We start from the raw sequence: 57,671 nt of genomic DNA on the forward strand, positions 1-57,671 counted from the left end.
TAGGTAAGACCCCTTGTAGATGACGAGGTAGATCGGTCTGAGGTGTAAGCACAGCAATGTGTTTAGCTGACAGATACGAATCGGTCGAGGGCTTCTCCTACTGCAACATCATCTTTTCCTATCTGATTTTGAAAGTGCGAGTCACTTTCTACAACACAATACGTCTGGTGATCATAGCAGAGGGGTTCCACTCGTTCCCATCCCGAACACGATCGTTAAGCCCTCTCACGCTGATGGTACTTGGACCGCAGGGTCCTGGGAGAGTAAGTAGTCGCCAGGCAACACACAAAGCCTACCATTAATGGTAGGCTTTTATTTTCATTCACGAAATTAGAATCATCGAAGGAACACTAAGTTTTCTATTTTCTTATCTAATGAATTATCGATAACATGTTCCATACTAAATTAAATGAACTTTGTCGAATGGATTAGAGACAATTCTAAGCATAAGGGATGGGGGAAGCTGTGGAAACCCAATGAATGTTCATACTAATGCTGATATATTTAAGACGATTTCGATTACCTTCTCGTGCGCTATAAATTAGAATTGATGATTGTTTTTCCCAAAATATCCTATAAACGTTCACTAGTAAATATTGCTTATTAAAGCTTATATTTAAATTAAATATATTATTTTATGCAAATGCTTTGTCTATCCTTTCACTTGCTTTTTTATTAATGGAAAAGGTGTTATAGTAAAAACCATAAGAAAAAGCGGAGTGTGGGCTATGCAGAAACATAATGAAGTACAACTTGTTGTAGTTACAGGTATGTCTGGAGCAGGAAAAACAGTCGCAGCTCAGTGTTTTGAAGATCTCGGTTACTTTTGTGTAGATAATCTTCCACCGATCCTTATATCTAAATTTGCTGAGCTATTGGGGCAGTCTAATGGAAAACTACAAAAAGTAGCACTTATTATTGATCTGCGAGGCAGAGCATTTTTCTCCACCTTGTTAGACTCCTTAAAACAATTGGAGGAACAGTATGGAATACATCATCAAATCCTTTTCCTTGAGGCTGATGATGATACACTTGTCCGGAGATATAAAGAGACAAGAAGAAGGCATCCGCTTGCACCTGATGGGACACCGCTTGACGGTATTCGGCAAGAGAGGATGTTATTGCAGGAGCTTCGAGAGAAAGCAGATAATATAATTGACACTAGCAGACTTCGACCACTTGAACTCAAACAGCAGATTCAAACATTACAGAAAGCCTCGAAGACAGATGCATTTGTTACATTTATGTCATTTGGCTTCAAACATGGAATTCCCATTGACGCTGATTTAGTTTTTGATGTGCGTTTCTTACCTAACCCACATTATGTTGATGAATTGCGTCCGCAAACAGGGAGAGAGAAAATCGTCTCTGATTATGTGATGAAATGGGAAGAGACCAAACTGTTTCTAGAAAAGATCATAGATCTGCTAACTTTTCTTATACCACAGTATAAAAAAGAGGGTAAGTCTCAACTCGTGGTGGCGATAGGTTGTACGGGGGGTAAGCACCGTTCTGTGGCAATTGCCGAGCATCTATATCATACATTGAAGGATCAGGAAAGATGCCAAGTGAAGCACCGAGATATGGAGAAAGGCGGTTAAACACAGGTATGAAACGGAAAAAACAATACCCGCGGATAGTCTGTATTGGTGGAGGAACTGGATTGTCAGTCTTGCTCAGAGGTCTCAAAAAGTTTCCTGTAGAGATTACTGCCATCGTGACAGTAGCAGATGATGGTGGTAGCTCTGGGCGATTACGAAATGATCTTCAGATGCCTCCGCCTGGTGATATTCGAAATGTACTAATTGCAATGGCTGATACAGAGCCGCTATTAGAGAAAGTTTTCCAACATCGGTTTCAAAATGGGAACGGACTGGCTGGACATAATTTAGGCAATTTGATGATTGCTGCCATGCAAGAGATAACAGGTGATTTTACCACAGCAATCAAAGAATTGAGTAGAGTACTTGCCATAAATGGAAGAGTATTCCCAGCAAGTGAGCAAGATGTGGTGCTCTTAGCAGAGATGATGGATGGGACGATTGTCAAAGGAGAATCTCAAATTCCCAAGGCTGGAAAGAAAATACGTCGAGTGTTTCTCCACCCGCCAAGTCCGAAGCCACAAGAGGAAGCAATCGAAGCCATTCGAGAAGCAGATGGGATAATTGTAGGTCCAGGAAGCTTATATACAAGCATACTTCCAAATCTCCTAGTGAAAGGGATGGCTGATGAGATTCGGAAATCAAATGCTTGTAAAATTTATATTTGTAACATTATGACGCAGCACGGTGAAACAGACGGCTTTTCAGCGAGCGATCATATACGCGTTATTTATGATCATGTTGGCCCAGGCTTGTTTGATTTTACATTGCTGAATAATGAAGTACCTCCTTCTTTTCTAAAAGAGCGGTATGCCAGTAGTCAGCAAAGTATGGTTCTACCGGATCTAGAAGAAATCATGCGTCAAGGGTGTCATCCGATCATGGATAACTTGTTGCTCTATCGAACTTTACTCAGACATGATGCTTACCGTATCAGCAAACACATCTTAAGGCTAGTTCGTGGAAGATTAAGGGAGTATCAAGGTGTTTAGTTGCGGATAAGTGTGGAAATCCATTAAAATGGATAGTAAGTAAAGGTAGCTAGAAGGGACAAATCATGTCGTTTACTTCAGATACAAAAAAAGAACTAACAAAAATGGAAACCAAGCCATGCTGCAAAAGAGCTGAGTTATCAGCACTAGTCCGCATGAACGGTATACTTGAAATCAAACATAAGCAACTAACGGTGGAACTTGTAACAGAGAGTCCTTCTACTGCGAGACATATGTTTTCTTTATTGCGTGGATTGTATCAAGTTCAACCAGAAGTACTAGTAAGAAAAAAGATCAGGTTGAAAAAAAATAATGTGTATTCTATCCGTCTTCATCAAAATTCAGCTAAAATACTTGCTGATTTAGCGATTTTTGAACCTGAGACGTGGCAGCGAATCCCAGGGATTTCTTCCACTTTAATCGTTGATTCTTGTTGTAAACGCTCTTACCTAAGAGGTGCCTTTCTCGCTGGTGGATCTGTCAATAATCCTGACAGTGGTTCTTATCATTTGGAAATCATGACAACCTACCATGATCATGCGGAATCCTTGCAGCAATTAATGGAGGAATATCATCTAAATCCTAAAATGATCGAACGTAAGAAAGGGTACATTGTTTACATGAAAGAAGGAGATAAAATTGGTGAATTCCTAAATATTATTGGGGCTCATCCATCACTTCTTCACTTTGAAAACGTTCGCATCATGAAAGATATGCGAAATTCAGTTAATCGGTTGGTAAATTGTGAGACTGCAAATCTAAATAAGACAGTACAGGCTGCGATGCGGCAAAAAGAAAATATCGAGTTGATAGCAGAACATCATGGACTGGATAATATACCTGAAAAGCTCCGAGAGGTAGCGGAGCTGAGATTACAATATCCAGAAGTAAATTTTACTGAACTTGGAGAGTTAATCCCCAGCGGGAAAATTAGTAAATCTGCGGTGAATCACCGTATGCGAAAAATTGATGAGCTGGCCAAACAACTACGAGACAAATTGGGGGAAAATGACAGTGTATAATCAAAACGTAATAGTGACTTTAGATGTTGGCCTACATGCCCGTCCAGCAGCATACTTTGTTCGTGAAGCAAGCCGTTTTTCGTCGGAGATTTATGTGATCAAAGGCACAGCGAAAGTAAATGCGAAAAGTATTATGGGTGTTATGAGTTTAGCTGTTAATAAAGGTACAGAAATTACAATCGAAGCAACAGGGCGAGACGAACAGGAAGCTGTAGAACGATTAGTAGAGATCGTGCAAGAAAAAAGTTAAACAGAGTGTCACAATTATAACAAGGTTTGAAGGGTGAATTTTGTTATGATGTAGGGTGATGAAGAATGACATGGAGGACAACAACATGGATATTCTACTTTACCCTCTTTTTGTATTGGGTTGTATGGTTTTATTCTTTTGTTGTTTTCGTTTCTTTCAGGAATCTCCGTTTTGGGGAACAGCTTGGGTCTTTTTTCTTATCATTGCCCTTGCGTATGATAATCTTGTCTTGTTATGCGGTAGATGGATTGGGTTCGGAGAAACATTGGAAATGCTCAGTATGATTCGTTATCTCTTACATGTACTGCTCATCCCAACATTAACTTTTGTATCCTTAGATTTTCTTCGGAGAACGGGAGCAAGATGGGTAGAAAGTGTAGCAATCAAAATATTGTTCAATCTCTATACTTTTATCGTAACCATCATCGGAGTTTTTCATGATTTCTTGTGGGTTCATATGGAAGCAATTTCTATAAATGGGATTGATCGATATATTATAAGCGAATCTCCGTTTTCGATTTCGATGCTTTTCGCTTTTGTACCGATGATTTTTACATCCGTTGTGGTGTGGAAAAGAATGCAATGGTCAATCTTATTTTTTGGGTGCCTCTTCGTGAGTTTACTTGGAGCAATTGCTTTCTTTGCCGAATATTACGCACTTGGTTCATTTACCGAATTGATTTTTATGTCTGTTTTAGTATTGACAGAATATAGATTTAAACAGGAAGATTTCACATCCAACCTTTTTGAAGCATGAAGATTGCCCTGCCTAGACAAACTACGTTTAGGAGGTGGGAAGTATGCTTCGGCAGATAGGTTGGATTATTTTGTGTTTTGGTTTATTGATTACTGGCTGTCAACGTACAGCTGCCCCAGAAAAAAGAACAGGTTTGGATAATGACTCTCGTTCTTATAGTTATGTGAGTTATCCGGAAAGTAAGATGGTTCAAGCTGCAAAAACAGTAGATGCTGTTTACCGTGCGAAAATGGAGTATACAGGTCGCAATATTATCATGGATATCTATGTAAAGCCTGGTGTAAAGCCGCGTGATTATGCCGTGATCGAAGCACAAGTAAGAAAAAAAGTTACACAAGCAGCTCCGCTAAATCCTTTTATTCTTCATATCCATCCAGCAGAAGAAAGCCGAACCTAGGTATATAGGTTCGGCTGTATTTTTTTAATATTGGGTGCCGGTCACACTCTGTCGCTAGGGGCACCCCAGCATGACAAAGTGCGACCGACTATAGGGAGTTGGCCCGGCGTACAGTGGGGCGGTAATTTACATCACCCGGCAATCCCGGCTGTATGGCCAATCGCTATAATTACTATTATATATATTTGTGATGGAATGTACAGAATTTTATATACTATCTGTCTTTCCTTTCTTTTTTTGTTTGCCAGAGGCAAATAAGCCGCCTTTCATAGTTCGCTTGTTTACATAAAAACCGAACCTAACTTAGGTTCGGCTGTATATTTTAATCGGCGGCGGGACAATATTTCTATTGCCCCGCCTTGAAACCCCGAATTATTGGTGAAACCAAGACCGAAATGATCGAAGGTTCCGACCAATGGACTGCCCCTAATTTTTTCGGTGGATCGTGATCGTGATGATCGTTGATCCCAACCTGGGTGGGTGGGCTCATCCCATCGAAATTCCTCCTTTATAGTAACTTTAGTGATCCTAATTGTCAAAATATTTATTTATACCCCGTACTAGCAGAAGAAAGCCGAACCTAGCTTTAGGTTCGGCTGTATTTTTAATATTCGATGCCAGCTCACACTCTCCGTCTCAGGGGGCACCAAGAGTGTGAAATGACGATTGCAACGAGACAGCCCGGCATTGGGTTGTCAGTATCGTTACAACATAAAAGTATTGTACAGTACTAAAAAAGAATGTACATATTATTATCTATTTTTCGCTCTCTTTTTCTTTTCAAAGAAACGATTTTTTTGTTTTCCAGAGCCAAAAGAGTCGCTTTTTCCATAACTGCGTTTTGTCTTAGGAAAAACTCTCTTCTCTGTTTTTCTCTCTGGTTTTTTTGGTGTACGTAGTCTACCTGGTGCATTGAGATCCGAGAGGTTTACTTTTGTTTTATTAGGTTCTTTGGTGATCATTTTGAGAGCTGCTGCTACAAGTGCAACAGAATCGTGTTCTTCGAGTAGTTTTTTAGCAAGTTCACGGTATGAACCATAATTTTTCTCTTCTACCGTATTCCGTAAGTTCTCCATTGCTGTTAACTGTTGACCTTCTAACGCTTCATGGATTGTTGGGATTGCTTCTCTTTTGATCTTTTTCTTTGTCATCCGTTCGATATAGCGAAGGTGATCCATTTCGCGATAACTGACAAAGGTGATGGCTACTCCTGTTTTGCCCGCTCGACCAGTTCTTCCGATACGATGCACATAGCTTTCTGGTTCTTGGGGGATATCGAAGTTATAGACATGAGTTACACCAGAGATATCAAGACCGCGAGCAGCAACGTCAGTGGCGACCATAATATCAATCGTGCCTTCTTTAAAGCGGCGTACAACCGTATCACGGCGAGTTTGATTGAGGTCTCCATGCAATCCTTCAGCAGCATAACCTCGCTTATTCAACGCCTCGGTAAGTTCGTCTACGCGTTTTTTGGTGCGTCCAAATACGATAGCCAGTTCTGGAGATTGGATATCAAGCAAGTTACATAAAACATCAAACTTTTGCTTAGGAGCAAGTTCAATAAAAGATTGCTCGATGTTTGGCATGGTAACTTCTTTTGCTTTTACTTTCACTTGCATCGGCTCAGTCATAAATTTATTTGCCAACTTGCGGATTTGATCCGGCATCGTAGCAGAGAAAAGCAAAGTTTGCCGCTCAGTTGGTGCTTGATCCAAAATAGCCTCGATATCTTCGATGAAGCCCATATTCAGCATTTCGTCCGCTTCATCCAATACGACAATTTGGATATTTTGTAGACGAATGGTTTTTCGGCGAAGATGGTCTTGTAGTCTGCCTGGTGTACCTACGATAACTTGAGGTCGTTTTTTTAGTGCACGGATTTGGCGGTCGATATCTTGACCACCATATACAGGTAATGCACGAACGCGTTTAAATTGACCGATACGATTTAATTCCTCAGCAACTTGAATGGCGAGTTCTCTGGTAGGTGCTATGACCAAGGCTTGAACACTTTCATCCTGTGTATCGATCCGCTCGACAAGAGGGATACCGAATGCTGCGGTTTTGCCTGTTCCAGTCTGGGCTTGGCCAATAAGGTCTTGACCTGAAAGAGTAATAGGGATGGTTTCTGCTTGGATATCGGTAGCTTCTTCATACCCCATTTGGTGGATAGCTTGTAGAAGTTGTGTGCTTAATCCTAGCTCGGAAAAAGGTTTCAATGTAATAAAAACTCCTTTAATAAATTGTAGTTGTTTCTCTTATTATTTGTATAAAATCTCATCCTATGTTGCAGGATGTAAAAATCTAACTCCAGATGAGCAAATTCACTAACATTTTGTTCCAAATCCGCTGATCCACCCCAAAGTAATACTTTGGAACCTCCGGTTCACCCTTTAAGTCCACTTTGTGAGCGGGATATGCATGTCTTCCACGTCTTGTTGTAAAGAATAAAAAGGACGCTACAGCCAAGCGTAGCGTGACTAGGAAGAGCGACCTAGCGAGAATTTTGCTCTTGTTGAGGTGTATATCTTCGCTGGGAATTATTTATCTATATTTGCTCAAGTAGGGAATCTAATCTTTTAATCCCGCAAAAAATCCACCCTGATGGGTGGATTTCGATTCATCTTATTTATCCATCTTATTTCTTTTCAATCACTTTGTCAATCAATCCATACTCTAAAGCTTCCTCAGCGCTCATAAAATTGTCGCGATCGGTATCTTTTGCGATTCGTTCGATGGGTTGCCCGGTAAACTCGGAGTACAAATGGTTTAGTTTATCGCGCATTTTGATGATTCGTTTTGCCCGGATTTCAATATCAGATGCTTGACCTTGTGCCCCACCGAGAGGCTGGTGGATCATTACTTCACTGTTTGGCAGGGCAAATCGTTTTCCTTTTGCTCCTGCTGCAAGCAAGAAGGAGCCCATGGAAGCTGCAATTCCAATACAGTTGGTCTCCACATCAGGTTGAATAAACTGCATCGTATCGTAAATTGCCATTCCAGCAGTGATCGAACCGCCTGGGGAATTGATATATAAGTGAATATCTTTTTCTGGGTCTTCTGCTGCTAAAAATAGCAATTGGGCAACAATCACATTTGCTACATCATCATCGATAGCACTGCCAAGCAAGATAATGCGATCTTTGAGAAGCCGAGAGTATATATCATAGGAGCGCTCACCACGGTTTGTTTGTTCTACTACCATAGGTATTAGGTTGTTCATCATGTTCGTCTCCTCCATATGTAGGAAATATTTTGTTCACAGGACTATCATACCTCATTGGTCAAAAAAGGTCAAATAATATATGGAGATATTTTATTTGCTCATTATCGTTAGAAAGCCACGAGTTTATACGATTCATAATTAATAATTGTAAAACAGCAGGAGAGAGGCAAATGTGATTTATGTATATAGTTCCTCACATCGTATGTAGTTTGTCTGATTTTTGTTTTCAAAGTTATGCTAGGCTACTTTGAAAAGTTATCAAGCAAAAGTTATATTGAAAGAGAAGAAGAGTTTGAACTTAGATACCAAGGGCAGAACGATATGCTGATAAGTAGTTTATAATTGTTATCGTGGTGATGAAATTGAAGAGAGCAAGAATTATTTATAATCCTTCTTCTGGGAGGGAATTGTTTAAACGAAAATTACCAGAAGTCTTGGTTAAACTGGAGAGGGCTGGATATGAAACATCCTGTCATGAGACTACTGGTAAAGGTGATGGGGAGGCTGAAGCTGAATTAGCTTCTAACAGGGGCTTTGATATAGTAATAGCGGCTGGCGGTGATGGTACTATCAATGAAGTGATCAATGGGCTGGCACATGCATCAGTTCGCCCAAAGCTTGGAATAATTCCAGCAGGGACAACAAATGATTTTGCTCGGGCGCTTCATATTCCACGAACAATAGATAAAGCAGTAAATGTTATCGTCGAGGGAGATACCATACCAGTAGATATCGGGAAGATGAATTCCCGCTATTTTATTAATATTGCGGGGGGAGGACATCTTACAGAACTAAGCTATGAAGTCCCAAGTAAATTAAAAACAGGATTAGGACAGCTTGCCTATTACCTAAAAGGAATCGAAATGATACCTAAACTAAAAGCAACAGAAGTTTCCATATCGTATGATGGGAAATTTTTTGAAGGAGAAATTATGCTTTTTCTTATTGCAAATACGAACTCCGTCGGTGGAATCGAGAAATTGGCACCGGATTCTAATGTACAAGACGGTAAGTTTTCTTTAATCATATTAAAAAAGACCAACCTTGCAGATTTAATAAAAATTGCAACTTTAGCGGTTCGCGGCGAACATATTAATGATCCCAATATTATTTACGATAAAGCAAGTGAGATAAGCGTGACAGCCAAAGAGCGAATGCAGATAAATCTAGATGGGGAGTATGGAGGAGATGCTCCTGCTAATTTTATAAATTTACAGCGTCATATCGAGATTTTTGTACCAAATTCGCTGGTGAATTAAAGGATTTTTGGATTGAACGAAGTAGAGCACTCTTCATGGGACTACTCTGGGGACAGGAAGACAGCAGTGTTGATCTTCCTGTCCCGGGCCTGAATACAAAATCATTTATATAGAAAAAAGCTGTGATTACGATTCACAGCTTTTTTTCTGTCTCTAAGGCAAAGGGGATCATAGATGTTTCTTTTTAAATCATGTATAATTTTATTAATCCTAATGTTGAGCCCCTTAAATAGGGAGAAGGAAGGGCCAAGTGGTTTCGAACTCGGTTATTATCCGAGCTCTTACTCAGGCAGCGACATGTGGTGTGACTGATGCTCTCATCGAAATCGCCAATCGGCTAAAGCGAAACTTCGAAGAGGAGGACATCTTCGAAGTCACAACGGAGCGGTCTGACCGCATGTCTCAGGAAATGAAGGCCGAAGCAGATCGCATCTTTGCTGAGTACCTGAGCGAGATCCCAGTAAGCTTCCACAACCGGCTCAAGACGCTGAAGTCCTACTATCAAGCTGCTTGCGTTCGGAAGACGTATGAAGGACTTTGTGCCATCAACCCCAATGACTACCGAGGGGATCTGGAAAAGGCAGTGGAGGCTGAACAGCACGCCCTAGCGAACTACTTGCTGGCCGTCGTCATTTCACAGTGTACTGAGTGAACCCCTTTTCTCACGGGACTCACCCGGGAGCAGAGAGAATTGCAGCTTTCTGCTACTTTCTCTGTTCCCGGACCGATATAATCATAGTTGATATAGATCAATCCCTTACTTTTGAATGCCAAAAGAGTGGAAAAAGGAAGTATTTGATGACATCAAGTGCATGGATTACTGGAGGTCCTTTTTTAGAAGTCAGTTTTTTGCTGAAACTAGAGGACAACAGAGAGAAAATGGCCAGAAAAGTCATCCATAAGTTAATGCAGTTACCTTACGAAGTAGAGTTGGCAGATCAAAATTTAGAGGAACTTTTACAGAAATTTGTAAAGGGGTATCTAGATGATGAAAATAGTGTTACCGTCCATGAATGTAGATTAAGCTTAAATATAACAATTGCTAGACGGAGAAAAAGTTATTTTTACATCCAACAATTGTTTGATGACACCATTATGTGTGATTTCGTCTTTTATGGAAGTGTTTGGGACGATAAGCTATTTGATCAAATAGGGGTTAGAGAAGACGAACATCCTGCATTTATCTCATTTTTAGAGGACTTGTACCAAACTTATGATTTTCTAGTAGGTGGTATCGCCTATGAAGATGACATGACAAGTTTGTTTGACTGTCAAGAAATATGGCCTCACCCTAATTATCAATATGAAAATATGAGATGGATGAAAATACCGACATCTTTTTTGCACGTTATTCACCCTTATTCATGACTCGGAAAAAATTCCAAAAGCTTCTACAGACAGAAGAAGAAGGATTGGCTGTTGCGAAACAAATTGCAACAGTTTGAAGTCAGTGAAAGTTACTATCAAAAAAGATTAATGACAAATGCAGAATTATGTTATCAATCAGCGTTAAAACTAGAAGATAAGATCAAAAAGAAATACTTATCTATTAAAACGCATACTCATTTAGAAAGTGTGTACTGTGAATTTGGACAAATGAAAAAAAGGTCAGTTTATACTTAAAAAGGCTGTGAAACTGGCTCGTGAATACAAAGATGTACAAGGTATAGTGAAAGCTCTTATTGCTTTAAGTCAATGTTTGGTCATGCAGAACAAGGACATGGACGCATACAAACATCTTGAAGAAGCACGAGAACACGCAATAGAGTATAACTTCGAAGAGCTGATGTTTGACATTTTACTGAATATGAGTGATATTTGTAAGAGACAGAATTTACCGATTATCGTAAAATAACGGGTGAGTTTCAAGATGTTTCAATATCTTTGGTGAAAGGTAGGAAAGCACTGATGAAACATCAAATCGCATTGCCAAAAAAAGTTGCTTTCAGTCGCCCTCCAAATGACTAGAAACAACACAACAAGAGAGCTCCTATCCTATTCATGGTTAGGAGCTTCTTTATGATGTTGATCTACTTCATTACCAGTTTGATTGTCATTCCACCTCAATCTATTATTCGATCAATTCATAATGACAGAAAGTACCTTTTCTAATTGTAAATAAAATGTAATGTTGTAATATTAAGAATGTAATGAAATGAAAATAAAATGTTGTTGTGTTATGAAGGAAGTGAACTACATGAGTATTTTCAAAATAGTTCGCTGGAAAGCTCCAAAACCAAGTTCTTGTCCTCAGTGCCACAAAGATGATGAGTTAATTTGGGAAAAGGAAATGTACTCGTTGTAGACGTATAGTAGAGCCGGATTAGAAATTGAAGATTGAAGATTTCGACAAAACTTGTTCACCTTTGACAATCCGCTTTCGTATAGAATAACTTCGATGAGAAGTTAAATATATGGGAGTGGATCTTTTTGTCTAAACCAAAGCGGGAACATGAAGCTTTTTTAGAAGGGTACAAACCAGCTCTAGTAATAAATCAATCAAGCAAATACTTTGGAGAAGTATCCAAATTAGACTACCCAAGAATAACACCTTTTGATATTGGATCCGACAGTTATATTTTTTTTCAGACAGAAGAACAGAAACAGGAATACCAAAGAAAAATGGAAGGAGTAGAATGGGGAACCTATGATTTTCATTTGATTGTTGGTGAAACCTTAGGTTTTCCAAAAAAGAGCGTTGAATATTATGCAAGGATGCGTGTTTTAGAAAATAAAATAGGCCACTATCCAGATGAAGAGAGAAGAGATAGTGTAGGAGTAGAGTGGGCAGGCTTCTTTTTTTCCTCTCATATTGATTTTGTTGAGCAAGAGATTAAATGGCTTTTTGATACATATCAGCATGAAAAGGCTGTTGGTTTACCTGTATCTATTTGGGTTACAGGCTTTGATACTCCTGATATTCCATATGGAGACTTTGAAAGAATGAATGTAATTGTAAATAGACTCCAGGAGCACAGGAAACAAAAAGTAATTGCAACTGCATAATCCCTCTTGTTGTTCATTTAGCAGGGATTTTCTTTTTTTATGGGTTTTGATAAAAGACCTCTCATTTTATAAACGTTCTGTAAATCTTTACGAGTTTTCGATCTCTTTCTATCTCTTGGGGGTTTTATAGAAGCATGAAAAACGCTCTTCTTCCTCCGAAGCTTTTGGAAGAAAAAGAGCGTTAATAGTTAGTATTTAAACTACGCTTTCCTATGTTCAATACTGAACAGTATACTGAAAAACCGCATAAATACTAGGATGGTGCGCCTACCAGGATTCGAACCTGGGCACCCGGTTCCGGAGACCGGTGCTCTATCCCCTGAGCTATAGGCGCATATTAAATGCGTTACTATATAACGTTTTCAACCGTTAAATATAACGGATACCTTTCCGACATGCACACGTTTATAATTTGTTATAACGCAATCTGTTAAATCGAAATAGCAATGGTTATTATACCATACGGTGGAACTGTTGTACAAGCGTTAATATGTAACGTTAACTTCCCCGAATTAAAAATTTTTGACGACTTCCTTCACATGCTTGGTCGCCTATAACCGGTAGGGAGTGCCCCGCCCCTTAAAAAAGTTATACAATAAAAACGCTTTAGCAAATTAAAGTATAACAACGTTATTAGTTATTTTATATTAAGGATAATACAACGCAAGTACTCATCTATAATTACATTGCGTTAATAAGGCGCTACAATAGCTATACAACTACGTTAACTATACTTTAATACCAAGTTGTATATAATACGGTATACAAGCCGGTATATTGCCGCTAGGCTAGGGGTAAGTGTATGCGTTATATACATACCTACATAACACTACCCAAATATATTTGTAACCGCTTGTTCAATGGTATTCATATCTGGTTTACTGTATCGGCGTGTAACGTTAATATCCGTATGTCCTAATAACTCTGCTACCGTTGCAATATCTGTCCCACCTTCTACAAGTTTCCGAGCATAGGTATGTCGTAGTGCGTGTGGGTGTGTTCCTAGTTGCGATAATAAGCGTTGTATACTACGTATAGACATACGCTGTTTATAGTTAGAAGTAAATAAAGCTTCTTCGCCGTCTGTCCTACTGTTAAGGTATTGCCGTATGTAGTGCCGCGCTTCCGCTGGTAACGGAACAGTACGAGAAATAGCACCTTTCCCGTTATGTATAACAACGGTTCCGTTTCGTTCGCCTAACGTTACATCGTTTATATTTAACGCTACAAGTTCACCAACCCTTATTCCCGTTTATAGTAAGGTATATATAATTGCGGCTGTTCTCGTTCCTTTACGTTCTGCCTCGCGTAATAAGCGGTTAGCCGCGTTTTTAGTTAACGACTTAGGAGCGATATTTTTGTTCCCCCTTGCTTGAGGGCGGCGAATATTATTTAATATGGATAACTTGTCAATGTGCTTTGCATAAGCTGTAATAGCCGCATACTTGATTTTTATTGTACTTGCCGTATTACCTATGCTTTGTAAATGTTGCATATACTGTTGTATGTCATGTCTTGTCTTGTAAGGTTGCTGATGTCGCCGCCTTGCTCAATTAACCACTTTGCAAACGCCTCAATATTCCTCATGTAATTTTTTATTGTTCGCTCACTCTTACCGTTATTTACAAGGTAATCACCGAACACTTCAAGTTGTACGCCACTTTTTACACCGCTTAATGCCATCTACTACTTTCATTCGCATATACTAACCTCCTATTATAAGTTAACCTAAATAATTTAATTTAAAAGTATAACACCCTAACCAAAAAAGAATCTCCAACAAGTGGAGGGGAATTAGTGGGGTTTGTTAACCTAATGCAAAAATTCAAATGGGTAAAATAAGTAACTGGTTAAGTGTTAGCTAATTGCTTATACAAAGAGGTTTTTAACCCTCTCGATATAGTAGACGCTTAATCGGCAAAAACTAAACATTAATTCTAAAAAAATTTATAAATCAGAGGAAAATTTATCCTCTTACTATACAATAACCCAAAAGTTTCAGAACGCACCGCTTTTTTATAAAATAACTTCAAATCATTCAGAAAAATATCTCCTACTTTACAATACTAGAAAACTTTTTAGATGCACACTTTTCCACCAAGAAAATTTCGATTAATTAATTTTATAAAGTGGCGAATTTGCTCACTTATGAAAATCACTTATATGTCGGTTTTAGCAAACGAACTTGCTAAAATTTTTGATAAACCCTTAAGTATCAACGGTTCCAGCGGTCGTTCCTTAAGAGAACAATACAAAGAAAGATCTGATTTAACAAAGGAAAATATCCGTAGTAAATAATTCGATTTTTAATTATTTACAGACGTAGTGAAACGAAGTCTATTAGTATTTAATTACGGATGTAAGGCTTCGCCTAAAATTGATTAAAAACCGAATCAATTTTTAAGATAAACTCATCATCGCAATAAATAACATCAATATAAATAACTAGTAGCCGCCGGCAAAGAGGTATATGTATATTATTGCAAAGACGTTTCCCCAAACGTAATTAACACGCTATCCCAATTGAGCAGATTCGCATTTAACACGATTAACCAGCGCCACCTCTAGCGAAAATATAGCGGCATGGAATCTCCGTTATCTGGTATTATGAATTTAAAGAAGATTCTAATTAGGGGTGTTAGCTTCCAGTGTTAAACAGTATTGTAGGATGGTTTGCAAAATGGAATTGGACAGATTGGAACATGTGGGCGGCAATTGGTCAGATGATTGGTGCATTTGCAACGGTATGGACGGCGAGGATCGCTTTGAGACAGACAAAACTAGCAAATCAGCAAATTGATGAGGCTAGAGAAAGAGAAGAAGAAACTAAGAAGAAAGAAAAAGAAGCGATGGAACCGGAGTTAACTCCTAAAATAATAATAAAGAGTGATGAAGAGGGAAAAAACGTACTTCACCTTATTTTATCTAATTTGAAACCTGTTCCAGTTTACGTGGATGCATTTTTCTTTGTTAACAAGCTACCGGAAATTGAAGATGATAACCAAAATATTATCGAAACAGAAGCACCGGAAAGAGTAGTTTATGGGGATATATGTGTTACTAAGGTTCCGTTATTATATCTAAAGCACCTAATAACTAAAAACGAAAAGAATGAAGGCTTTTATAAATTCAAATTCTCTATCTCAACTGGTAAGATATATACATTTTGCGTTTATTTAAAGGTTGAAAGTAAAGGATATATAACGAAATTATACTTATCTAATGAAGATGTTACAAAAGAAGAGATAATAAAAAATGGGACATACATAGAGTATGCTGCTAACGCACTTCAAGATATAAGACAAAAAGGCGATACAGGAAATAGCATTTATCAATCAGTAGTTAGAAAGTAGACTTAAACTCTACGTTGTTTAGTGCCTCTTTCTCTCTTACCGTGATCGAAAGTTATAATATTATAATAAATTCACCTAGGGGTGTTTAAAGTGTTAGATAGTTTTATTAAGTGGTTCACACATATAAATTGGGTTAGTTGGGATTCGTTAGCGTCAATAGGTCAAATTATTGGTGCTGTTGCAACCGTATGGACGGCTAGAGTTGCGTTAGGACAGATGGAGGAAGCTAGAAAGCAGAATGAGTTAGCGATTAAACAAATGGAGGAAGCTAGAGAAAGAGAAAAAGAAGCAATGAAACCGGAACTAACCCCTAAAGTAATCCTCACAGGCAAGGCAGGGGGATTGAAAATAAATGTCATTCTAGCAAATAATAAACCCGTTCCGGTTTACATAGACGATATTTACACAAACATACCAGATGAAGAAAATCAAGAATTATTTGAAACTGATGCCCCTAAAAAAGTCCCTTATGGAGATATCTGTACTACAAAGATTCATCTAAGGGCACTTGGAGACCTGTTAGGCGATTATGATGATAGAATTATTCGATTTCGATTTTCCTATACAACTGGAGATGAGTTAACCATTAGCTTTTTAATTTTGTCAAAATCAAAAGGGGAATATAAAATTAAAGTTCCACTTTTTTTCTACCTAGTTGGAGAAGTATACGAAAAGGATAAAATCATCGCACAAGGTACTCTGATATTTCCCCCTTACCCTGAATGAGGGTTGATTTTCTTAATAAATACCCACTTTAAACATTTAAATATTCCGATGTAAACTTATTAATTTAAGTCCCAGAGACAATCACCACAAAGTAACTTCATCAAATGTTATAATATTATAAAAACTCCTTAGAGGTGTTCATCTATGTCTTTACGTGATATTCCATCTGATATAAAAAGATCGGTTAGAAGAGAAAGTTATTATGGGTGTGTTGTATGCGGAACTCCAATTATTGAGTACCACCATATAGAACCATATCATATTGTAAAATGCCATGAAGTACATAATCTTGTGGCGTTATGTCCGAACCATCACCGCAAAGCCGGTAACGGTACATACTCTAAAGAATATGTTTATAAAATGAAACAGAACCCATTTAATAAAAATAGAGATAATATCAGAGATGATTTCATGCTCGGTGATTACGATAAATTTAAATTTAAAATAGGGTCTAACTACTATGAAAATATAGAAACTATAATCATGGTTAAAGGTAAGCCTCTTCTAGAATTCAAAAAAGACGAATTCGGAAATGTTGCAATGAACGCTTTATTTTATGACTCTAGAAATGATCTGATAGCAGAGATAAAAAATAATGAATGGATTACTTACCTTAAACCTAAACTTTGGGATGTAACATACTCAGGTGGCAAACTAAAAATAAATTCAGATAGAAAGAAAGTCTTATTAGAATTTAGACCCAATCCAGAAGAACAATCAATCGATTTAAAAGCAAAACTTTATTATCAAGGTAATAAAATAGATATTACACCTGATGTAACTTCTATTAATGCCGATAATGAGTTTGGTATCCACTTTTCAAATTGTACAATTGCAGATGCTAAAGTAGCATTTTTTATTGAATAGTTATAGGTATTATTTTCGTTGGAAAACTAAACCAAACGCAATTCTCGCCTAATGTCCGCCCCTGTCACGGAAGAAAAACGCCGCTGAGGTACTGTGACCCTTCAGCGGATTTATAATGCCCTTAGACGGCGTTTTTCTAAATAAAGCGTTTCAAAAACCCTTTATTTATGCGGAGTTTCAGCGGTGGGAATCTCGTTAATTTCATACCTCCACCCACTACATTTTATTAACCTATTGCTTCCACTTCCTCATCCTCTTCCGTAACATATACACTGATTGAATCATCGTAGAAAACTCGCCCCCAACGGCTAACTTTCGGTTCCGTATAGTGTGGGTAAAATACGTATTGAACATCCTCAACGTTAATACAACCGCTGGTATTACAAAAACCTTTGCCAGCGTCATTCACCTGTACACATTTTTTACGGTTGCATTCAAGACAATCAAAATATACCGGTTTTTTGTTACACATTTATATACACTTCCTTTTCAATTTCGTTTTTGAGCATCTGCCCCACCGAGGAGGACATAGGTAACATTGTTTTTCATCGGCACTGGTACCGACATTTTAGAGGTTTGGGTACCCTCTTTTATGAGCAGGGTGGAGGATTCTATTCCACAAGAATTCGTATTATAATGGAATATAGCAATAGGTTACTAATCTGACCCTAACCCCTGAAAGGGGACAACCATGACGGAGCTTCGTTGGCACGGGGGAAACCAGATTCGTCCTCGTATTCCCGATGAAGGAGTTTTCAGCAGGGCTTGCGAGAAGACCGATCTCGCTTTTCAGGAAATGACCGGCGAGGGAACCCCTGAGTTGACTGAGAAGAGCGTCGAGGAAAGCAAGGACGCCACCGCAGGCAATACCGACAACTAATCGGGTCAGTTTCCCTTATAGGTAAAGCACATTCAGTGCCAGCGCGCTTCTAGCGTGCGCCTATGAGGGAACCCGTAAATAATTTACTTAAAATAGATAGGTGACATTGTTAAAGTAAGGTCAATATTATCCATGCGTACCACGTTGTTGACTCTTCTTGTTGTCTGTGTTAATTTGAGGGTCGAGGGCGATTCTTGTGCTATTCAGTACAGGGATTGCTTCTTTAATTTGTGCGCTGGTCTTCCTTAGCTCGCTAACATTGCCATCCTTGACGCTTTTGCCTAGCTTTTTAAACAATTTTTCTAGTTGTGAAATACTCATCAAGTACCACCTCGTAAATTTATTACCTGCCTACCCACTGCCAGCAAATAGGCAAGGTGTAATTTAATTACTTACCATCAGAAACCCTTACGAGTTCCGCTAAGGTAAACCCCACCATTAACCAATGTTGCAATAAAAGTAGTTCGGCGGCTTCTTTCACTGTAAGCTCGTCTTCCATTAAAAATATTTGCAACTTTTCTTCTAAACGCTGTCCGTACATGTAAATCAGCTCCCTAAATGCTTTTTTGTTAAGCCGTGTTTTGGCTTGAGTCGAAGAATAGCGAAGCTGATAAAAATTTTGCAAGTCCTTTTTTGAAGGTTTTTTCAATTATTTTTCAGCACACATACTCAGCGGTGCTTTCGTAATACAACTTGTCCAAGCAATTAGAAAGCACACCGTTAAAATAACCGGCTAGGTTCCGTATATTCTTCTTTTTGGTACGGTTAAAAGAAGCCCGTAACGCGTATATAGCGATGTCTATTAATTCCTGTTCCTCATAAACTAACTTTAGGTACTTGGTTTGCGCCAAATAAACGCCATACAGGCGATACAGTAGTTTTTTATCTTTTACATAGGTAAATACAACCGATCTAAAACGGTCATATACGCTTACAAAACGTTTATTAATTTTCTTTATCTCTTGAATTTCAGAAATTATAGCTTCGGTTCCAAAATCTTCCGTCAAATTACTTGGTACTTCTACGTTTTCCGACATCTCACGGGGTTGCACGGACGGAGTAGCACTAGTATTATCAACGGGCTTTTCTTCTGGTACATACCTTTGCAAAACGTATATATTAGCCCCATTGCCACCCCTTATAGGACGCATTACATGCCGTTTTAAAACTATGTCCAACTTATGTAAAAGGTTAAGGGCGCGGATAATGGTGGAACGACTTAACTTGGTTAGTTCCGCTATGCTATCGATTTTTAAAAACGCACAGCCGCGATATTTAACGGCATAACGCGCCAATAATTTATACACGGTAATAGATGAAGGTGTTAGTAAATGTGACTTGTTGTAGAGATGCTGTCTTATTGCTGTATTTAAAGATTCTGTATTATTAAAGTTAGAAAAAGATTTCGACAACTTATGATATTCTACGTTTGTATTAAGGCTATCGCACATACTTAAACTACTTCCTCCTTAGACCGTTGGAAAGCATTTCACATGCACCACTAAACCGTTCTATACTAATGTTGTTAACGATTCCTATTTTGTTTTGGTTTGTAGTGGTGCTGGAAGATGGCTTTCTTCCGGTATTTTTTTGTTTAAAAATTGGATTATCTTAGATATTTAGATGCAGGGCTGTATTGGCGATGCTGTGCTTTAATATGTTCCTTATCCATCTGAATGTAACGTCTGGTAGTGGTTATATCGGAATGGTCAAGTATTTGTTGAAGAGTGAAGATATCTCCACCATTCAACAAGTAATTCCTAGCAAACGTATGGCGGAACATATGCGGTGTAGCACGTTTTACACCGGCTTCCTTTGCGTACTTATACAAACGTCTTCTAAATGTGCTTGTAATCATCTGCTCCCCATACGCGGTTAGAAAAAGAAACTCGGTAGGCTCAAAATAAGACTTGTTTTCCTCGTGTAATTCCATTAGTAGTTTCATCATCTTTCTACTAACTGGTATGGTGCGGCTTCTTCGATTCTTTGCTATCTCTGATGGAATAGTAAAGGTTAGCCGCTTAACATCTAGATGCTGTATTTCAACGTTAACTAGTTCGTTAATACGGATACCGGTATCAAGCAAAAAAAGCATAATGACCTTATCGCGAAAGCAACTATATTGCCGTGTATCTAGTACTCCGAATAGCTTTTTAAGTTCCTTGTCTGTAAAGCCGGTTAAATCGTCAATCTATCTGACTTTAACAACTTAACCTTTCCCATAGGGTTAGTAGATAAATGACCTTCTTCCGTCCAAAAACGGCACATAGTGCGTAATGTACGTAATCGAATGTTAATGGTACTAACTGCAAGTTCTTTCCTCGCCCGTTCTCGTTTGTCGATGCCGGCAAAGGGGTTACGCTCATCTTTCAGGTAATTAATGTAGTTGCGAATTAAGTCGGTTGTTAGCTGTTGAATGTGTTTAATATCTGGATAAAAACTAGATAGAAACCGTTGGAACCATCCCATATGCTGGTAATAATCATGTATGGTGCGAGGTCTCATTCCCTCGGCTTTTTTAGCATTAACGAACAGCTCTAACGCCTCATCAAACGTGATTTCATAAGTACTGTTTACATTGGTTATTATTGCGTTACGTTCGCTAACACGGGTTTTTCGCTCCCTAATTGGTGGCTTACGTATTGTTTTAGGCATAATAAAAAGCGTTCACCTTCCGTCCATGCAAACGGATAAGGCAAACGCTTCTAACGTTTATGTATTATATTTAAGGGTTTCCAACGTTTAAATTAAGTTAAAAAGCTAGTAACTACATAGCTTTTACGCATATTAACGCCTAAAGTAACTTTCCCGGTTCCGGAGACCGGTGCTCTATCCCCTGAGCTATAGGCGCATGATAGGACAACCGTTATTATACCACGTTTTCAATCCATAGTACAACAATAAAAAAAGTGTACAATTTGTGGTAGACCTGTACCCTAAAATATAGTAATTTAAAGTAGTAATGATCTTTGTTGACAGTGATTGATCCTATACATCATTTCTCATGGTGATAGGAGTTGGTAGATGGCGATCTCAAATAAACGATAATTTTTATCGCATGGAGAGATAGTAAGCGGTTTCCATAAGACATTTTGTCTTGCACCTTAGAGATCAGTCAACGCATATCAACTCCCATCAGAAAGGATGATGGGATGCCATTCATCGTTAACAGTCCGATTGGACTGTTTTTATTTATTTGAAATGGCATTTTTTTGGTCATACTACTAAGGAATGCGTATAAGGAGGAAGTATGTATGGGTAAAGGTAGAGTTGCAATTAATGGATTTGGAAGAATTGGGCGTAATGTGTTTCGTTCTCTGATCGATCATCCAAACTTGGAAGTAGTTACCGTAAACGATCTAACAGATAACAAAACATTGGCTCATTTACTTAAATATGATTCTGTACACGGCACTTTGGATGCAACCGTTAAAGTATCCGATAATGGTTTTAAAGTAAACGATCACGAAGTAAAAGTAACAGCGGAACGTGATCCTGAGAAACTTTCTTGGGAAGAAGATAATATTGATATAGTGATCGAATCTACTGGTCGTTTTACCAAACGAGCAGATGCAGAAAAACATTTGAAAGCCGGCGCAAAGAAAGTCATTATTTCTGCTCCTGCTACGGATGAAGATATCACCATCGTTTTAGGTGTAAATGAAGATAAATACGATGCAGAAAACCATCATGTGATATCCAATGCTTCTTGTACGACGAACTGTCTGGCTCCTGTAGCAAAAGTATTACATGAAAAATTCGGTCTCAAACGCGGCTTTATGACTACTGCACACGCATATACCAATGATCAACAAATTCTTGATCTTCCCCACAAAGATCTTCGACGTGCACGTGCTGCTGCAATGTCTATGATCCCAACTACTACAGGTGCTGCAAAAGCGATTTCGCTTGTTCTTCCAGAACTGCAAGGAAAATTAAATGGTATGTCCATTCGCGTTCCATCTCCAACTGTATCTATTGTCGACCTCGTTGCGGAGTTGGACAAAGACGTGACAGTAGAAGAGGTCAACAGTGCTTTGAAAGAAGCAGCAGAAGGTGAATTGCAAAATATATTGGATTACTCCAATGAACCATTGGTTTCGATCGACTACAAAGGAAATCCACATTCTTCTATCGTTGATGGACTTTCCACGATGGTATTGGAAGATAACATGGTAAAAGTACTTGCATGGTACGATAATGAATGGGGCTATTCTTGCCGAGTAGTAGACTTGGTAGATTTTATTTTAGAAAAAGGTGTTTAATCCTTATATTTATACAGCATATCTGTAGAAAGGTATAAAATGATCGGTTACAATCAGATTGGTTGTAATCGAATGTTTTGTACGAGTCAATCAGGGAGGAATCACCTTTGAATAAACTTACTGTCTATGATGTCGATTTGCATGGCAAGCGAGTGTTTTGCCGTGTAGATTTCAATGTTCCATTATCAGAAGGTAAGGTGGCAGACGATACGAGAATTCGTGCTGCCATCCCTACTATTTCCTATTTAATGGAACAAGGCGCTAAAGTGATATTGGCAAGCCATCTTGGAAGACCAAAAGGAAAAGTGGTCGAAGAGTATCGTCTGACACCAGTTGCCAGAAGACTTGAAGAATTGATTTCTAAAGATGTGAAAAAAGTGGATCAAGTGATTGGGGAAGAAGTAACGGAAGCTGTAGAACAAATGCAAGATGGAGAGATCCTCCTGCTGGAAAATGTTCGCTTTGAAGCGGGTGAAGAGAAAAATGATCCTGTATTGGCTAAAGCATTTGCTGATCTGGCAGATGTTTTTGTCAATGATGCTTTTGGAGCGGCTCACCGGGCACATGCTTCCACCGCTGGTATAGCTGCATACATACCTGCCGTTGCTGGGCTTTTACTGCAAAAAGAATTGGAAGTACTAGGAAAAGCGATTAGCGACCCTGATCGACCTTTCACTGCTATTATCGGTGGGGCAAAGGTAAAAGATAAAATAGAAGTGATTCAAAATTTGCTGCAAAAGGTGGACAATCTGTTAATCGGCGGTGGCTTGGCTTTTACGTTTGTCAAAGCACAGGGTTATGAAATCGGGACCTCTTTGCTGGAAGAAGATAAACTCGATTTAGCCAAAAGCTTAATCCAGCAGGCAAAAGACAGAGGAGTAAAATTGTATTTGCCGATTGATGCAGTGGTAGCGGATCGTTTTGCCGCAGATGCAAAAGGTACAGCAGTAGATATTGATCAGATACCAACTGACAAAATGGCTCTGGATATTGGTCCTAAAACGAGTGAACAGTTTCGAGATGTGGTACTTTCTTCTCAGTTGGTTCTTTGGAACGGCCCTATGGGAGTATTCGAAATGGATCAATTTGCAAAAGGAACATATCGTGTGGCAGAAGCTTTAGCTGAGTCTGATGCCTATTCTATCGTTGGAGGCGGAGATTCTGCGGCTGCACTCGTAAAATCAGGCCTATCCGATCAAGTAGATCATATTTCCACTGGTGGCGGGGCGTCTCTTGAGTTTTTAGAAGGAAAAGAGTTACCGGGAGTAGTAGCTTTGACAGATAAAAGATAGGGGGTAGATCATGCGTACACCTATACTAGCTGGCAACTGGAAAATGTATAAAAACCTATTAGAAACAAAGGATTTTCTAAGGCGATTTCATGAGCAAACCATTCCTGAGGATCGCGAAGTAGTCATATGTGCTCCGTTTCCCTCTTTGCCTTGGCTGACAGAAGCATGTGAAGGTACTTCGATCCAAATTGGTGCACAAAATGTGCATTGGGAATTAGAAGGCGCTTATACAGGTGAAGTAAGTGTGGAGATGCTCAAAGCACTACATGTTACCCATGTCATTATTGGTCACTCGGAGAGACGGGCGTATTTTGCTGAGACAGATGAAATGATAGGCCGTAAACTTCGCACTGCACTTACTGCTGGTTTAACCCCGATTTTATGTGTGGGAGAAACATTGGAAGAAAAAGAGCTGGGAAAAACAAATGAAGTAGTCAAGCGTCAAATTCGTACAGCATTAGAGGATGTCAGTGCTGTTGAAGTAGGCAAATTAATCATCGCCTATGAACCGGTTTGGGCGATTGGTTCAGGGTTGGCGGCAACTCCTGATGATGCGGAAACGGTTATTTCCTACATTCGCAGTTTACTTCCTGAGCGCTATCAAGATAAAGTTCGTTTGCTGTACGGAGGAAGTGTGAAAGCCGAAAATATCGCAACATACATGAGTCAACCGAATATTGACGGTGCGCTTGTTGGTGGTGCTAGCTTAGATCCTAACGGGTTTCACCAGATGTTAGATGAGGTGTAATTCATGCATAAACCAGTAATGCTCTGTATCTTAGATGGATTTGGCCTGCGAGAGGAAACCAGAGGCAATGCAGTAGCCGCAGCAAATAAACCAAATTTTGATCGATATTGGAGCCAGTATCCACATACCACCCTAGAGGCTAGTGGCAATGCTGTTGGATTACCTGAGGGGCAAATGGGTAACTCTGAAGTTGGCCACTTAAATATAGGTGCTGGCCGTGTCGTATATCAAGATTTGACAAGGTTATCTAAAGCGATTGATGATGGTTCCTTTTTTCATAATGAAACTTTTCTTCAAGCGATAAAACATGTCAAAGAACATAATAGCAGCCTTCATTTATATGGTTTGCTTTCCGATGGTGGTGTTCATAGCCATATCAAGCATTTATTTGCCCTATTGGAACTTTGTGCAGAGGAAAAATTGGAGAAAGTATTTGTACATGCATTTTTGGATGGACGGGATGTTTCTCCGGAAAGTTCGGTCGATTACATTCACAAATTGCAAACAAAGATGAATGAACTAGGCGTTGGGAAAATCGCTACTCTGCAAGGTCGTTATTATGCCATGGATCGGGACAAACGATGGGAACGGACACAGAAATCGTATAATGCGATGGTTTATGGAATAGGTCCAACTTATCAAGATCCTATCCAAGCTGTCCATGAATCTTATGAGAAAAGTGTGTACGATGAATTTGTTATGCCCACTGTTCTCGTAGATGAACAAGGTCAACCCGTTGGTAAAATTCAGGATAATGACGCTATTATTTTCTTTAATTTCCGACCGGATCGTGCAATTCAAATTTCACAAGCATTTACCAATGCTGATTTTCGTGGATTTGATCGTGGAGAACATCCTCCAAAAGATTTATTTTATGTATGTATCACGAAGTTCAGTGAATCGGTTGGCGGTTATGTGGCCTATAAACCTACTGACTTAGACAATACATTAGGGGAAGTATTGGCTCAAAATAATTTGCGGCAGCTAAGAATTGCGGAGACAGAAAAATATCCACACGTCACCTTTTTCTTCAGTGGTGGAAGAGAAGACCCCTTCCCAGGTGAAAAGCGAATCTTGATTAATTCTCCAAAAGTTGCAACCTATGATCTCAAACCGGAAATGAGTGCGTATGAAGTGACAGACGCACTATTGAAAGAGATCCACGAAGAAAGTGTTGATGTTATCATCCTTAATTTTGCAAACCCAGATATGGTAGGGCATTCTGGCAAGTTAGAGCCTACCGTAAAAGCAGTGGAAGCAGTGGATGAGTGCTTAGGGAAAATAGTAGATGCACTGCTAGATAAAAATGGTGTTGCGATAATAACCGCAGATCATGGGAATGCCGATATGGTCATGGATGAAAATGGAAATCCGCATACCGCCCATACAACAAATCCAGTTCCTTGTATTGTGACATTGCCCGGGATAGAACTTCGTCCAGATGGCGTATTAGCAGACCTTTCTCCAACGATATTGGATTTGTTGGATGTCACCAAACCGGCAGAAATGACAGGAAAATCATTACGAATCGGAGGAGCATAATAAATGACTACAATTGAAACGATATACGGCCGAGAAGTACTGGATTCTAGAGGGAACCCAACCGTAGAAGTAGAAGTGACACTGGAGACGGGTGTAGCTGGAAGAGCAATTGTTCCTTCTGGAGCATCAACTGGAGCGCATGAAGCAGTGGAACTGCGAGATGGTGAAAAAGATCGCTATGATGGGAAAGGTGTCTTGCAAGCAATTCGCCATATCAATGGGGTAATCGCAGAAGAATTAGAAGGTATGGATGCGCTCGATCAATTGATGATTGATCAAACCCTCATTCAGTTAGATGGCACGCCTAACAAAGGTCGTCTAGGAGCAAATGCTATCCTAGGTGTGTCGATGGCAGTAGCACGTGCAGCTGCAAATGCACTTGGTGTACCATTGTACAACTACTTAGGCGGGTTTAACTCCAAAGTGCTGCCAGTGCCAATGATGAATATTTTAAATGGCGGGGCACATGCGGATAACAACGTAGATATTCAAGAATTTATGGTTATGCCGGTTGGAGCTAGCAATATCCGCGAAGCAGTCCGAATGGGAGCAGAAATTTTCCATTCCCTTAAAAAAGTATTAAATGAACAAGGGCTTTCTACGGCTGTTGGAGATGAAGGTGGGTTTGCTCCAAACCTCTCTTCTAATGAAGAAGCTTTGAAAACAATCGTAACAGCAATTGAACGTGCTGGGTACAAACCTGGTACAGAAGTAAAATTAGCACTCGACGTTGCTGCAACTGAGATCTATCAAGATGGAAACTATCATTTCGCTGGGGAAGGAATTACACGTTCTCCTCAAGAAATGATCGCTTTTTATGAAGATCTCGTGTCCAAATATCCCATTGTCTCGATCGAAGATGGACTTGCAGAAGACGATTGGGATGGATGGAAACTCCTCACAGAACGTCTTGGAGACAAAGTACAGTTGGTTGGAGATGACTTATTTGTGACCAACACCGTGCGTTTGGCAGATGGGATTTCGCGTGGAGTAGGTAATTCTATCTTAGTAAAAGTAAACCAAATTGGTACATTAACGGAAACATTTGATGCAATTGAAATGGCCAAACAAGCAGGTTATACTGCTGTTATCTCTCACCGTTCAGGTGAAACTGAAGATACGACAATTGCAGATATCGCTGTAGCTACTGGAGCAGGTCAAATCAAAACAGGAGCACCATCACGTACAGATCGTGTGGCAAAATACAATCAATTGATGCGGATTGAGGATGAACTTGGTTTTACTGCAACGTATCTAGGGGATAATGCTTTTTACAACCTGAAGTAAATGTGGTAAATTGTATGGGGCGAGGAGGTATTTTCATATGGTACTTGCAGTAAAAATATTGTTTAGCATCGTAAGCGTAGGCCTCATTATTGTAATCCTTATGCAGTCGAGCAAAAGCGCTGGTCTATCTGGTGCTATTGGCGGCGGTGCTGAACATAATATGGGTAAAGCAAAAGCGAGAGGGATCGATTTACTGTTATCCCGCATAACAGTAGTGTTGGCTGTTCTCTTTATGATTCTTGCTTTAGCTGTTGGATATTTTATCAAATAAATACTTAAGTTAGCTCAGACAGCTGATATTATCGGCTGTTTTTTTTGCTGTCCAATATTGTTTGTCTTTTGCGATTTGTTTTCCCTCGTGGTATAATTTCATAAGAGTTTCCAGCACTTTTCCTATTCAAACTACTAAAGCGACTCGCCAAACGAGTCGCTTTTCATATAAATCGGAGCTGAATGTGATGCAATTGATAAAGCGCTCACCTGACCCCTTTTTTTATTCAGCTGGAAAAACGGGTATTCTACTCATACATGGATTTACTGGAACACCATCTGAGCTAAGACCAATGGGAGATTACTTACATAAACAAGGTTTTACGGTATTTGCACCGCTATTGCCTGGGCATGGAACTTCCCCTGAAGATTTACAGATGACTCGCTGGCAAGATTGGGTACAGAGTGTGGAGAATGCATTTGAGGAATTGAAACAATCTGGTGTAGAAAGACTATACTTAGTAGGATTATCTATGGGTGGCATACTAGCTCTTATCCAAACCATCCAGCAGCAGTCACTCATCAGTGGAGTAGTATCGATGTGTGCTCCTATAAAGGTAAAGGATTTCCGGGCAAATTTTGTGAGGTTGATCCATTGGTTTAAGCCTTTTTCGCTGAGAGGAGAAAAACACCCTGATATTGAACAGCATTTGATTCCATATGATCGCACACCACTCAAAAGTGTTGGGGAACTAAATCGATTGATCCGTTTTGTTCGAAGGAATTTGAACCAGATAAAAGTACCAGCACTAATCATACAATCACGCCATGACGAGACAGTGAATCCAAGTAGTGCCACTATTATTTATAACAGCATTTCTTCTCAAGATAAGACACTTACCTGGTACGAAAACTCCTCTCATATTATTACGGTTGATCGAGAGAGAAAAAAGTTATTTCAAGAAGTGGAGCAGTTTATTTTGCGTACTTCTTCTGAAAGGGAGTAATTTGGTTGTTAAGCCTACAAAAAATAGTGCAGTTTCTAGATGAAGAATCTTATAAACCACTATCCTTTGAGGAAATTGTGGCAGCGCTTAATTTAAAAGGAGAAGAAGATAAACTTGCTTCTCTTTTAGAGGAATTGGAAACAAACGGCTTCGTCATTAAAACGAAGAACAAGAGATACGGGACGCCGGATCGGATGAATTTGATCAGAGGAAAAGTTCAGGGTAATGCAAAAGGATTTGCTTTTGTTATTGCGGATAAAAGCGATTTAAAAGACATCTATATCCATTCCAGTGATATAAATGGAGCAATGGATGGAGATATTGTTCTGGTACGTGTATTTAATAAAAAGAAACAAGATCGCCGGCCAGAAGGGGAAATCGTAAGAATTGTAAAACGGGGCCGTTCACAGGTAGTCGGAGTTTTCCGTGCGATCAATGAGCATTTTGGTTTTGTGGTACCAGATGACAAAAGGCTGCCGGCAGATATTTTTATTCCTGCGGAGCATCGTATGGGAGCGATCAATGGTCAAAAAGTCGTTGTAAAGCTGAGTAATTTTCCGACAGACCGCAATAGTGCAGAAGGGGAGATTATTGAAGTCATTGGGAACAAAGATGATCCGGGAGTCGATATTGTTTCCATTATCCGCAAACATGGGCTGCCGGAACAGTTTCCGCCGGAAGTAGAGGCAGAAGCAGAAGCTATCAGTGAGACAATTGCAGAAAAGGACCTCCTAGGCAGGCATGATTTACGAGATCGAGTAATGGTGACAATCGATGGAGAAGATGCCAAAGACCTCGATGATGCGGTGTCTGTGGAAAAGTTGCCAAATGGAAACATATTGTTGGGTGTACATATCGCAGATGTTGGGTACTACGTGACAGAAGGAAGTGCCCTTGACCGTGAAGCGTATGAGCGTGGATGTAGTGTCTACTTAGTAGACCGTGTAATCCCAATGCTGCCAAAAAGGTTATCCAATGGTATTTGCAGTTTAAATCCACAAGTTGATCGGTTAACGATGACTTGTGATATGGAAATGGACAATCGTGGGGAATTGGTGTCTTATGATATCTATCCATCTGTAATCTGTACCAATGAACGAATGACATACAGTAATGTACAGAAAATTTTAGAAGAGCAAGATGAAGAGCTCATCGAACGCTATAAGGAACTTGTCCCCTATTTTCAACTGATGGGAGAATTAGCAGAAAAACTTAGAGCAAAGCGGATACGTAGAGGTGCAGTCGATTTTAACTTCACTGAAGCAAAAATCAAAGTGGATGAAAATGGGAAGCCTATTGATATCGTAAAACGCCCGCGTTCTGTTGCCGAACGACTGATTGAAGAGTTTATGCTTGCTGCCAATGAAACAGTGGCAGAACATTACAATCGTTTAGAAGTACCTTTTGTTTATCGAATACATGAAAATCCAGATGCAGAAAAATTGCAGTCCTTTTACCAGTTTGTAACCACATTTGGTTATCGGATGAAAGGCAAAGCTGATAAAGTTAAACCTCGGGCCTTACAAGATTTACTCGCGAAAGTTAGTGGGCGGCCGGAGGAAAAAGTAATAAGTACCGTTATGCTTCGTTCTATGAAACAAGCAAAATATTCAACAGAAAATGCTGGTCACTTTGGTTTAGCAGCTAATTTTTATTCTCATTTCACTTCTCCCATTCGCAGATATCCAGATTTGTTGATCCATCGGGTGATGAGGGAAATTTACTACAATGGGTCTTTATCCCCAGAGCGAATGGAACAGTTGCAGCTTTTTCTATCCGATGCCTCTGAGCAATCTTCTGTGCGTGAACGAATCGCAGTAGATGCAGAAAGGGAAACAGATGATCTGAAACAAGCAGAATACATGACAGAACATATTGGGGAAGAATATGAGGGTATTATCAGTGGAGTAACTAGCTTTGGTATTTTTGTAGAGTTGGATAATACCATCGAAGGTTTAATTCATGTTAGTTTTCTCAATGATGATTATTATCGGTATGAAGAAAAGTACTATTGCTTGATTGGAGAACGCACCGGCAGAGTGCTGCGAATCGGCGATAAAGTAAAGATCAAAGTAAGTGGAGTCAATATGGAAGAGCGGAAAATCGATTTTGAGCTCTTAGAGCACACTCCACAAGATATTCCATTGCCAACAACACAAAAGGAAAAGAAAAAGAAGAAACCTGTTCGTAAAAAGCCGACAAATAAAGCAGCCCCCAGAAAGCCAAAACCAACAGGCATCAAAAAAGAAACAGCAAAAAAAGCAGCAGACGCTCCATCAAAACCACGAAAGAGACGTCGAAGAAAGCCTCGGAAGACAAGTGTAAATGGATGAACGAAGTATAGTAAAAAGGCTTACTACGAAGTAGTAAGCCTTTGGAATCCCTTTAATTATTTCACCAAGCGACGATATCCAAGGATTGCGCCGCCAAGTGCTACAAGGACAAGACCTGTAGCCAAACCAGTTGGGTTAGAAGTAGCGGTTTTAGGCATTGGTCCACCTTTTTTGGAGTTATTGATAACTTTATCAATGGTTCCTTTATCTACAGGTTTTGTAGGTTTGTAGTCAGTTGGAGGAGGCTTGATATCTCCACCATTTCCTTCTTCCGTAACCTCTAAAGTCATAAACTTGATGATCGCAGTTTCTTCCCCATCCACTTTTCCTTCAAAAGCGATGTATACCAAGTATGTTCCTGCTTTGATCCCTTTGAAAGTATGAGTGAAAGTGGTTCCTTTAAAGTTTTCAACGTCTTTTGCGTCGATAATTTTTTCGCCATTCTCATCTGATACGGCAATACCCCAGTTCCCTACAGCTTCATTTGCAGGGTTAAGAGTGCCAGTAAATTTATCATCGTTTCCTACTTGTTTGTAGTCAAATTGTAAATCAGGGATAGAATGAGTTCCTTCAGCTTTTGTTTCCTTACCATCCGCTTTTCCTTCGAATACGATTTTGATCGCATGAGCTTGAATTTCTCCAGCTTCCTCCATATCAGCTTCTATGGAGAGGGTAAAGGAAACAGAGGCTTTTTTGTTGTTTTTGGTAGCTTTTTTCTTACCATCTACATAAAAAGTCCAAGTTCCTTCAGCGGATTTTACATCGGATAGCTTTGCATTGATCGCATAGCCTACATCGTTGAGTTTACGATGAATTTCCATTTTAGTTTCTGTAACAGGAGTAGTAGTGTTATTATCAGTTTCTTTTGGCTTATCCGTGGTGCTTGCTGGTGGTTGTGTTTCTGTATTTGATTTAGGCATATCTTTTTCTTTGTTATCAGCTGGTTGTTGCTCTTTGTTATCAGTAGTTGTTGTTTTTTCCTCTACTGGTGCAGGTAAGGTATGAGGCTGCTCTGTATTTGATGGGGTTGCATCCTCTTTCTGAGTTTCTTCCGCTTTAGCAAGATTATGTAACGGTGAGAGTGTAAATATTAACGCTAATGAGAAAAAAGAAACAAGTAAGCGCTTCATAAAAAGGTTTTCCTCCTCAGGAGTATAAAATTATATTTATTGACTAGCTAATTATAGATTTTTAAAATAGGTAAATAAACTAAAATATCAAAGAAAAATGGGGAATATGTTGGTTTTTTGTGATGAAAATGTGAAATTTTATTCGGGATACGTAATATGAGGCGGGTTATTTTCCCTTTTTTGGTGAAATGAAAAGGCTGATCCATAAGGGCATTTAAATCATGTCCTTGTGGATCAGCCTTTATATGGTGGAGCTAGTGGGACTCGAACCCACGACCTTTACACTGCCAGTGTAACATTCTCCCTCTGAACTATAGCCCCATATCTTTCATAGTGTACAGCAAAATAAAAAGTAATTCAATACACTAGGATATTTTATTTATTTTTCTGACTAATTTGGGTATGGCAACCAAAAGCGAAATATAGGGCCTTTTTATTGAATTCATTAACTGGAAGAAGTATTCAGGCTTATGAGTCTTATTTAGGTTATACCATGAATGCAATGTGTCGGGTGCAAATACATCTAATTTTTTCAGTACTTCCATCGTAAATTCCAGAGGTGCTACCCCTGATGCAGTAACCAAATTCTCACCAGATACCGCAGGTCTCATCTCATAAAATTTTTCTCCTTTATAATTAGGACAGACCATTTTAATATAATTTAAGTCATTGCTTGTATGTTTTCTAGAATCTAAGTATCCCATATTCGCAAGGGCCTCAGTTGCACCACAAATTGCGGCTACAATAGTACCAAGCTTTAAAGCTTCGTAAATTCTTTTTAAGATAGGTTGATGAATATCTTCTCTCCAAGTAGTCCCTCCAGGTAAGACTAAAAGATCTTTACGTATTCTAGGAAGATTCTAATTATATTATGGATTTTCCTAAAGTTCGATAAAGATAATATAGTATAATTTATCAAGTGGCTAATAAATGCAAAGGGTATTTAGAGAATATTGGATCTCTTAATACCCTGTTTAATTTTATTGGAATCCATTTACATATAGCCCTTTATTTTAATTTAGATTGACATTTTCTGAGTATTAGAGACAGCAACAACCAAATTCGATAATACTCGTAAATTGGTGATGATCCAATTTAGAGAAACCTATTATTTTCTAAAAAAATCACTTTATAAGAGCAACTCAAAATGGATTTGCTTCAGCTCTTGGTGATCGATGAACTGTTAAGCTCACTTTATTTGTCTCACACATAAAAATAGAAAGATGGATGGACTGTTCATTGTGATCAAAAGCAGTTTTTTCAATGCGAAACAAGGTAGCGCCTGTTTCACATTGTAGAAATTCGGCAATCTCTTTATTTGCTAAAATGACATCAATCACTTTTTCATTAGTGGCAATTTCCGTTTGATATTCCTCTTTCAAAATTTGATAGGTTGATTCTTGTTGACCTATTTTTTTCTCTAAATTAGGAAACCGTAATAAAGAATAGTAAGCCTGATCAAAAAAAAGAGGCCTTTGATCTACATACATGAGGCGAACCAATTCTAAGACCGGGGATTCTTTTTTTACTTGTAAGCGCTCAGCCATTTCCTGAGTTGCATGAATCACATTGCTCCGTATGATTCGGGAGTCAGGGATCATACCCAATTGATGGCTAAATTCAGAAAATCCACTCACAGAGAGAAGTTCATTCTTAATTTTTTTAGAAGTTACATAGGTTCCCTTTCCTTGAATTCGTACAAGGGATCCTTCATCTACAAGGGTTTTAATAGCTTTGCGAATGGTAATTCTGCTTACTTTATACATCTCACAAAGTTCTGCTTCTGTTGGTAATTTCTCATCTGGCTTGTATTTTCCACTATTAATATCTTCGTTGATCATTTGACGGATTTGCATATAAAACGGTTGTGTTGAATAATTGATTGACATTCCGGATTCCTCCTGTAAAACATTCCTCCTTGATTATAACATTCCCGTTTACCAAGCACCAAAATAGGTAATGGTTTCTGCTGCTTTTTGACTTCCTAACTCCACACATTTCTCTATAGGCTTTTGGTGCATAATTCCTACTAAAAAACCAGCGATGTAAGCGTCTCCAGCACCCATTGTATCGATCACTTCAACCGGTTTGGCATTTTGACGATAAAAGGATTTCCCGTCATAAGCCAAACTTCCATTTTCACCAAGGGTGGCTACAACAACTTTCGCACCTAATTGATGCATTTCTCGTAAATATGACCGAATAAAAGCATCGTCTTTCCTATACGAAAAAAAAGCATATTGAACGGAGGGGATTACTGTACGAACCACTGGGTCTTCTAGTTTATCAGCAAAATCAAATGAAGTAATCAGCTGCCTATCTTTCCAACGAGGGAAATACTTCTCCGCGCGCCCCCAAAAGCCAGAATGAACAACATCGTTTTGTTCAATATAGCGTAAATCATCTTCATCTAGCGTAAAATGGTTCATGACACCTTCGTGATATTCACCAAAAACCCGTTCACTTCCTTTTAACTCAACTTGTGTAACGGCTGTATTTCCATTAATCCGATGTAAATGAGAAATGTCAACTTCTTTTTCTTTAAGGGCCAATTGCATCTGTTCCCCATAATCATCTGATCCTACAAATCCGACATATGATGTGGTAGCTCCGCACTGTCTGGCGTATACAGCTACATTGACAGCATTGCCTCCTGGATAGGAGATACCTAATGATCGATACACATCCATGCAGTTATCTCCTACAGACACTAATTTCATCATCAAACTTCCTCCTATAGTATGGTATAGAAGAACCTCCCCTATCTGTTACATAAATAGGGGAGACAAGATCTTAATATTTCACTACACCATAGTATCGACGATCATCAGGATTATGATCTCTTACTACAGAGAAATAGTAAGAAAACCATTCAAGTGGGACAAACATAACCAGTGGTGCTAGTGCAGGGTGTAATCCATTTGATAGAGCAGCATAATCAAAAACCAATGTTTCCCCTTTGTACCTTTTTACAAACTGTAGTGCCCGTTCCGTTATATGACGTGATTCATCCGTTCCAATCAAGAAAACAAATGGTACACCTGGTTCTACAATTTCAAGCGGTCCATGACGAAATTCCCCACTTTCAATGACAGCACCATGTCCCCACATGAATTCCATATTTGTAATGACTCCCTCTTTATAAGCTAATGACAATAAAGGATCAGCTGCTATTGTGTAAAATCCTTTCCAATGGCTCACACCTTTTGCCATTTCTAATGCTTTGTCTTCAAATGTATCAATGTGATGAGTAAGTACATTAGGTAATTTAGGAATATCTTTGAGAATCTTTTCTACTTCTAAAGAGGGTTGTATTTTTTGTATCCACAGAAGCGCTACTAAATAAACTGCTAGTAAATGACATTCCCACATTGCCTCAGCTTGATAAGCAATAACAAATTCGGCTTCTTCAGCTAATGGATTTCCTTTTGGTTTGTTAACTACACTGATAGTAGTAGCTCCCTGTTCGTTCGCAATTCGAAGAGACTTTACTACCTCTTCAGTCGTTCCTGAGTGTGAGATAACTACTACTGCAGACGTAGCATCAAGAGCCTTTGGTGTATGATCAACAAAATTCCAACCTGTATAAACATCGACACCAATAGTACTATATTTATTTAGCAAATATTTTGCAGCAGTTCCAACAGCCTTTGAACTTCCACAACCTACAAAGTAGACTTTGGTAATATTTTTATTTACCAATTGATTTACAATATCTCCTATATGATCCTGACTATTTTGAATAAATTGTTTTACTTCGGTAACCATACTTGAAGTAACTAAAAAATCAACTTTATTTTTATCTAAATGCAACATTTTAAAGATCCCCCATTATTTCCGAATTTTCTATTGTCCCATTAATCCTGTTTCTTTTATTCCAGTAGAAGTACACTGGCAACCCTGTTACTACCACGATCAAGCCTGCTATCATACCTTGTATAGGTGCCCATTCAAATGTGCCCCATGCCAGAATTCCAGAGCCGAAAATTGCTAAGATGGTAGTAAACTGCCAAATAGGTGCACGATACATAGGTTTATAATCTTCTCGTTTCCGGCATTTATAAATCGCGACAAACGTCAGCATATTGATTAGCAATTGAATTAAAGTAAAATAACCAAGCAAGGTTCGTAAATCAGCAGCAAATACAAGGATACAAGCATATATAACTTGTACAATAATAGAAAAATGAGGCGTTTCAAATTTTGGATGAACATGGGCAAAACGCTTAAAAAATAAACCATCCCGTGCCATCGCATATTCCAACCTTGGCTGGTACATAATGCAAGAACTAAGAGACCCTAAAATGACGATAATAGCTGTCAAAGCAACGAAAATAGAAGCTGCATGAGAAAAGCCAGGAATGTAGGATAAAGCGTCCGAAACAGGAGCTTGTGATCCAATCAATTCTTTAAAAGGCATAACTCCTGTGATGGAGACAGCGAGTAAGGTGTATAAAGCCATAATGATTAACGAAGATCCAATCAACGCTTTGGGTAGAGTTTTTCCTGGATTCTTAAATTCACCCGCCATAAAGCAAACAGCAGCCATTCCCGTATAGGACCAAGTTGTAGCTGATATCCCTCCTAATAAATTCGTACTTACCGAATGAACAACTGTACGAGCTGTGAAATGATCTGTGTTAAAATAAATCAACCCTAATCCAATTACAACTACAAAAGGGACAATTTTCATAATCGTTATGACAACTTGAAAAGACCCGCCCTCTTTTACACTGCGATAATGAAGAGATGCTAACAGAGTAATAAGGCCAACAGCTAGCAACTTTCCAGCAATGCCACCGAAGAATGGAAAGAAAATGGTCATATAGGAGACAATAGCAAGTGCCATAATTGCGATAGATGGTGGGTCAAGAGCCCAAAAAGTTGCCCACCCATACAAAAAGGCTAGTGGACGCCAACCTGCTTTATTTAGATACACATAACCACTCCCATTTTCAGGGTACGCGGTAGATAATTCAGCGAATACCATCATCTGGGGAATTACAATCAATCCACCAATAATCCATGCCCAAATCGATAGAGTTGGTGTTCCAGAAGCATGGGCTACCTCTCCTACTGATACAAAAATACCAGATCCGATCGTGGTTCCTACTGCAATGGCTAATGCTGCCCATAATCCTAATTTACGGGTAAGGGTGTGACTGGCCATAAGCTTCTCCTCCATTCTTATCAATAAGCATTGTGTAATAATTTTGAGAAGGACTGATTCTAGATAACAAATGAATTGTTAAGTGTTTTTCCATTTTATTGATTATCATTTGCATTGTATAGAAAACGCTTTCATTTGTTATTTATTATAATATAACGTTATATAACATTATAAACAATAGGGGATATATGTTCGGTTTAGATGAGTGAAATAGATGGTGAGAAAAGAAGCTAGGTCGCCAGTGTGTAAGAGCTGAAACAACCTTCAGGAGAAGATTCTCTCCTAAGAGAGGAGATGGTAAAATTAAAACGCCCGGGGGCAACCGGACGTATGCAAATAAAGAAATCAAATTATAATGTCGACTGGTGAAGATTTATATTTTTCGCCAATATCTAGACCTTTTGATACGGGATTCTTTGTGGTCAATGGCATTCTTTTAAGGAGAATGGACATAATACTTGTATATCATTAAAGATGGAGAATATACAATGAAATGGTCGAGTATTGGCATACTTCTATTTATTGCAATAAACAGTACAGGTTTAACTAGTCATCATGCATATGCTGATGATCCTCCTAAAGATCGAAAATATTATGAGACCCATAAGGAAATCTTTTGGGATAAACCCATACATAAAAAGTGGATTGCATTAACCTTTGACGATGGTCCTAGTTCGGGAACCACAGGAAAACTTCTCTCTCTTCTTCAACAATACCAAGCGAAGGCCACCTTTTTTTGTTTAGGTTACAAAGTAAATCGATATCCGAAGATTGCTAAATCTATTGTTGTGCAAGGTCATGAAATTGCCAACCATACTTATTTTCACTTTGATTTGAATCGATTAACGGGTGAAAAATTAGACAAAGAAATAAAAATGACTCAGACAGCTATAGAACAAGTTACTGGAGTGAAACCTTACTTATTTCGTCCCCCAGGTGGAGTATACAATGATCAAGTGGTGAGCATTGCAAAGAAACATCAACTTAGGATGATTATGTGGAGTTGGGATCAAGATACAAAGGATTGGAGTAATCGGACAAAAAAATCATCTATTGTAAATAAGGTTATAAGGAATGCTAGTAATGGAGATATTGTTTTGTTTCATGATTTAAATGAGAAAACAGTACTGGCTTTAAAAGAAATCCTGCCAGAATTAAAAAAACGAGGATATCAGTTTGTAACCGTCTCCCAATTGTTACAAGCAGTAGAAGGATGATTATATCGATTCCAAATTTTGTAGCAAATTCTTTTATATCTCCTATCCGCTTTCAAAAAAGAAAGAAGTTTACCTGATGATAAAATAGATAAATAGGGATTCATACAATCTTCCTTTTCTCATTCAGCATAGAATGCTCAATAGAAAAGGAGGTTTTTTTATGGCTCAAAAAGTAAAAGTAAGCCCCCAATTCCAAAGGCTGTGTAACCAATTTGCACGAATCCTGGGCGGGGAACATGAAATTGATCCAGGACCTGTTTGTTTTGTCAGCAGGGCAAGGAAAATTAATGAAACAATTTTAGGGAGACGTACCAATTCCCCCTTGGTTCGTTATCAGCTTTTTTCGTTTGAATCTCTCGATAAGTCAGGGCGTGCACTTTGTTTAGGAGAAACAGCAGCTCGTCAAGATCAAGCCAATCAATTAATAAGAAACCTTCAAAAACGTGGCATTATTGTTACTGCACTTCACAATCACTGGCTGTTTGAACAGCCTCGTTTAATGTATATCCACTGGGAATCCATTGATAACCCAATAGCATTTGCGAGAAAATCAAAAGAATCTATTGCTTTCTTGGGTTAAAAGGCTTGTTCATTTACAGTATGATGAAACGGTATGAATGGACTATCTAAAAAGGATAATTGACTGTTTTTTCCATAGTGGATCACACTGGCCAATTATCCTTTTTTCTTATTTTCAAAAGAACAGTGATATTTAGTCACTGTTTTTTTTCATGTTCCAGTAACGAAATAGACATTTCAGCTGCATCTTTTTCATGTAGTATTTTTAGATCCAAAATCCGTTCTTATAGACCAATATGGGTGGTATGCAAGGTGCTCTAAAAAAAGGAAATTATCTTATTTTTAAGCATACGATATAGGAGCCTAAGTCGCTTGCATAAGGAGAGAACGAGATGCATTTAAATAAATCCATTTATTCCCTATTAAGGAAATCAAAAATTCTTAAAAAAGGGATGCTTTTTCCTAATAAGAAAAAAATAGCCAAGAAAAAACGAAGGAATACCAAAACAAATAATTTGGGATTGATTTTTGACTATATTATAGTTGGGACTGGTCCTGCTGGTGCTGTACTGGCGAAGACACTTACAGATGATAAAAAAACTTCTGTTCTTGTATTAGAAGCAGGGGATAATAACGATAGAGATGTTCCCATTTCAAATTCTACCTTTGCCCCAGAGTTGGAAGAAAAATTTTTCCCTCAGTATTTTTGGCAAGGAGAAGGCATTCCTCAAAAAGGAGTGGATGATCGTTCTTTTGAGTGGACTACGGGTCGACTTTCCGGTGGTGGCTCGTCGATTAATGGCGAACAGTATGTAAGACCTACTTCTGACGTTTTAAGTCAGTGGGAAAGCCTCTTAGGTCCTCTTTGGTCTCCTCAGGAGGCGATTACCAGCTTTAAAGAGTTAGAGGATTTTAATGGAGAAACAGATAATCCAAATGCTCATGGATATCATGGGAGAATCGATATTCGACAAGCTCCTGTAAATCCAACTACAATGGCTGAAAAATTAGTGTTAGCAATGGAGCAGGCGACGGGATTTCCAGAAATTTTGGATTATAATGATCCAAATACACCCCTTGGTCCCTTTACACGATGGCAGTTATTTCAAAAACCAAATGGTCATCGGGAAAGTGCGTCAACCGCTTTTCTTTCGCCTGACATTATGACTTCCGATGGACATGGTGTAAACGGAAGAAAACTGAGGGTTTCTTTTGAATCTACTGCCCTTCGAGTACTCTTTCGCAATAAAAAAGCCATTGGAGTGGCATTTTTAAAAGATGGCAGATGTGTTCATGCTTTTGCGCGTAAGAAAGTGATTATATCTGCTGGAATAAATAGTACCCCTATTCTGATGTTATCCGGAATTGGCCCTTCGAAACTACTTAGAGAAGCAGATATTCCTGTTGTGTTTAATAACCCGAATGTAGGAAAACACCTTCGAAATCATACGCTGAATACCGCTACCTTTACTACCAATCCAAATGATCAAGCCCTTCCTCCAAACGACCCGAGCGCTCTTTATACAGGTGGTGCGTTTTTGCCCAGTCCTGCAAGGATAGACAATCCTAGCATCCGAGGGGTTCAATTGATCGGAATTGGTAACAATGGTCTGCTTCAAATCGCCATCATCTACCTGAAGCCAAAAAGTCGGGGCTCTATTCAAATCCAGAACAAAGACCCGTTAAAAATCGTACTGGCAGATGAAGGTTTTATGAAAAATCCTGCGGATTTAGAAGCCGTTAAAGCTATTTATCAAATTTATATTAAAAATATTGCAGAAGAACTGGCAGCAATTGATCCAGACTACAAACTCATTTCCCCTACTTTAGACGTGATTAATGATGATGAGAAGTTAGAAGAATTTATCAAACAAAATTTTGGTCACAATCATCATCAACAAGGAGCTCTTCGTATGGCTCCATTAGAAAACGGTGGAGTGGTTGATAATAGAGGGAACGTTCATGGAGTGGAAAATCTAATGGTAGCAGATGATTCACTGATCCCATTTACCGTAGATGGCAATACTACAGCTCCAGCTTATCTCATCGGTTTTACCATTGCTCAGCAATTAATGGAAGAAAATGATTGGTATTTAGAAGAATAATGAAAAAGTACTTTCATTGTAACTAGTAACAGAAAATTATTCGATGAAAATTTATATATTCAATATAAAGAGATGCACCTAATGTAGGTTGCATCTCTTTATATTGAATTAGTCGAGGTCTGTAACTATCAAAATTCTTTTCTTACAGGGGTATTTTTGTCAGTTATTAGGTTATCTTTTATCATACTAGGGTCCCATTCATGTCAAAGGAAAGTTTATGGTACTATTAATTCGGTAAAACAAGGATTCTCTACTAAAGGAGTAAGATGGATGACACAAGCAAAATTCGATTCAAACGTTCTTTCTATTCTAGAAGATAAAATACAGTTAATAGAAACGGACGAAAGATGCATTTATTTAGTTGGTCCGATTCGACTGCCTGTCAACTTATATGGAGAGACGGTTGTTTTCCAATGGTATTGTTGGTTGAATTGTGAGGAAGTAACAGAAGACTATGAGAAAATTATTGAAAAATTATCTTCTGTTAACTTAGCTGAATTGCAACAATCAAGCGTTTTAGTCTATGGTGACTTTCAAGAGGATGACGATGTCATTATTCGAATGCATTCCATCTGTCATACAGGAGATATATTTGGAAGTAAGCGATGTGATTGCGGGTATCAATTAAAACAGTCCATGAAAATGATTGTAGAGCATGGGGCAGGTGCATTGTTTTATTTGGCCAATCATGAAGGAAGAGGGATTGGATTGTTTAGTAAAGCGATGGCCTATATTTTGCAAGAAAATGGATATGATACGGTTGAAGCAAATGAAAAACTAGGTTTTGTGGATGATTCAAGAAACTATAGTGATGCAATTTTAGTGCTAAAAAAATTAAGATCCAAACCTGTAACACTCATCACAAATAATCCAAAAAAGCTGGAAGCATTGAAAAACGCTGGTTTGAAAGTTTTAGAAAGAAAGCCATTATGGGGAGATGTTTCAGAGTTCAATAAGAACTATCTTCAGACTAAAATAAAACGTTCAGGTCATTTAAAACAAGAAGGGACTTGTCTAAATGACTAACAGCTATTTGATGGGCTGAATAAGCATATAAAAAGCATTCTACATAAAACTCCAGAATGCTTTTTCACTAGGTATTTGTTAATAATGATACTAGTTGTCTTTTTTTAAACCTTTACGAATAGCTTGATCCATCCCAACGATAAGCTTCTAATTCTTTTTCATCGAACTCTACCCCAATTCCAATACCAACAGGGACGGTGACAGTCCCTTGTTTTGGCTCAACGGGGAGGAGTTTGTTGAAAGGATTTTCCATGACATCCCACTCTACTGATTCGATTTCTTCCCCTTTCATTTTACTCCAAGCAGGTAAACAACTTTGTGCAAATACCGCATAAAGCCGGGATAGAATCCCATCGAAAGTATGGGGGGATACCCGTACTTTTTGATAACGTGCCAATTGTAAAATATCCCGAAATGAATCGATCCCGCCTAAATGCATGGGATCAGGCTGGATAATATCAAATGCTCCAGCTTGTATATTGGAAATAAACTGAATTGGTTTTTGTATATTTTCTCCACCCGCTATGGGAAGAAGGCATCGAGAGCGCAGAAGGGAATAATCCGAGTTATTTTGTACAGGTAAAGGCTCTTCGAACCAAAGCGAACAGGGGCTTTTTTCAAATAGTGCGTTCCATTTCAATGCGGTAAATAAATCATAGCTTTGATTTGCATCTAAGGCGATTTGGACTTGTTCACCAACTGATTTTTCGAGTAATGAAATATGATTGGCATCTTCTCGAAACGACTTTCCACCAACTTTCACTTTCATCTGCTTATAACCAGCTTTTGCTGCCGTTTCAACCTTCGTTATAGAAGACTTAATCCAATCATCATGATTCGAATAAGACTGAAAGGAAGCATAGACAGGAACTACATTTCTTCTTTTTCCACCCCATAAGTCACATACAGACAAGCCGGCGACTTTTGCTAATATCTCCGTTAAGGCCATACTGACACCAGCTGCTATTCGTTTATGCCATTTTTGGATTGTTGCTACCAGATGAGCGCGATCCGTTATTTTTTTTCCTACTAAAAAAGGAATGATTCGTTCTCGAAATCCTTTCTCTAGTGTCGGTAACCAATCGATACATTCTCCCCATCCTTCCATCCCGGACTGCGTACGAATTCGAAATAAATAGCAAGAACGGTAATACTTATATCCATTGGCATCTCCATATGGCTCTTTTAACCGATAAAACAAAGGAAACGTATCAATCTGTTGAATAATCACCGTTTGTTCTCCATTTCTTTTGGATTAGTATGTGACAAGTATAGAAGTATAGTATTCGTTAAAAAATGGAAAAATGGAATGATGAATTCGATAAGGAATAGGAGCAGTCGTATGTATTGGAATGGATGGCCGCTAGACAGGATTTTGGTTTTATTTGTTGGTTTGGCGTTTTTGTTGATGTTTATTCAAGTGACGATGTTCCATTATCGGCAAAATTTTCATCAGAAGGCGATGTGGATACCTGTAATTGCATCTCCCTTATTTTTTATTGCAGGAATGATTTTCACTTATTATCAAGCATCTTGGATCAAATTATTATTTAAAATTTTAATGGTAATCGGTATTTTGGATGGGTTAATTGGTTTTTATTATCACTTTCGGGGTGTAGGCATTCGTGTTGGCGGATGGGCACTTCGAAACTTTCTGATTGGTCCTCCTATCATTCTGCCCCTTGTGTTTACTGCTTTAAGTGCTTTGGGGCTTATTGCAGCTTATTGGAGGTGATGAGGTTGTCAAAAAGATCACATTATCCCTCTTACGATGTAATGAAAGCAAAAGATGAATGGGATGACCATACCCAACAAATCGTTTCTAAGCGATTAGAACCAACTGCCTCCTACTCTTTTCTAACAAAGAAAGAAGCTGCGATGTTGCAACAGATTTGTGGGCAATTGACTGGGGATGAGAGGGAATCATTGATTTTTTATATCCTCGATCATATGGATCAAACGCTCCATTCTTCCATAGGAGAAGGACAACGGAAGGTTGGAGCTCCAAAAGCAAAAGAATTACTTCGTTCAGGTTTAGAGGCATTGGAACAAACCTCGCAAGAAAAGTATGAGTTATCGTTTGTTCAGCTAGATAAAAAAGCACAACAGCAGTTGTTAACCCAATTAAGCAAAGAGCAAGCTTTTACTAGTAAAAGGAGCTCTATCCCGCAGAAGGAATTATTTAAAAAATTACTTACTATGACATTAGAAGCATATTATTCTCATCCTCTTGTGTGGTCAGAGATAGGCTATGGGGGACCAGCTTACCCAAGGGGATATGTACGAACACAATTAGGTCAGCTCGATCCTTGGGAGGCGCAGCCAGAAGATGAATAGGAAATATGGAAATGAAGAAGTAGATGTAGTGATTGTAGGAGCTGGAGCAGCAGGCGGCGTTTTGGCGCATGAATTAAGTAAGGCCAAGATGAAAGTGGTGGTACTGGATGCAGGACCGATGCGAGACCCGCAAAAAGATTTTGCTAGTGATGAATTAACGATGAAAAATTTAGGATGGCAAGATACTCGTATCGTAGATGGAAAAAATCCTCTCACCATGGGACATAACAATAGCGGCAGAGGTGTTGGAGGAGGAACCGTTCATTTCACCGGAGTGTTTCTGCGCTTTCATGATGTTGATTTTAAAGCTCGTTCGATCGATGGAGTTGGAGAAGATTGGCCTATTTCCTATGAAGATATTGCTCCCTATTATGACAAGATCGAAAAAGAGATTGCCGTATCAGGTCCAAAGTATTTCCCATGGGGAAATTTTCATGGTCCCTATCCGTATCCTGAACGGGAACCACTTAGTCCCAATGCCTATATGTTTCAAAATGGTTGTGAAAAATTAGGGATTGAGAGTGTAGTTGCCCCTTTAGCCATTCTATCAGCCCCTTTTGAAGGCCGCCCGCCATGTATCAATCGGGGTTTTTGTAATCAAGGATGTATGCCGGATGCCAAATTTAGCACTTTAATTGTACATATTCCAAAAGCCATGGATGCAGGAGCTGAAGTGTTACCTGATTGTATGGTGACACGTGTGTTGATGGATAAGCAAGGAAAAGCAACAGGAGTCGAATTTATTCATGAAGGAAAAGCCTATCAGCAAAAGGCGAAGTTAGTTATCGTAAGTGCCTATGTAGTGGAAACGCCTCGACTTTTATTCAACTCTGCAAATGAACAATTTCCTGATGGTCTTGCTAACAGTAGTGGATGGGTAGGGAAAGCATTTATGACTCATAGTAGCCATGATGTTTATGGGAAGTTTCATCGAGAGATTCGTTTATATAAAGGTACTCCTGTATTGGCAACAACGCAGGCTTTCTATCGGACTGATCCAAACAGAGATTTTGCACGAGGTTACACTTTGCACGCTCATGGTGCCAGACCAGTTGAGTTTGTAAACGGGATATCAAAGTCAACCGAAGGCTTTTTATGGGGAGACAGGCTCCGGGAAACCATGCTCAACTACAATTATTATGGACGAATTACCTTAGTTGGAGAAGTATTACCAAATGAGAAAAATACCATTACCCTTGCTGAGGAAAATGACGAATATGGGCTTCCAAGGGCAAAAGTAACATTTAGTTATAGTGATAATGATTTGCGGTTAATTTCCCATGCCGTAAAAACAATGAAAAATATCATGGAAGCTGCGGATGGGAAACCGGAATTTGTTGTTGCTGATACTGCTCATTTAATGGGTGGATGTCGAATGGGGAATGATCCGAAAACGTCAGTTGTCAATTCATTTGGGCAAACCCATGATATCCCAAACTTATTTATCTGTGATGCAAGTATCTTTGTCACTTCTGGTGGAGGAAATCCTACCAATACGGTGATGGCTTTAGCGGCTCGAACTGCTGATTATATCAAACGAGAAATGGGTGCTGGAAATTTATAAGTAATATGCCCCTGTTCTAGGAGGTGCTGGTTTGCCAATTTACCAAAGGAAGATGAAAAGCAGTATCCAAAAATCTCCATTAAATCAAGTCAGATCACCTCAAAGTATGAAATCAGTTGCAGATATTATGCTGGAACAACTGACACTCTGGGGAGTAAAGCGAATTTATGGAGTAGTAGGAGATGCTATTTTTGGATTATTAGATGCGATATCGAAACAAAGTGCTATCCAATTTATTCAAGTGCAACATGAATCAGTCGCAGCTATGATGGCATCAGCAGAAGCAAAATTAACTGGTGGACTCGGTGTATGTACAGCCCAAATGGGGCCCGGGATAGCAAACCTGATGAATGGATTGGGGGATGCTTATCTGGATCACTCACCAGTTTTGGCTATCACAGGGCAAGCACCATTAAATAAAATTGGCACGGATTATAAGCAATATATCAATCAACAACAATTAGTGAAGGAGTTTACCCGAAGCAGCACTCTGCTCACTCATCCAGATACAGTTGTTGATGTCCTTGTGAATGCCATGAAGCTTGCTCAGATAGAAGGGACAGTAACGCATCTGTCTGTTCCAAAAGATCTATTTACGAAGATGACATCTGTCCAACCTTATAAGCGTCCTGTAATGGTATCCAATGATAGGCAGATGTACAGCAAAGAATCATTGAAACAAGTTATTCAGATGATGCGGTCTGCCAAAAAACCAATGATTATTGCAGGAATTGGGGCAAAATCAGCGGGTAGGACTGTGGAACAATTAACCGGACAATGGGGAGCTGGCCTTCTGACTAGTTTAGGAGCCAAAGGAATGGTTCCAGATACGTCCGTTCGTATGCTGGGAGGGATAGGGGAAGGGGGAAATCCTTATGCATCCAATATCTTAAAACAGGCAGATGTTGTCCTTATGATTGGGACGACATGGTGGCCAGAAGGATATGTACCAATTCACACTCGAGTCATTCAGATTGAAAAGCATGCAATAAATATAGGGAAAGGCCCTCAGGTGGAAATGGGTGTCATTGGCCAACCAGAAACCATTATTCCCATCCTTTTGGATGAATTAAAAGATTATACACAGAATCCCGATTGGGTACGGCAGGTACAGGAAGCTGGGCAGTCTTGGGCTCTGCAAAATCAACAAGAGGGGAATCAAGTCGGATCTCCCATTCCACCGTCACGCATTATAAGGGCTCTTGAAAAGACGGTTTCTCCAGATTCGATTATAACGTTAGATGAAGGAGATGTAACGCTATGGTTTTACCGCAACTTCCGAGCAAAACAGCAGCAGGTTCTTATCTCAGGTCATTGGCGAACAATGGGATTCGGTCTACCCGCTGCACTTGCAGCAAAATTATGCAGGCCAGACAAGCAAGTTGTGGCGATCACTGGTGATGGAGGTCTGAATATGGTGCTCGGTGACCTTCTTACTGCCATACAACATCGGCTAAAAATCACGCTTGTTGTTTTTAATAACAAAACGTTACAGATGGAAGAAGACAAGATGAAAAGAAGTGGATTAAACCGGTTAGGTGTTGACTTGGTAAATCCAGATTATGTTGCATTAGCAAAAGCTTGTGGATGGGAAGCTTATCGGGCAGATTCTCATATCGAATTAGAGGAGACGCTCCAAAAAGCGCTTACAGGAAGTCAACCCACTTTAGTAGATGTAAATACTGCTTCTATTACACACCCGGATTTTCGAAAATGAAACGATGACAGGAGGATATAAATGAATCCACAAATCTTCCCAAAGACATTTCCACCGCAGCACCAAAATCAGCAGCCGGGTTTAGAATCTATGATGAATCCACGTCCTATCTTTGATAATCCCACTTATATCGGAAATGGAAAGCTACAAAATAAAGTAGCCATCATTACAGGTGGGGACAGCGGGATGGGCCGGGCTATTGCCGTTGCCTTTGCGAAAGAAGGAGCGGATGTAGTCATTGTTTATTTCAATGAACATCCTGATGCCGAAGAAACAAAGCAGTATGTCGAACAAAAAGGCCGCCGTTGTTTAACAATAGCAGGTGATATTGGAAATGAAGCATTCTGCCAGCAAATTGTGTCCCAAACGATAAAGGAATTTGGAAAACTGGATATTTTAGTGAATAATGCTGCTGAACAATGGGTGCAAAATGGTCTGGAGTTTATTTCGACTGAGCAACTCGAACGGACATTTCAAACCAACTTCTTCTCTGTTTTTTATCTTACAAAAGCTGCACTTCCCTATCTTCAAAATGGAAGTGCAGTTATCAATACTGCTTCACTTGCCGCATATGAAGGTAATGAGCAGCTAATGGATTATGCAGCAACCAAAGGAGCTATTGTTTCCTTCACTCGTTCACTAGCAAAATCTCTAATCAAAAAAGGAATAAGAGTAAATGGTGTGGCACCTGGACCGTTTTGGACACCGCTTATCCCTGCTTCTTTTCCTGCTGATCAAGTAGCGAGTTGGGGCAGCAAAAATCCGATGAAACGCGCGGGTCAACCAGCAGAAATAGCCCCAGCATATGTATTTTTAGCATCAGATGACTCCTCCTATATGACTGGTCAAATCATGCATCTTAATGGTGGAGTCGTTATCAATGGCTAATAGTGAAGTTCGAATAGAATTGCAAATTCTGTTACTTCTACTGCTCACTTACTTGTATTGTGAACAGGCTGGAAACCCCCTTCGGAGAGAACGAAAACAACAACTTATTGAATGGATCTATAAGAGGAAAAAGTATCCTCATCTGATGCTTGTTTTCATCCCACGATTAAAACCGTGGGTTTTCTCGCAAGCAATGTTATAATTTTTTTACTCATACGGACGATCTTGATAAAAGTAATTAGGTTTTACGATTTTGTTTTTATATGGCTTGTGAAAAATGTGGGTTGTCGCAGGTGACATCGGAGGGATGAGCCATGCCCATTCGCCAGTTACCTCGCGGCCATTTTTTTGTTCCTGTTTTTCAAATGCTTTAAACTGCTGGGCAGCAGTGTGGTGGTCTACAATGCTAACACCAGCTTTTTTATAGGATTCTAGTACTGCGATGTTTAACTCTACTAATGCTCGATCCTTCCATAGTGTCGCATTGCTTTGACGATGGAGTCCTACGATATCAGCAATTTGTGGAAGCAGATTATAGCGATCTTCATCTGCTAGATTTCTTGCTCCAATCTCTGTTCCCATATACCAGCCGTTAAACGGTGCAGCTACATAATTAATACCGCCTATCTCTAGGCGCATATCCGAGATAATCGGAACGGCATACCATTTTATGTGTAGTTCTTTTATTTCAGTATAACTAGGGTGTTCGATCGCGACTTCTGTAATAATGTCAGATGGGATAGGGAAATATTGTGGGTTGTCCCCGTTTATTTGAATGACAAGTGGGAGAATATCAAATGATCCTCCAGAGCCTTGCCAACCTAATGCTTGACAAGCTTTGGTAAAAGATATCGATATCGGATCACCAATAATACCTTGATCCGTTTCATACCCTGCATAGCGTAAAAGCTGTTGATTCCAGATGCGAACTGGTTGCTGTCCATGTTGTTCTGCTGGGAAGATCGTGATCGTCGGCTGGATTTCTCCATGATTGGTAGCATGGGAAATATGGTGAAATAGTGTACCTGCAACTTCGGTTGCTGTATATTTGTCTCTTGCATCAATGACAGTAAGGCGGTTCCAAAATAATCTACCGATGCAGCGATTGGAATTACGCCATGCCATTTTAGCTCCATGGGACAATTCCTCATATGTATGCTGATAAGTACCATTAGTAATGATCTCTTCTTTTATTTCTTGGACTCTATGGAGAGCTGCATCGATTGGCTTTTCTAGTTCTCGATAACAGGTGAAAATGAAGTTTTCTGCTTCTTGCATGATTGGGCTGACCATCAGGAACACACCTCTTAGCCGTATCTCGTATGAAATATAATCTGATTATTATCGTAAACAATGATGTGTACGTTTATATGCTTGAAAATGTATTTTTTGTTACAAAGTGAACCTCTCACGACTAAAGTCGTAAGCTTCGTCTACGAAGGTTGATAGCTAGGCTATCCTTATTCGTACAGGCGTGTCCACTTCGCCTCTAGTGTATAAGCCCGTAAGGGCTACAACGTTACTTTTTCGCAAGATGTTTCATGCGCCATGGATATCTGCGTTCATCAACATTCCCGAAGACGTACGATATAAGCCACGTTTCACCCGTGCACCTCTAAAGGTATACGTTTTCGAGTTGGATGGCATAGGTGGGCAGTTCATCTTGATCCCAAAAACTCGCTTTGGATGTGTAGCTTTCTTCTTGTTGCACCAACGTCATCCCATATCGCTCACACCTATATTCCAACTTCTCTTTGATCATCCCAATGGGGATATTCACGAAATTTTGGTTGTTGCGTTTACCTAAGTTGGTGCCTTTTTGCAGATTTTCGTTATATCCGATAACCAGTGTCCCAATGCGATATTTCAAACAATAATGGATTATCTTACGACAGACGTGGAAGACATGCATATCGAGCGGATTTGGAACAAAATGTTAGTAAATTTGCTCATCTGGAGTATCTAATTTATTTATCATTAATTTGCTCAGAATCGCATATTTTCTATCTTGGTGAAATCAGATATGCCAAAATCAAAGCCGAGTGAGGTTTATGTGCGGATTTCTTTGAATGGACAGGCGATCCGAGATACTCGGCATTTTATTGAGATGGTGAATGTGTTGAAGGAGAAGTGGGATAATTTAAAGACCACAGAGGATGAGATAGTGATAAAGTTAAGGGGTTTTTAAAGTAAAATTGTTAGTTAGGGGAGTTCTCCCCTAACTAAATTCTGTGTTGTGGTTGTCATTTCGAAATGTAAGCTTTTAAGTAAATATCTTAATTACAGGTATCTGGTGGATCAGGCATAAGCGATTTTGTACTAGAATTAAACATATTGTGTTACCTCCCTAAGCTAATAAAGAATCTAATGTTGATTTTACAGTAATTTTAAAGGACTTTTCTATACATTCTTGATATTTGGAAGGATTTATTTTTTTGTAACAGTGTCCGAGTTTTACCAAGCATCTGTTGGTTGTAATGAGAAAACCGTGTTTTTCTGCAAGTTTCAAGGCTTCTTCATAAGGTTTTGTTGCTTCTTCCAAATCCCCCCGTTTTAAACAATAATCACCCATAGCTTCTAATGCGTCAATGTATCGGGATTCATCGTTACTATCTAAACCAATTTGTACAGCTGTCTCAAAATATTCTTTAGCTAAGTTCCATTTACATTGTTTCAGGTAAAGTCTTCCCAATTGAGTATACGTAGAAACAAGTAGATATTCTTTCTTTACGAAGTTTTTCAAATCCAAAGCCAACAGAAAATACTCTTCAGCTTCTTGGAAATCCCCCTTTTGAAAGCAAATATTTCCAAGTGAGGTCCACAATTCAAATCCTCGATCGATTTGTTTGTTTGCTTCCGCCAATTCCACTCCTCTTTCTACATATTTACGTGCTTCTCTGTAATGTTGATCCTTAACAAGTAAAAAAGCACGTATTTCATACATATTAATCCTTACATCACTGTTATCGATCTGAGTTTCTTCTTCAAACAAGATATTTAGGGCATGACTAGCTTCCCCATTACGGTTTAATTTTTCTAAATAAAATGCTTCCGTAACCAAAAGGGTGTACTTTAAAAAAGCTCTTTCCCCATCGGGATGAAAGATAGCTAGTCCTTGTTTATTGAGGTAGAGTGCTTTCTCGGTGTCTCCTTCATAAAAATAACTAATCCGTCCTAACTCTTTGTAGCAGTAGGAACCAATGTTGCTCTTTTCATAATCTGGATGCTGTTTCAGTAACTGTAGTACTTCTAGAAAATATTCTCTGGATTTTACCCACATATTTTGTTTGTAATAGTATCTCCCTTTTAGATAGAGGAAATATAAGTACAAAGCATCTTCTACGTCAATCGAAATAGAATCAAACCTTTCGATTGGGAATTCTGATCCAATATAATTTAGTAGACGTTCGATGCCTTTTAACGTTCTTAGAAGTTTGTTTTGATTATCCACTTTTTCATTTAGCAAAACAGGGTATTGGGAAAAGTCAATATTCAGTTTCTTGCATAGATACTGAATTTTCTCTTCGCTTACTCCCAAAGTTCCACGTTCTAGCTTACTGATTGTGGCTGAAGATATGTTTTCATCAGCAATGTTATCCAAAGAGTGTCCTTGTTTACTTCTGATTTTTTTCAGATACTTTCCGAAAGCAACATATTCTGCTGGCTTCACAGCACCCTCCCCCTTTAAAGATTATTATCTGAAATGTTTGTGAAGTGATCAACAATTAAATATTTAGTGAAAATGGATAAAAATCACTAAATATTTAATGTTTGTACAATTATTTGGAATGGACTAAAATTTGATTAAGATGATCTCAAGGATTCCTATAAATGGATTAGAATGTTTGATTTTGAAAAGATTTAATATTCTACTCAATTTTACCATGTGATTTATAAGGGTAAAAGGCTAATTAATCAATTTATTGGTAGAATGATCAGCTTTTACTTCAAGTAATGTTGAACACCACTGAGACTGCACAGAGTATTAGTAAGAGAATATCAATATCTGGGGGATTTTTATGAGAACAAATCAGGTAAATACATTATTACCATCGTTACCAAGATTGAAGAAGAAAGAATCCAATTATTATCAGGTTGCTGTTGCTGGGTGTTTGGATAAAGTGAAAAGATTTTGGGAGTTTATGAAATTCTCAGGGTATCGATTGTCTTGTGATTATCAGAAACTATTTGATCATTTGGTTCAAAAGGAAGATTTGCATGTGGTTATGCAATTGGAAGAGACCCCGTATTTTCTATCTCGTTTTCATAGGAAAGAAAGCGTAGTGCATATTCAAACCGATGATGGAAGAAAGATTGAATTTCCTTTGCTGAATGTCCAGATTGTAGAAATGCCAAATAGAATGGTTTATATACAAGGGAAGTCATACGATATCTTTGCCAATCCTGATAACAACAGAAGAAGAGAGAGCGTGTTATTAGATTGCAAAGTGGTAGATTCAGAGAAGAAAAGAGAATTCGTAGCAGTAAACGAATAGGGGTTTCCTTTCATGAGTTTCCAAATGATTACAATCGGGAGTTTTGATCAAATTACAAGTTATTTGAATAAGATGCAAGCAATTGCAAGTTATGAATATAAACCTATTTACAAGCAGTTGCTAGAGAAAAATGAATTTCTGATTGTATTTAATTGTAAACAACGTCACAACGAACTTGAAACTCATCATTTTACTCGTATTGAGGTACAAGCTCAGGATGAGGAAGAGGAAGTGGCCTTTACCCTAACCAATGTTAAGGTGATTGATACCGGAAAAGGAGTTATTCATATCAAAGGTAAGTTAGAGTGAGTTGGTGATGGTCGACTTTACGGCCAAGGTTAAGGAGGTTAAACAAGATGGCTAATTATATCTCATCAGTTTCAAAGATTAGCATAGAGGATCAACCATTTGAATTGGTAGAACGAAAAGGAGTAGGTCATCCAGATACTATCTGTGATGCAATTGCAGAAAGGGCCTCTAGGTATTACTCTGGGTACTGTTTTCAACATTTTGGAAGGGTTGCTCATCACTGGTTTGATAAGGTTATGCTGATTGGTGGGGAAGCTACCATTGGTTTCGGCAAGGGAGAGATGATAAAGCCCTACATCATCATTTTTGCTGGAAAGGCTGCTTTTGCTTTTGGAAATCAGAAAATACCAGTACGAGATATTTTGTACCAAGCTGCTTCAGAGGTTCTATCAGAAGTATTAACGGATTTTGATCCAACTAAAAATCTCGAAATATCCCTACAAATTATTGATCATTGTGGACCAAGTCGGAAAAACTCTAGGTATCGTCCAATGAAATTAGATGACTTGTTGTCTCTTGATGATAAGAAAAGAATATCTAATGATTGCAACTTATTGTCAGGCTATGCACCACTTAGCAAACTTGAGCAAATGGTTCTCTCTTGTGAAAAATATATAAATGGTACTGAGTTTAAGCAAGCTAATCCGGATACAGGTTGGGATGTAAAAGTATTTGGTAGTCGTCATGAAAAGAATTTTAAATTATTGATTAACTTACCATTTATTGCGAAGTACATTTCTTCTCAATCTCACTATGTTCAGCGCAAAAAAGAAGTTACAAGGCAAATTCATGAACATATCTATCAAACTTTTCATGTAATACCGGACATTTCTGTTAATCCCGATGGAGATCGAACTGATCGACCTTATTTAACGGTTTTTGGATCTGTTGCAGATACAGGAGATATTGGAGTTGTTGGTCGAGGAAATCGTATCAATGGATTAATAACTCCAATGAGATCCATGAGTATTGAAGCTCCAGCTGGTAAAAATCCGTTAGATCATACAGGGAAACTTTATGGAGTGTTAGCTCAAAGGTTAGCAGAAGAGATTTACCTTTCTCTGAAGAAGCCAATCGAAGTGCATATATTCACTTCAAAAGCTGCTCCTTTGCATAACCCAGATGAGATTACTGTTAGCATACAAAATTGGGCTGAGAATCAAACGGAAAAATTAATAGTGGAGCAAATTATTGATTCCCATATTAACTCAGTAGAAGGTATTACTAAAGAATTGATATTCAAAGGTATTACGATGTGGTAGTAACCAAATTTAATTATTCAAGTGGAGCGTTGTTTCTATGAATACTGAAATCGTTAATGCCGTTGGTGAGTGTATAGCAAAACCTGATTCTCCATTAAATTATTGGGTTCAATCATACGAATTTCACCCTGAGACTGATACCAATTACAACCAGTTTATTTTCATGCTGAAACCTGAGTTATGCAGAGTACAAGATGGGGTAGATTTGAATAAAATTTTAGATTTAGTTCAAGGTCAATTTCATACATTTGATGTACGAGTTAGGGCTGTACGTGTGTTTTCTTCCATGTATTTGAAAAAACATGAACTTATCAAAAAACATTACGCAGTATTAGATCGAGTATCAAAGTACGGCTTAGATGTATGCTCAAATGGTACAAAAGAGCGATTATCACAGGCATTTCCACACATAAAAGATGGCAATAGCAGTGTTATTGGTAGTCTAGAGTTTTTAAGAAATCATCCAGATTTTTCACCTCTTGCCCTAGAAATCCTTTCGCAGAATGTAGAAACCAAGAAACTAGGTTCTGGTGTATATGCTATCTCTTTAACAATGGATGACCAATATTGTGTAATTCTTAATCCTTTTTATCCCTGTCAATTGGATTGGTTTACCACCTTAGGAAACGCTGTAGTTGTATTTGAATGTATTTCCCCAAAAGATTTAAAAGATATACGTCAAAAAATGGTGGGTGCTACTGATCCTCATTGTGCTCAAGAGGGTTCAATCAAAAATCTACTACTTAAGTATAAAGATGAGTTCAAGTTACCATGTGCAAATATTCGTTTTAATGGGATACACGTTTCACCATGCCCAATAGAGGGGTTGTTTGCTACTATTCGTTATTTTAGCGATGACCATAAAAATGGGAAAATTCAAATTTGTGATACATCCTTTGGGAATCTGCTTATTCAAAACGGGATGGAAAAAGAGCAAATTTTAGAATTGCAGACTAATCCATTAGTTTCAGCTGATGGTTATAAAATTCCATTATTTGATCTTACTGAAGATATGAATTGGGAGGATGCTTTGGCACTTATTAAGCGTTGTTATCTCATTAATCAGTGAGAAATAATTCAGATACTTCTTGGTGATTTGGAGGAGCATCATATGATTAGCGTAGATATGGAGACAGAGATTCAACTTGCTAAAGAAGTTTTCAACAGATATTTCATGGGAAGTTTAACGGATATTGAAATTCTCCAAGGAGCTAGTCCTAATCGATGTTGGTTAATAAGAAGCAATTCAGGTTTATTTGTGCTTCGGAAATGTGTTCGTAACCGTAATCGAGAGTGGTTACAGTATCTGGAGAGACTCACTGAATCACTACTAGTGCTTGGGTTTCCTGTAGCTCCTTTGATTGAGTCAAGGCAACGAGACCAAACCGTGTATTATGCAGACGATTATTGGCAACTTAGACCATATATAGAAGGAAGGTTTTATCAACTTGGTCGAAATGAGGACATATTTGAAGCTTTAGCTACACTTCTAAACCTACACCAAATCGATAAATTTCCCAATGGACCTACCAACCCAAATATTGGTGTAGAAAGATGGATAGAATCTCCTGAACAGGGATTAAAGGAGACAGAAATCGCATTATTTCGGTGTGCAAATAGAAAGCATGTGGAAAAACTTATAAAATTGTTTTCCGCTACTTTAGAGGATGCTTTGATGACTCTTTCTTCTGATAGGTTTCAATCTCTTCCATTTGTTCTGACGCATGGTGATTTTCATGGTACCAATTTGATATTTAATCAAAACAAACTTATTTCAGTTCTTGACTGGGATACGGTAGAAATTCGCCCGCGTATATATGATATCGCATTAGCGGCATTCCTTCTAACTCGAAAAAGACGTGGGAGTTTTGAAATTAATCCAAGCTACACTAAGAAATTTCTCGAAATATATTCCACACACAGTCGTCTAACACGGGAAGAGTGGTCAGTTATTGTTCCATTATTACAACTTCACTATATACCTACTAAACGTTATCTAGATCTTATGCGTATTTATGCGCCAAATTTATTGAATTGGTATTTAAAATGGTCTGTAGATGCAATCATTTCTATTAAACATCAGCTAAATCCCGTAATCAATCAACTAAAATAACAGATTTAATGAGTCGATGATTTAGAAGGGATTGATATAGTGATATGTGTGTTGCTGTTGTTACAGGAGCTAGTAGAGGAATTGGAAAAGAAGTATGCCGTCAATTAGGTGAAATGGGTTATCAAGTTTGTCTGACTGGTCGAAATGAAGATGTTGTTCACAAAGTTGTTGAGGAACTTAGTTCTAATGGTTCGATAATCTATGGTCACCAACTTGATGTAACAGACTCAAAAAGCATCTGTCGTCTCCGAGATTTTATAGTAAATCAGTTTGGTCGAATTGATGTATTGGTTAATAATGCAGGCGTGTTTTTAGACAATGAAACAAATGGAAAATGTCCTAGTTTGTTAGAGATGAATGTACAATTATTAAGATTAACAATGGAAACAAATGTGTATGGAGTTTTAAATCTGATTCAGATCTTTTTTCCATACATGAAACAAGCTAACTATGGGCGCATTGTAAATGTTTCTAGTGGTATGGGTCGAATCACAAGTATGGAAATGAATGATCTGATCCGAAGAGATCTGCGATATGGTCCTTTCTATCGAATCTCTAAAGCATCATTAAATATCTTAACTCGCATTATTGCAGCAGAGGTCAATGGATTTAATATCTTGGTTAATGCAGTTTGTCCAGGATGGGTTCAAACTGATATGGGAGGTTCAGATGCTGTCCGATCTGTAGAAGAGGGTGCTAAAGGTGTGGTATGGGCAGCAACTTTGCCTGACAATCATCTATCTGGAGCTTTTTTTCGAGACGGAAAGCAATTGAATTGGTAAATGAAAAGGAATT

At 38.7% G+C, this 57,671-nt stretch carries 59 protein-coding genes, 2 tRNA genes, 2 rRNA genes and 1 pseudogene; 42 read left to right on the top strand and 22 right to left on the bottom strand.

All coding sequences use genetic code 11. The annotated features are described in order from the left end of the window. From MK805_RS13865 to MK805_RS13900, 8 genes are all read left to right on the top strand, one after another. A 23S ribosomal RNA gene (locus MK805_RS13865) occupies nucleotides 1-100 on the top strand; the annotation flags it as partial. 63 nt (nucleotides 101-163) lie between these two features. Continuing rightward, a 5S ribosomal RNA gene (gene rrf / locus MK805_RS13870) occupies nucleotides 164-280 on the top strand. A gap of 448 nt (nucleotides 281-728) precedes the next feature. Further along, nucleotides 729-1,601, top strand: a complete 873-nt coding sequence (gene rapZ / locus MK805_RS13875) for an RNase adapter RapZ (RefSeq protein WP_240876489.1) — start codon at nucleotides 729-731, stop codon at nucleotides 1,599-1,601. Nucleotides 1,602-1,609: 8 nt separating this feature from the next. Beyond that, on the top strand, nucleotides 1,610-2,593 hold the full coding sequence (locus MK805_RS13880; RefSeq protein WP_240876490.1) for a gluconeogenesis factor YvcK family protein: 984 nt from the start codon (nucleotides 1,610-1,612) through the stop codon (nucleotides 2,591-2,593). Between the two features lie 65 nt (nucleotides 2,594-2,658). Then, nucleotides 2,659-3,615, top strand: a complete 957-nt coding sequence (gene whiA, locus MK805_RS13885; RefSeq protein WP_240876491.1) for a DNA-binding protein WhiA — start codon at nucleotides 2,659-2,661, stop codon at nucleotides 3,613-3,615. Then, the gene (locus MK805_RS13890) at nucleotides 3,608-3,865 is read left to right on the top strand and encodes an HPr family phosphocarrier protein (protein WP_240876492.1); all 258 of its coding nucleotides are present in this window, start codon (nucleotides 3,608-3,610) and stop codon (nucleotides 3,863-3,865) included. Before whiA ends, MK805_RS13890 begins: the two co-directional genes overlap by 8 nt. Nucleotides 3,866-3,950: 85 nt before the next feature. Further along, nucleotides 3,951-4,622 (top strand): hypothetical protein, encoded by a 672-nt coding sequence (locus MK805_RS13895; RefSeq protein ID WP_240876493.1) that lies wholly within the window; start codon nucleotides 3,951-3,953, stop codon nucleotides 4,620-4,622. A 43-nt stretch (nucleotides 4,623-4,665) separates the two neighbouring features. Beyond that, a complete protein-coding gene (locus MK805_RS13900; protein ID WP_240876494.1) occupies nucleotides 4,666-5,019 on the top strand; it encodes a hypothetical protein in 354 nt (117 codons plus the stop codon). A 752-nt stretch (nucleotides 5,020-5,771) separates the two neighbouring features. Here MK805_RS13900 and cshA read toward each other — a convergent pair. Together cshA and clpP are read right to left on the bottom strand one after the other, a co-directional pair. Further along, nucleotides 5,772-7,241 (bottom strand): degradosome RNA helicase CshA, encoded by a 1,470-nt coding sequence (gene cshA / locus MK805_RS13905; protein WP_240876495.1) that lies wholly within the window; start codon nucleotides 7,239-7,241, stop codon nucleotides 5,772-5,774. Between the two features lie 419 nt (nucleotides 7,242-7,660). Then, nucleotides 7,661-8,248, bottom strand: a complete 588-nt coding sequence (gene clpP, locus MK805_RS13910; RefSeq protein WP_240876496.1) for an ATP-dependent Clp endopeptidase proteolytic subunit ClpP — start codon at nucleotides 8,246-8,248, stop codon at nucleotides 7,661-7,663. 362 nt (nucleotides 8,249-8,610) lie between these two features. On the opposite strand from clpP, the gene MK805_RS13915 reads away from it, so the two are divergent. The 6 genes from MK805_RS13915 to MK805_RS13940 all read left to right on the top strand — a co-directional run bounded on the left by MK805_RS13915 (nucleotide 8,611) and on the right by MK805_RS13940 (nucleotide 12,513). Continuing rightward, nucleotides 8,611-9,507 carry a diacylglycerol kinase gene (locus MK805_RS13915; RefSeq protein WP_240876497.1) on the top strand — a complete coding sequence of 299 codons (897 nt, stop codon included), beginning with the start codon at nucleotides 8,611-8,613 and terminating at the stop codon, nucleotides 9,505-9,507. A 250-nt stretch (nucleotides 9,508-9,757) separates the two neighbouring features. Continuing rightward, entirely contained in the window at nucleotides 9,758-10,159 is a 402-nt protein-coding gene (locus MK805_RS13920; RefSeq protein ID WP_240876498.1) for a hypothetical protein, read from the top strand. A 146-nt stretch (nucleotides 10,160-10,305) separates the two neighbouring features. After that, nucleotides 10,306-10,875, top strand: a complete 570-nt coding sequence (locus MK805_RS13925) for a hypothetical protein (protein ID WP_240876499.1) — start codon at nucleotides 10,306-10,308, stop codon at nucleotides 10,873-10,875. A gap of 51 nt (nucleotides 10,876-10,926) precedes the next feature. After that, nucleotides 10,927-11,130 carry a hypothetical protein gene (locus MK805_RS13930; RefSeq protein ID WP_240876500.1) on the top strand — a complete coding sequence of 68 codons (204 nt, stop codon included), beginning with the start codon at nucleotides 10,927-10,929 and terminating at the stop codon, nucleotides 11,128-11,130. 7 nt (nucleotides 11,131-11,137) lie between these two features. Then, nucleotides 11,138-11,362: a hypothetical protein gene (locus MK805_RS13935; RefSeq protein WP_240876501.1), complete on the top strand. Its 225-nt coding sequence runs from the start codon at nucleotides 11,138-11,140 to the stop codon at nucleotides 11,360-11,362. A 575-nt stretch (nucleotides 11,363-11,937) separates the two neighbouring features. Further along, on the top strand, nucleotides 11,938-12,513 hold the full coding sequence (locus MK805_RS13940; RefSeq protein WP_240876502.1) for a hypothetical protein: 576 nt from the start codon (nucleotides 11,938-11,940) through the stop codon (nucleotides 12,511-12,513). Nucleotides 12,514-12,772: 259 nt separating this feature from the next. Here MK805_RS13940 and MK805_RS13945 read toward each other — a convergent pair. From MK805_RS13945 to MK805_RS13955, 3 genes are all read right to left on the bottom strand, one after another. Continuing rightward, a tRNA-Arg gene (locus tag MK805_RS13945) sits at nucleotides 12,773-12,847 on the bottom strand. A gap of 495 nt (nucleotides 12,848-13,342) precedes the next feature. Continuing rightward, complete coding sequence (locus tag MK805_RS13950) at nucleotides 13,343-13,759, bottom strand: tyrosine-type recombinase/integrase (protein ID WP_338057520.1); 417 nt, start codon at nucleotides 13,757-13,759, stop codon at nucleotides 13,343-13,345. Between the two features lie 227 nt (nucleotides 13,760-13,986). Beyond that, nucleotides 13,987-14,196: a site-specific integrase gene (locus tag MK805_RS13955; protein ID WP_240876503.1), complete on the bottom strand. Its 210-nt coding sequence runs from the start codon at nucleotides 14,194-14,196 to the stop codon at nucleotides 13,987-13,989. A 965-nt stretch (nucleotides 14,197-15,161) separates the two neighbouring features. Here MK805_RS13955 and MK805_RS13960 point away from each other — a divergent pair. The 3 genes from MK805_RS13960 (at nucleotide 15,162) to MK805_RS13970 (ending at nucleotide 17,459) form a co-directional block, all read left to right on the top strand. Next, entirely contained in the window at nucleotides 15,162-15,866 is a 705-nt protein-coding gene (locus MK805_RS13960) for a hypothetical protein (protein ID WP_240876504.1), read from the top strand. Nucleotides 15,867-15,956: 90 nt separating this feature from the next. Further along, nucleotides 15,957-16,592: a hypothetical protein gene (locus tag MK805_RS13965; RefSeq protein ID WP_240876505.1), complete on the top strand. Its 636-nt coding sequence runs from the start codon at nucleotides 15,957-15,959 to the stop codon at nucleotides 16,590-16,592. A gap of 144 nt (nucleotides 16,593-16,736) precedes the next feature. Beyond that, nucleotides 16,737-17,459: an HNH endonuclease signature motif containing protein gene (locus MK805_RS13970; protein WP_240876506.1), complete on the top strand. Its 723-nt coding sequence runs from the start codon at nucleotides 16,737-16,739 to the stop codon at nucleotides 17,457-17,459. A 226-nt stretch (nucleotides 17,460-17,685) separates the two neighbouring features. Here the strand turns inward: MK805_RS13970 and MK805_RS13975 are convergent, their stop codons facing one another. Next, a complete protein-coding gene (locus tag MK805_RS13975; protein ID WP_240876507.1) occupies nucleotides 17,686-17,931 on the bottom strand; it encodes a hypothetical protein in 246 nt (81 codons plus the stop codon). Between the two features lie 219 nt (nucleotides 17,932-18,150). Here MK805_RS13975 and MK805_RS13980 point away from each other — a divergent pair, with 219 nt between their 5' ends. Beyond that, nucleotides 18,151-18,339, top strand: a complete 189-nt coding sequence (locus MK805_RS13980) for a hypothetical protein (protein ID WP_240876508.1) — start codon at nucleotides 18,151-18,153, stop codon at nucleotides 18,337-18,339. A 126-nt stretch (nucleotides 18,340-18,465) separates the two neighbouring features. Here the strand turns inward: MK805_RS13980 and MK805_RS13985 are convergent, their stop codons facing one another. From MK805_RS13985 to MK805_RS14005, 5 genes are all read right to left on the bottom strand, one after another. After that, nucleotides 18,466-18,660, bottom strand: coding sequence for a hypothetical protein (locus MK805_RS13985; protein WP_240876509.1), 195 nt, complete (start codon nucleotides 18,658-18,660; stop codon nucleotides 18,466-18,468). Between the two features lie 67 nt (nucleotides 18,661-18,727). Then, a complete protein-coding gene (locus tag MK805_RS13990) occupies nucleotides 18,728-18,880 on the bottom strand; it encodes a hypothetical protein (protein WP_240876510.1) in 153 nt (50 codons plus the stop codon). Nucleotides 18,881-18,995: 115 nt separating this feature from the next. Further along, on the bottom strand, nucleotides 18,996-19,790 hold the full coding sequence (locus tag MK805_RS13995) for a helix-turn-helix domain-containing protein (RefSeq protein WP_240876511.1): 795 nt from the start codon (nucleotides 19,788-19,790) through the stop codon (nucleotides 18,996-18,998). A gap of 155 nt (nucleotides 19,791-19,945) precedes the next feature. Then, nucleotides 19,946-20,530, bottom strand: a complete 585-nt coding sequence (locus tag MK805_RS14000; RefSeq protein ID WP_240876646.1) for a tyrosine-type recombinase/integrase — start codon at nucleotides 20,528-20,530, stop codon at nucleotides 19,946-19,948. Next, complete coding sequence (locus tag MK805_RS14005; RefSeq protein WP_255724660.1) at nucleotides 20,518-20,994, bottom strand: site-specific integrase; 477 nt, start codon at nucleotides 20,992-20,994, stop codon at nucleotides 20,518-20,520. Before MK805_RS14005 ends, MK805_RS14000 begins: the two co-directional genes overlap by 13 nt. A gap of 599 nt (nucleotides 20,995-21,593) precedes the next feature. Between MK805_RS14005 and gap the strand changes: the two genes are divergently transcribed. The 8 genes from gap to rnr all read left to right on the top strand — a co-directional run bounded on the left by gap (nucleotide 21,594) and on the right by rnr (nucleotide 31,023). Next, a complete protein-coding gene (gene gap / locus MK805_RS14010; protein WP_240876513.1) occupies nucleotides 21,594-22,604 on the top strand; it encodes a type I glyceraldehyde-3-phosphate dehydrogenase in 1,011 nt (336 codons plus the stop codon). A gap of 107 nt (nucleotides 22,605-22,711) precedes the next feature. Beyond that, nucleotides 22,712-23,896, top strand: a complete 1,185-nt coding sequence (locus MK805_RS14015; protein WP_240876514.1) for a phosphoglycerate kinase — start codon at nucleotides 22,712-22,714, stop codon at nucleotides 23,894-23,896. A gap of 10 nt (nucleotides 23,897-23,906) precedes the next feature. Next, nucleotides 23,907-24,644 (top strand): triose-phosphate isomerase, encoded by a 738-nt coding sequence (gene tpiA, locus MK805_RS14020; RefSeq protein ID WP_240876515.1) that lies wholly within the window; start codon nucleotides 23,907-23,909, stop codon nucleotides 24,642-24,644. 3 nt (nucleotides 24,645-24,647) lie between these two features. Further along, entirely contained in the window at nucleotides 24,648-26,186 is a 1,539-nt protein-coding gene (gene gpmI / locus MK805_RS14025) for a 2,3-bisphosphoglycerate-independent phosphoglycerate mutase (RefSeq protein WP_240876517.1), read from the top strand. 3 nt (nucleotides 26,187-26,189) lie between these two features. Beyond that, nucleotides 26,190-27,473: a phosphopyruvate hydratase gene (eno, locus tag MK805_RS14030; protein WP_240876518.1), complete on the top strand. Its 1,284-nt coding sequence runs from the start codon at nucleotides 26,190-26,192 to the stop codon at nucleotides 27,471-27,473. Nucleotides 27,474-27,510: 37 nt separating this feature from the next. After that, a complete protein-coding gene (gene secG / locus MK805_RS14035) occupies nucleotides 27,511-27,744 on the top strand; it encodes a preprotein translocase subunit SecG (RefSeq protein ID WP_240876519.1) in 234 nt (77 codons plus the stop codon). 187 nt (nucleotides 27,745-27,931) lie between these two features. Further along, nucleotides 27,932-28,690, top strand: coding sequence for an alpha/beta hydrolase (locus MK805_RS14040; RefSeq protein WP_240876520.1), 759 nt, complete (start codon nucleotides 27,932-27,934; stop codon nucleotides 28,688-28,690). Nucleotides 28,691-28,695: 5 nt separating this feature from the next. Next, nucleotides 28,696-31,023: a ribonuclease R gene (gene rnr, locus MK805_RS14045; protein ID WP_240876521.1), complete on the top strand. Its 2,328-nt coding sequence runs from the start codon at nucleotides 28,696-28,698 to the stop codon at nucleotides 31,021-31,023. Between the two features lie 56 nt (nucleotides 31,024-31,079). Here the strand turns inward: rnr and MK805_RS14050 are convergent, their stop codons facing one another. The 7 genes and pseudogenes from MK805_RS14050 to MK805_RS14080 form a co-directional block, all read right to left on the bottom strand. After that, nucleotides 31,080-32,153: a hypothetical protein gene (locus tag MK805_RS14050; RefSeq protein WP_240876523.1), complete on the bottom strand. Its 1,074-nt coding sequence runs from the start codon at nucleotides 32,151-32,153 to the stop codon at nucleotides 31,080-31,082. A 246-nt stretch (nucleotides 32,154-32,399) separates the two neighbouring features. Further along, nucleotides 32,400-32,474: transfer RNA gene (locus tag MK805_RS14055), tRNA-Ala, on the bottom strand. 44 nt (nucleotides 32,475-32,518) lie between these two features. Then, nucleotides 32,519-32,995 (bottom strand): annotated as a pseudogene (locus MK805_RS14060) (DJ-1/PfpI family protein); the annotation flags it as partial. A gap of 300 nt (nucleotides 32,996-33,295) precedes the next feature. Continuing rightward, the gene (locus tag MK805_RS14065) at nucleotides 33,296-34,042 is read right to left on the bottom strand and encodes a GntR family transcriptional regulator (protein ID WP_240876525.1); all 747 of its coding nucleotides are present in this window, start codon (nucleotides 34,040-34,042) and stop codon (nucleotides 33,296-33,298) included. 48 nt (nucleotides 34,043-34,090) lie between these two features. Continuing rightward, complete coding sequence (gene frlD / locus MK805_RS14070; RefSeq protein WP_338057514.1) at nucleotides 34,091-34,876, bottom strand: fructoselysine 6-kinase; 786 nt, start codon at nucleotides 34,874-34,876, stop codon at nucleotides 34,091-34,093. Between the two features lie 70 nt (nucleotides 34,877-34,946). Beyond that, the gene (locus MK805_RS14075; protein WP_240876527.1) at nucleotides 34,947-35,969 is read right to left on the bottom strand and encodes an SIS domain-containing protein; all 1,023 of its coding nucleotides are present in this window, start codon (nucleotides 35,967-35,969) and stop codon (nucleotides 34,947-34,949) included. A gap of 1 nt (nucleotide 35,970) precedes the next feature. Further along, nucleotides 35,971-37,323, bottom strand: coding sequence for an amino acid permease (locus MK805_RS14080; RefSeq protein ID WP_240876529.1), 1,353 nt, complete (start codon nucleotides 37,321-37,323; stop codon nucleotides 35,971-35,973). 488 nt (nucleotides 37,324-37,811) lie between these two features. Here MK805_RS14080 and MK805_RS14085 point away from each other — a divergent pair, with 488 nt between their 5' ends. The 4 genes from MK805_RS14085 (at nucleotide 37,812) to MK805_RS14100 (ending at nucleotide 42,190) form a co-directional block, all read left to right on the top strand. Next, entirely contained in the window at nucleotides 37,812-38,540 is a 729-nt protein-coding gene (locus MK805_RS14085) for a polysaccharide deacetylase family protein (RefSeq protein ID WP_240876531.1), read from the top strand. A 160-nt stretch (nucleotides 38,541-38,700) separates the two neighbouring features. Continuing rightward, on the top strand, nucleotides 38,701-39,120 hold the full coding sequence (locus MK805_RS14090; RefSeq protein WP_240876532.1) for a DUF1259 domain-containing protein: 420 nt from the start codon (nucleotides 38,701-38,703) through the stop codon (nucleotides 39,118-39,120). Between the two features lie 331 nt (nucleotides 39,121-39,451). After that, entirely contained in the window at nucleotides 39,452-41,164 is a 1,713-nt protein-coding gene (locus MK805_RS14095) for a GMC family oxidoreductase (protein ID WP_420833082.1), read from the top strand. 270 nt (nucleotides 41,165-41,434) lie between these two features. Further along, nucleotides 41,435-42,190, top strand: a complete 756-nt coding sequence (locus tag MK805_RS14100; protein WP_240876533.1) for a GTP cyclohydrolase II — start codon at nucleotides 41,435-41,437, stop codon at nucleotides 42,188-42,190. Nucleotides 42,191-42,302: 112 nt separating this feature from the next. Here MK805_RS14100 and MK805_RS14105 read toward each other — a convergent pair whose 3' ends face one another. Next, a complete protein-coding gene (locus MK805_RS14105; RefSeq protein WP_240876534.1) occupies nucleotides 42,303-43,421 on the bottom strand; it encodes a mandelate racemase/muconate lactonizing enzyme family protein in 1,119 nt (372 codons plus the stop codon). A 111-nt stretch (nucleotides 43,422-43,532) separates the two neighbouring features. On the opposite strand from MK805_RS14105, the gene MK805_RS14110 reads away from it, so the two are divergent. From MK805_RS14110 to MK805_RS14135, 6 genes are read left to right on the top strand one after another with little or no spacing between them, the layout of a single operon-like run. Further along, nucleotides 43,533-43,925, top strand: coding sequence for a hypothetical protein (locus tag MK805_RS14110; protein ID WP_240876535.1), 393 nt, complete (start codon nucleotides 43,533-43,535; stop codon nucleotides 43,923-43,925). 5 nt (nucleotides 43,926-43,930) lie between these two features. After that, the gene (locus MK805_RS14115; RefSeq protein ID WP_240876536.1) at nucleotides 43,931-44,527 is read left to right on the top strand and encodes a gluconate 2-dehydrogenase subunit 3 family protein; all 597 of its coding nucleotides are present in this window, start codon (nucleotides 43,931-43,933) and stop codon (nucleotides 44,525-44,527) included. Then, nucleotides 44,520-46,091 (top strand): GMC family oxidoreductase, encoded by a 1,572-nt coding sequence (locus MK805_RS14120; protein WP_240876537.1) that lies wholly within the window; start codon nucleotides 44,520-44,522, stop codon nucleotides 46,089-46,091. The genes MK805_RS14115 and MK805_RS14120 overlap by 8 nt, the downstream gene beginning before the upstream one ends. 31 nt (nucleotides 46,092-46,122) lie before the next feature. Beyond that, the gene (locus MK805_RS14125) at nucleotides 46,123-47,808 is read left to right on the top strand and encodes a thiamine pyrophosphate-binding protein (protein WP_338057515.1); all 1,686 of its coding nucleotides are present in this window, start codon (nucleotides 46,123-46,125) and stop codon (nucleotides 47,806-47,808) included. Between the two features lie 21 nt (nucleotides 47,809-47,829). Next, a complete protein-coding gene (locus tag MK805_RS14130; RefSeq protein ID WP_240876538.1) occupies nucleotides 47,830-48,696 on the top strand; it encodes an SDR family oxidoreductase in 867 nt (288 codons plus the stop codon). Next, a complete protein-coding gene (locus MK805_RS14135) occupies nucleotides 48,689-48,898 on the top strand; it encodes a hypothetical protein (protein WP_240876539.1) in 210 nt (69 codons plus the stop codon). Before MK805_RS14130 ends, MK805_RS14135 begins: the two co-directional genes overlap by 8 nt. Nucleotides 48,899-48,903: 5 nt before the next feature. On the opposite strand, the gene MK805_RS14140 is transcribed toward MK805_RS14135, so the two are convergent. The 3 genes from MK805_RS14140 to MK805_RS18055 form a co-directional block, all read right to left on the bottom strand. Further along, complete coding sequence (locus tag MK805_RS14140; RefSeq protein ID WP_240876540.1) at nucleotides 48,904-49,989, bottom strand: nitric oxide synthase oxygenase; 1,086 nt, start codon at nucleotides 49,987-49,989, stop codon at nucleotides 48,904-48,906. Between the two features lie 322 nt (nucleotides 49,990-50,311). Beyond that, the gene (locus MK805_RS14145) at nucleotides 50,312-50,608 is read right to left on the bottom strand and encodes an IS200/IS605 family accessory protein TnpB-related protein (RefSeq protein ID WP_240876541.1); all 297 of its coding nucleotides are present in this window, start codon (nucleotides 50,606-50,608) and stop codon (nucleotides 50,312-50,314) included. A gap of 435 nt (nucleotides 50,609-51,043) precedes the next feature. Then, nucleotides 51,044-52,366, bottom strand: coding sequence for a helix-turn-helix domain-containing protein (locus MK805_RS18055; protein ID WP_240876542.1), 1,323 nt, complete (start codon nucleotides 52,364-52,366; stop codon nucleotides 51,044-51,046). A 349-nt stretch (nucleotides 52,367-52,715) separates the two neighbouring features. On the opposite strand from MK805_RS18055, the gene MK805_RS14155 reads away from it, so the two are divergent. The 6 genes from MK805_RS14155 to MK805_RS14180 are packed head-to-tail and all read left to right on the top strand — an operon-like array spanning nucleotide 52,716 to nucleotide 57,658. Next, nucleotides 52,716-53,192, top strand: a complete 477-nt coding sequence (locus MK805_RS14155; protein WP_240876543.1) for a hypothetical protein — start codon at nucleotides 52,716-52,718, stop codon at nucleotides 53,190-53,192. Nucleotides 53,193-53,204: 12 nt separating this feature from the next. Next, the gene (locus MK805_RS14160; RefSeq protein WP_240876544.1) at nucleotides 53,205-53,501 is read left to right on the top strand and encodes a hypothetical protein; all 297 of its coding nucleotides are present in this window, start codon (nucleotides 53,205-53,207) and stop codon (nucleotides 53,499-53,501) included. A 47-nt stretch (nucleotides 53,502-53,548) separates the two neighbouring features. After that, nucleotides 53,549-54,763 (top strand): methionine adenosyltransferase, encoded by a 1,215-nt coding sequence (locus MK805_RS14165; RefSeq protein ID WP_240876545.1) that lies wholly within the window; start codon nucleotides 53,549-53,551, stop codon nucleotides 54,761-54,763. 37 nt (nucleotides 54,764-54,800) lie between these two features. Continuing rightward, nucleotides 54,801-55,832, top strand: a complete 1,032-nt coding sequence (locus MK805_RS14170) for a hypothetical protein (protein WP_240876546.1) — start codon at nucleotides 54,801-54,803, stop codon at nucleotides 55,830-55,832. Between the two features lie 42 nt (nucleotides 55,833-55,874). Further along, the gene (locus MK805_RS14175) at nucleotides 55,875-56,876 is read left to right on the top strand and encodes a phosphotransferase enzyme family protein (protein ID WP_240876547.1); all 1,002 of its coding nucleotides are present in this window, start codon (nucleotides 55,875-55,877) and stop codon (nucleotides 56,874-56,876) included. Nucleotides 56,877-56,920: 44 nt separating this feature from the next. Further along, a complete protein-coding gene (locus MK805_RS14180; protein WP_240876548.1) occupies nucleotides 56,921-57,658 on the top strand; it encodes an SDR family oxidoreductase in 738 nt (245 codons plus the stop codon). Nucleotides 57,659-57,671: the final 13 nt, after the last annotated feature.

The organism is Shimazuella soli, assembly GCF_022511585.1.
Taxonomy (GTDB): Bacteria; Bacillota; Bacilli; order Thermoactinomycetales; family Thermoactinomycetaceae; genus Shimazuella; species Shimazuella soli.

Coding starts and splice junctions, on each gene's coding strand:
- MK805_RS13880 (WP_240876490.1), top strand. CDS start 1,610: ATGAAACGGAAAAAACAATACCCGCGGATAGTCTGTATTGGTGGAGGA.
- MK805_RS14170 (WP_240876546.1), top strand. CDS start 54,801: ATGAATACTGAAATCGTTAATGCCGTTGGTGAGTGTATAGCAAAACCT.
- clpP (WP_240876496.1), bottom strand. CDS start 8,248: ATGATGAACAACCTAATACCTATGGTAGTAGAACAAACAAACCGTGGT.
- MK805_RS14050 (WP_240876523.1), bottom strand. CDS start 32,153: ATGAAGCGCTTACTTGTTTCTTTTTTCTCATTAGCGTTAATATTTACA.
- MK805_RS14090 (WP_240876532.1), top strand. CDS start 38,701: ATGGCTCAAAAAGTAAAAGTAAGCCCCCAATTCCAAAGGCTGTGTAAC.
- MK805_RS13925 (WP_240876499.1), top strand. CDS start 10,306: ATGACATCAAGTGCATGGATTACTGGAGGTCCTTTTTTAGAAGTCAGT.
- MK805_RS14120 (WP_240876537.1), top strand. CDS start 44,520: ATGAATAGGAAATATGGAAATGAAGAAGTAGATGTAGTGATTGTAGGA.
- whiA (WP_240876491.1), top strand. CDS start 2,659: ATGTCGTTTACTTCAGATACAAAAAAAGAACTAACAAAAATGGAAACC.
- secG (WP_240876519.1), top strand. CDS start 27,511: ATGGTACTTGCAGTAAAAATATTGTTTAGCATCGTAAGCGTAGGCCTC.
- MK805_RS13990 (WP_240876510.1), bottom strand. CDS start 18,880: ATGTACGGACAGCGTTTAGAAGAAAAGTTGCAAATATTTTTAATGGAA.
- MK805_RS14180 (WP_240876548.1), top strand. CDS start 56,921: ATGTGTGTTGCTGTTGTTACAGGAGCTAGTAGAGGAATTGGAAAAGAA.
- MK805_RS13900 (WP_240876494.1), top strand. CDS start 4,666: ATGCTTCGGCAGATAGGTTGGATTATTTTGTGTTTTGGTTTATTGATT.
- gap (WP_240876513.1), top strand. CDS start 21,594: ATGGGTAAAGGTAGAGTTGCAATTAATGGATTTGGAAGAATTGGGCGT.
- frlD (WP_338057514.1), bottom strand. CDS start 34,876: ATGATGAAATTAGTGTCTGTAGGAGATAACTGCATGGATGTGTATCGA.
- MK805_RS14075 (WP_240876527.1), bottom strand. CDS start 35,969: ATGTTGCATTTAGATAAAAATAAAGTTGATTTTTTAGTTACTTCAAGT.
- MK805_RS14155 (WP_240876543.1), top strand. CDS start 52,716: ATGAGAACAAATCAGGTAAATACATTATTACCATCGTTACCAAGATTG.
- MK805_RS14005 (WP_255724660.1), bottom strand. CDS start 20,994: ATGCCTAAAACAATACGTAAGCCACCAATTAGGGAGCGAAAAACCCGT.
- MK805_RS13970 (WP_240876506.1), top strand. CDS start 16,737: ATGTCTTTACGTGATATTCCATCTGATATAAAAAGATCGGTTAGAAGA.
- MK805_RS14160 (WP_240876544.1), top strand. CDS start 53,205: ATGAGTTTCCAAATGATTACAATCGGGAGTTTTGATCAAATTACAAGT.
- eno (WP_240876518.1), top strand. CDS start 26,190: ATGACTACAATTGAAACGATATACGGCCGAGAAGTACTGGATTCTAGA.
- gpmI (WP_240876517.1), top strand. CDS start 24,648: ATGCATAAACCAGTAATGCTCTGTATCTTAGATGGATTTGGCCTGCGA.
- MK805_RS14065 (WP_240876525.1), bottom strand. CDS start 34,042: ATGTCAATCAATTATTCAACACAACCGTTTTATATGCAAATCCGTCAA.
- MK805_RS14135 (WP_240876539.1), top strand. CDS start 48,689: ATGGCTAATAGTGAAGTTCGAATAGAATTGCAAATTCTGTTACTTCTA.
- MK805_RS13985 (WP_240876509.1), bottom strand. CDS start 18,660: ATGAGTATTTCACAACTAGAAAAATTGTTTAAAAAGCTAGGCAAAAGC.
- MK805_RS14140 (WP_240876540.1), bottom strand. CDS start 49,989: ATGGTCAGCCCAATCATGCAAGAAGCAGAAAACTTCATTTTCACCTGT.
- MK805_RS14080 (WP_240876529.1), bottom strand. CDS start 37,323: ATGGCCAGTCACACCCTTACCCGTAAATTAGGATTATGGGCAGCATTA.
- tpiA (WP_240876515.1), top strand. CDS start 23,907: ATGCGTACACCTATACTAGCTGGCAACTGGAAAATGTATAAAAACCTA.
- MK805_RS14100 (WP_240876533.1), top strand. CDS start 41,435: ATGACACAAGCAAAATTCGATTCAAACGTTCTTTCTATTCTAGAAGAT.
- MK805_RS14130 (WP_240876538.1), top strand. CDS start 47,830: ATGAATCCACAAATCTTCCCAAAGACATTTCCACCGCAGCACCAAAAT.
- MK805_RS14110 (WP_240876535.1), top strand. CDS start 43,533: ATGTATTGGAATGGATGGCCGCTAGACAGGATTTTGGTTTTATTTGTT.
- MK805_RS14175 (WP_240876547.1), top strand. CDS start 55,875: ATGATTAGCGTAGATATGGAGACAGAGATTCAACTTGCTAAAGAAGTT.
- MK805_RS14095 (WP_420833082.1), top strand. CDS start 39,452: ATGCATTTAAATAAATCCATTTATTCCCTATTAAGGAAATCAAAAATT.
- MK805_RS13975 (WP_240876507.1), bottom strand. CDS start 17,931: ATGTGTAACAAAAAACCGGTATATTTTGATTGTCTTGAATGCAACCGT.
- MK805_RS13895 (WP_240876493.1), top strand. CDS start 3,951: ATGGATATTCTACTTTACCCTCTTTTTGTATTGGGTTGTATGGTTTTA.
- MK805_RS13955 (WP_240876503.1), bottom strand. CDS start 14,196: ATGGCATTAAGCGGTGTAAAAAGTGGCGTACAACTTGAAGTGTTCGGT.
- MK805_RS13995 (WP_240876511.1), bottom strand. CDS start 19,790: ATGTGCGATAGCCTTAATACAAACGTAGAATATCATAAGTTGTCGAAA.
- MK805_RS14040 (WP_240876520.1), top strand. CDS start 27,932: ATGCAATTGATAAAGCGCTCACCTGACCCCTTTTTTTATTCAGCTGGA.
- MK805_RS14165 (WP_240876545.1), top strand. CDS start 53,549: ATGGCTAATTATATCTCATCAGTTTCAAAGATTAGCATAGAGGATCAA.
- rapZ (WP_240876489.1), top strand. CDS start 729: ATGCAGAAACATAATGAAGTACAACTTGTTGTAGTTACAGGTATGTCT.
- MK805_RS14085 (WP_240876531.1), top strand. CDS start 37,812: ATGAAATGGTCGAGTATTGGCATACTTCTATTTATTGCAATAAACAGT.
- MK805_RS13980 (WP_240876508.1), top strand. CDS start 18,151: ATGACGGAGCTTCGTTGGCACGGGGGAAACCAGATTCGTCCTCGTATT.
- MK805_RS14145 (WP_240876541.1), bottom strand. CDS start 50,608: ATGCATGTCTTCCACGTCTGTCGTAAGATAATCCATTATTGTTTGAAA.